A 56,141-nucleotide genomic window follows, 5' to 3' on the forward strand; every position below is an offset into this window, starting at 1 on the left:
GCCGGAGCGTTGTAGGGTTTAAGGGGGTGCGGCGGGTCGGGCGGCCCACAAGTTGGTTCAGCCCACCTCGCCAAATATACGCACGGCGGGCCCGCCCCGATTGTCGGCCCCCACACCCCGGGGTGTGCGGGCCGATGTACGCGGTGTTTCCGGCAGCGGGTGGCTGCGGGCGGCCGCCGGAGCGTGGGGGCACCGTCACCAGGTGACCGGCAGCGCCAGCGGATAGCGCCAGATGGACGTGGTGTTCCACGCCAGCTCGGCGGCCGGCTTCGCCAGCGCGATCCTGGGGAAGCGCTCCAGCAGGGTCCCGAGGGCGACTTCGAGTTCGGTGACGGCCAGCGGCGCGCCGAGGCAGTGGTGCGCGCCCCAGCCGAAGGTCATGTGGGAGGGGCTGGTCCGCTCCAGGTCCAGCTCGTCGGGCCGGTCGAACCTGCGGCCGTCCCGGTTGGCCGTCAGGTAGGAGACGTGCACGATGTCCCCCGCCGGGATCGTCACCCCGCTCAGCTCCACGTCCTCAAGGGCCACCCGGGGGATGCCGACGCCCTTGCGGAAGGGGATGAAGCGCAGCAGCTCCTGGAGCGTGCGGGAGAGCGTCTCGGGCCGCTCGCGCAGTGCGGCGAGCACGTCGGGCCGGCTGAGGATGGTGTACGAGAGGTTGCCGAGCTCGTAGGTCGTGGTGTCCTGGCCCGTGATCAGCAGGACCATGGCCATCACGGTGAGTTCCTGCTCGTCGAGGACCTCGTCGCCGTCGCGGGCTGTGGCCAGCACGCTGATCAGGTCGTCGCCGGGGTTCCTGCGCCGTTCGGCGGTCAGCTCGGCGAAGTACGCCCGCAGGTCGGCCTTGGCGCGTACCGCGTTCGGCTTGTTGGCCAGGCTCACGTCCATCATCGTCCGGGCGTTGGCGCGCAGCTGGGCGCTGTCGGCCTCGGGGATCTCCAGGACCTCGCAGATCGTGATCAGCGGGAGCGGGTGGGCCAGGTGCTCCATGAGGTCGGCCGGGGGGCCCTGGTCCCGCATGCGGTCCAGCAGCCCGTTCACCACGTGCTGGGTGCGCTCCCTCATCCGCTCGATGTGGTCGGGGGTGAAGCCCTTGGACACCAGGCTGCGCAGGCGGGCGCTGGCGGGAGGGTCCATGACGTTGATCGCCTCGGCCTGGACGATCGGCTCCGGGGTCATGCGCGGGAAGTCCCGGCCGACGATGGCGTGGCGGCTGAACCGCCGGTCGGTGGTGACCGTGCGCACGTCGTCGTAGCCCGTGACGAGCCAGGCCTCCCCCTCGCCGTAGGGCAGGCGGATGCGGCTGACCGGTGCGTCGTTCATGAGCTGCCGGAGCGTCGGGTCGAACTCTAGGGTCTCGGCGAAGTCGAACGGGCAGTTCCGTGCGCTGGAGTCGGTGGACATGCGGACCTCCAGGTCTGGGCCGCGCGGGCCGGATGGGGGAGGCGGACGAAATGCACCGGTACCCGATCGGTCGGCCGCACACACCGGTGGAGGGGCGAGAGCGCCGGTAATTCATCCGGTCTGATCAGCGGCTCGGATCCACCCGCGCCGGGGCCTGCCACGGGTCCACTGGTCCGTGGCAGGCCCCGGCCAGGGTGCCTCAGATCTCCCCGGTGGCCCGGTGCCCGTGCCGGAAGAGCGGGGCGCGGGTGTCGAAGGGCACGTCCTCGCGGCAGGCGGCGACGGCGGCGTCCGAGCGGGGCAGGTCGAACGGGAGCGTCGCGGTCATCGGGGCCCGGCCGAGCGCGGCGTCCAGCACGACCTCGTCCGCGGCGCCGAACTCGCCGATCAGCAGCGCCGCGTGCGGGGCGAGCGGGGTGAGCACGGCGGGCCGCTCCAGCTGGGCGGCGAACACCGTGGGCACGGCGGCGGCCAGTGCGGTGAGCCGGTCGACCTCGGCCGGCTCGAACTCCAGCGAGCCGCTGTGGAAGTGCTGCTCCAGCATCCCTTCGCGCCGCTCGTACGGGGTGGCGAGGCGGATCACGGCCAGCTCGGCCTGCTCCGGGTCCTCGACGAGGGTGCCGTACCCGGCGGCGACGGCGGGGTCGATGCCCTCGACGTACAGCCGGGTGGCGGTGCGCGGCTCGCCGGCCAGGTGGACCACCGAGCGGCGCTGGACCTCGCGGCCCAGCGCCCGGCCCTCGGGGGCGCCGACCAGGTCGGCGACGGCCTCCGGGTCGACGTACGGGTCGGCGAAGAGGCCGAGGCGGAACTTGTCGCGCAGGATGCGGCGGACCGACTCGTCGAGCCGGGCCTCGGTCACCGCGCCGGAGCGGACGGCGGCCAGGATCAGCTCCGGGTCCGTCTCGCCGCCGAGCTGGTCGGCGCCCGCGTCCAGGGTGAGCACGACCTGCTCGGCGACGGACAGCTCCTCGACGCCCCAGTGCCGCGGGGGCAGTGTGACCACTCCGGGGACGTCCATGCCGGTGATGGCGTTGAAGTCGGTGCAGACCACGCCGTCGAAGCCGTAGCGACCGCGCAGCAGGCCGGTGATGACGTCCCGGTTGAAGTTGGCGCCGACCTCGGCGAGGCCGCTGCCGGAGGGGATCGCGTAGGCGGGCATGATCTGCGCGGTGCCCGCGGCGAAGGCCGCCTCGAAGGGGCGCAGGTGGGTCTCGAACTCGCCGCCGGGGTAGACCAGTCGGCGCCCGGCGGCGAAGTGCGAGTCCTCGCCGCCGGCCTGCGGGCCGCCGCCGGGGAAGTGCTTGGTCATGCAGGCGACGCTGTCCGGGCCGATCGGCCCGCCCTGGAGGCCCTCGATGTAGGCGGTGATCATCCGCGAGGCGCGCTCCGGGTCCTCCCCGAAGGTGCCGCTGATCCGGGCCCAGCGGGGCTCGGTGGCGAGGTCTGCCATCGGGTGGATGGCGACCCGGATGCCGACGGCGCACAGCTCGCGGCGGATCAGGTCGGCGTAGCGGCGCACCAGGTCGGGGTCGTCGGTGGCGGCGAGGCCGATCGGCTCGGGGCCGGTGCTGAAGCCGCCGCCGGTGTGGGCGGTGGCCGGGTTGGCGGTGAAGCCGTGCCGGGGGTCGGAGGAGAGGGTGACGGGGATGCCCAGCCGGCCGGCCGCGGCGAGGTCCTGGACGTGGTTGTTCCACTCGGCCATCGCGCGCGGGTCGGGGACGGCCATCATGGCGAAGTGGGTGAGGCCGCGCTCGGTGATCAGGCGGGCGCCGGAGGGGAACGGGCCCTGGTCGCCGGGGAGCATCCGGCCGTGCAGCATCAGCGCGGCCTTCTCCTGCAAGGTCATCCGGGTGAGGAGGTCCTCGACCCGCTCCTCGACGGGCAGCTGCGGGTCCTCGTAGGGCTCCATGGTGCCGTTGTGGTTGAGGTCGCGGAAGGGCGTGCCGTCGGTGTGCCGCAGCAGGGTCAGCATGCCGTCACCTCGGCGGTGTTCGACGCGGCGGTACGGGCGGCGGTACCGGCCTCGGTACGGGCAGCGGTGCGGGCGGCGGCCTTGGCGCGGAAGGCGTCCAGGGTCTCGGCGGTGACCCCGCAGGCGGTCAGGAAGCCCTCGGCGCCGCCGTTCTTGGCGCGGACCAGGTCGAGGAAGGTGCTCATCGCCCCGGCGGGAGCCTCCAGCAGCGGGGCGGGGACGACCATCCGGCCGGCCTCGACCTCGTTGAGGGCGGCCCGGTTGCGGTCGGCGAGGCCGGCCCAGATCTGCTCGATCGCCTCGTTGGTCCGGGCGTAGTCGGCGACGATCTCCTCGGCGGGCACCCCGAGCAGCTCCAGCAGCAGCGCGGTGAGCAGCCCGGTGCGGTCCTTGCCGGCCGCGCAGTGCACCAGCACGCCGCCCGGGCGGACGGCGGCCTCGACGGCGGCGGCCAGCCCCTGCGGCGCGGACTCGGCCATCAGCAGGTAGAAGGCGCCGAGGTCCTCCGCGGTGGTCATGGCCCGCATGGCCTGCGCCAGCTCGTCGTTGGTCGGCTCGATCCGGGCGGGGACGACGGCGATGCCGGCGGCCTCGGCGGCGGCCCAGTCCTCGGGGCGGCTCTCGGACTCGCCCCGCAGGTCGACGACGGTGGTGATGCCGTGCTCGCGCAGCTGGGCGACGACGGCCTCGTCGGCGGCGGGGAAGGGCTGGGCGGAGCGGAACAGGGTGCCGGGGCGGATCCACCGGCTCGCGGGGTCGGCGAGCGCTGCGGGGTCGCGGAAGTTGACCAGGGACATGCGGGGGCCTTTCAGGAAGTGCGAAGCAGGTGGTGAAGGTACGCGGCGGGCCGCGCGAAGGGGGGGGAGGGGGGCGGAAAAGGGCGTGCGGTGCCGTCCGGACGGCCGGCGGCATCGCCCAGGGGTGTCGCGGTGACGGGGTGTAGAGGTGCGGGGCTGTCGGCTCGGGTCAGCCGGCGGTGTCGAGCACGTCCCGGTAGGCCTGGCGCCATTCGGCCACCGTGCCGGTCTCGGACGCGATCAGGACGTGGTGGCGCACCATGCCGCCGAACTGCGCGCCGAGCGCGGTCGGACGCAGGTCGGTGGCCGGGTCGACGCCGAGCCGCTCGGCCGCGATGGTGACGGTGCGTTCGGTGAAGCCGTCGATCACGACCACGGCGTAGTTGTGCACGGAACCCTGCACCTCGATCAGGCTCCGGCGCAGCCGGCGGCGGCGCTCGGTGTGCTCGACGGGCTCTTCGAGCCGGCCGCCGGTAGCGGTCAGCGCGTGGTCGAGCGCGGCCCAGAGCGGGAGTTCGGCGGGGGCGGCGGCGAATGCGTCGAGGATGGCCTGGCCGAAGTCCCAGCCGAACAGCAGCGCCTCCTTGGCCGGGTAGTAGCGGAAGAACGTGCGGTGGGCGATGTCGGCGCGGCGGCAGATCTGGTCCACGGTGGTGCGCTCGAAGCCCTGCTCCTCGAAGAGGTCGAGTGCCGCGGTGCGGATGCTGTCGCGGGTGCGCGCCTTCTTGCGGTCGCGCATGCCCTGCTCCGCCGCGGTGTCCGTCCCCTGCATGGTTCTTCCGTTTCCTCTCGGTGAGTTGAGTGTGGATGGGGCCGCCGAGGGGGCGGCTGTCAGTACCGAATCACGTCCGACCGTGCTCGCTCAAGGCGAGTGCCGACTCTTCCGGGTCTCGTCATCTGAAATTTGCACAACTGCCTTTTGGCAGTACTGCCACTTCCGGAATGGTGTGGGGCGTCGGCGGCCGCACTCCCCCAGGCCGCCCCCGCTCCCCTCCCCCCTCCCCCGAACCGAGGAACCATGAAGCGGCACACCCACCTCCTGGTAGCGGCGGCCTGCACGGCCGCGCTCACCCTCACCGCCTGCTCCGCCTCCGACGACGCGCTCTCCGGCGCCGGCGCCGGAAACACCGGCGCGGCGAACGACGGGCCGGCCGTGGACGGCGGCACGCTCAAGATCGGCCTGGACCGGCCGTTCGCCAAGCTCGACCCGGCCGACGGCACCCTGACCTCGATGCCGATGATGGTCCTCGCCAACGCCCTGTACGACCCGCTGATGGTCAACGGCGACAACGGCGCCGTCCAGCCCTACCTCGCCAAGTCCTTCACCCCCAACGCGGACGCCACGGTCTGGACCCTCGACCTGCACGAGGGCGTGAAGTTCAGCGACGGCAAGCCGCTGGACGCCCAGGCCGTCGCCGACCACGTCACCCGGCTCGCCAAGCCGGAGAGCAAATGCGCCTGCGCCATCGACGCAGCCACCATCGGCGCCACCACCGTCTCCGGCCCGACCACCCTCACCTTCACCCTCAAGGCGCCCGACGCCGCCTTCCCCAACCTGTTCACCCGCTCCCTCGGCTACGTCTCCGAGGCCCCGGCCGGCGACTCCCCCGCCGTCGGCTCCGGCCCGTACACCGTGGAGAGCGTGCAGCCCGGAGTTTCCGTCACCCTCACCCGCAACCCCGCGTACTGGGGCGCCAAGGGCCACGCCGACAAGCTCGTCTACCGGGTGCTCACCGACACCGACAGCCGCTACCAGTCGCTGCGCTCCGGCGACACCGACCTGATCTGGACCGAGACGCCCGGCCAGCTCAAGCAGGCCGCCGCCGACGGGCTGCGCAGCGCCACCGGGCCCGGCGGCACCACCACCATCGTCTTCAACACCACGTCGGCGCCCTTCGACGACGTGCGGGTCCGCCGGGCCGTGCAGTATGCGATCGACCGCGAGGCCCTGGAGAAGGTCGTCTCCCTCGACCAGGGCGCCGTCTCGGACGGCCCGATCGGCTCCCGCTCCCCGTACCGCACCGCCCCCGGGTACCCGGCCCACGACGCGGCCAAGGCCCGGGCGCTGCTCGCCGAGTCCGGCCACCCCGACCTCGCCTTCGACTACCTCGTCGACAGCCGCCCCGAGGGCCAGCAGCGCGCCACCGTGATCCAGCAGATGCTCGGCGAGGCCGGGATCAAGGTGACCATCAAGCCGCTCGACGCCACGGGCCTGGGCACCGCGATGCTCCAGCGCAAGTTCCAGGTGATCGACTTCCCCACCAGCATGTTCGGCGACACCGACACCGCGCTCACCAGCCTCTACCTGCCCAACTCGCCGTACAACTTCATGAGTTGGTCCGACCCGGAGACCTCGAAGACGATCGCCGAGGGCCGCGCCTCGACCGACACCGCCAAGCGTGCGGCCGCCTACCAGCAGGCCGCCCGGCGGGTCGTCAGCGAGGTGCCGATGGCCTTCCTCACCGAGAACACCGTCGGATTCCTCGGCTCCGCCAAGGTCGGCGGACTGCCCGACCTGTCCAAGCGCACCGTCCTCAACGTCTCCCCCGCCCCCCTGTGGGTGAAGCGATGACCCCCCGCACCCGCACCGCGCTGCGCCACGGCGGGCGACTCGGCCGCGCCGCGGCCGTGCTGCTGCTGGTCACCGTCGCCGCCCTGTACCTGCCCCACCTGATGCCGGGCTCCCCCGCCGTCGCCGCCCTCGGCCCCACCGCCACCCCCGAGCAGATCTCCGCCTACGAGGCCGGGCTCGGCCTGGACCGCAACCTGCTCGCCGCCACCTGGCAGTGGATCGCCGACGCCCTGCACGGCGACCTCGGCCACTCGCTGTCCACCGGAGCCGCCGTCACCACCGAACTCGCCGACCGCATCCCCGTCACCCTCGAACTCTTCCTCGCCGCCCAGCTGGTGGCACTCGCCCTGGCCGTGCCCGTCGCCCTGCTCTCCGCCTGGCGCCCCGGCGGCACCTTCGACCGGATCGCCACCGCCGGCACCTTCGGCTGGCTCGCCGTCCCCGGCTTCGCCCTCGGCCTGCTGCTCATCTGGATCGCCGCCGTCCAACTGCGCGTCCTGCCCGCCACCGGCTGGACCCCGTTCACCGAGGACCCGGCCGAGAACCTGCGCCACCTGGTGCTGCCCGCCCTCACCCTCGGCCTCACCGAGGCCGCCGTGTTCACCCGCACCCTGCGCGGACAACTGCTCGACACCCTCGACCAGCCGTACATCGCCGCCGCCCGCAGCCGCGGCATGGGCACCACCCGGCTGCTGCTGCGCCGCGCCCTGCGGCCCTCCAGCCTGCCGCTGGTCACCCTGGTCGGCATCGGCATCGGCACCTCGCTGGGCGGCTCGGTGCTGGTCGAGTCGCTGTTCGCGGTGCCCGGCGTCGGCAGCCTGGCCGCCGGGGCCATCTCCGGCCGGGACTTCCCCGTCGTCCAGGCCGTGGTGGTGGTCAGCGCCGTCGGCGTGGTCGCGGCCACCTTCGCGGTCGACCTGCTGTACCGCACAATCGACCCGAGGATCGCCCATGAGCACCGCTGAGACCACCGCCGTGACCGCCGTGACCGTCGAGACGGCCCCGGCGCGCACCACCCGCCGCCGGCCCCCCGCCGGCGTGCTCGCCGCCGGGGCCTGGCTGGCCGTGGTCGCCCTCGCCGCCCTGCTGCTGCCCCTGCTGCCCGGCTTCGACCCGCTGCACGGCGACTTCGCCCACCCCGCCGCCGCCCCCGGCCCCGGCCACTGGCTGGGCACCGACAGCGCCGGACGGGACGTCCTGCAGCGCACCGTCGCCGGCGCCCGCGCCTCCTTCACCGTCGCCGCCCTCACCATCCTGGTCGGCCTGCTCGGCGGCGGAACGCTCGGCCTCGCCGCCGGCTGGTTCCGCGGCACGCTCGACAAGGCGATCGGCTTCGCGACCGACCTGCTGATGTCCGTACCCAGCCTGATCCTGGTGATGATCGTGGTCTCGCTGCGCGGCCCCAGCCTCACCGTGATCGGCACGCTGATCGGGCTGTTCACCGTCCCGCACTTCACCCGGGTGGTGCGCGCCGTCGTGCTCTCGCTCAGCGAGCGCGGCTTCGTCCAGGCCGCCCGCATGCTCGGCACCGCCCCGCTGCGCATCCTGCGCCGCGACATCGTCCCGCACGTCGTGCCGGCCGCCCTCACCTTCGCCTTCACCGCCACCACCGTCGCCATCGTCGCCGAGGGCTCGCTCAGCTTCCTCGGCTTCGGACTGCGCCCGCCGGAGCCCTCCTGGGGCGGCATCATCGCCGAGGGGCGCACGGCCCTCGGCAGCGCGCCGTGGATCTCGCTGGCACCCGCGGCCGTGCTCTGCCTGACCGTCCTCGCCCTCAACTACCTCGGGGAGCACCTGCGTTCGGGTGGCCCCGCCGGCCCGAAGGGAGCGCGCGGATGACCTCCGCCCCCGACCTCGACTCCCCTGCCCTTGCCGTCCCGGCGCTCGACGAACCTGCCCTCGACGTCCCGGTGCTCGACGTCCGCTCGCTGGACACCGTCCTGCACACCCCCGACGGCCGCGCCCTACACGTCCTGCACGGCGTCAGCCTCACCATCGCGGCCGGCGAGTGCCTCGGCGTGGTCGGCGAGTCCGGCTCCGGCAAGTCCGTGCTCGCCCGCGCCGTCCTCGGCGTCGAGTCCCGCACCACCAGGGCCGTCGCCACCGGCGAGATCCGACTGAACGGCGAGGACCTGCTCGCCGCCTCCCGCACCCGCCGCGCCGAACTGCTCGGCACCGGCATCGCCATGGTCCACCAGGACCCGATGACCTCGCTCAACCCGGTGGTCCGGATCGCCGACCAGGTCACCGAGTCCCTCACCAACCGGCGCCGGCTCTCCCGGCGCGAACGGCTGCGCACCGCCACCGAGTTGCTCGCCGCCGTCGACGTCCCCGACCCCGCCCGGCGGGCCCGCGCCCACCCGCACGAGCTCTCCGGCGGCCTGCGCCAGCGCGTCGGCATCGCCGCCGCCCTGGCCGGCGAACCCGCCCTGCTGCTCGCCGACGAACCCACCACCGCCCTCGACGTCACCGTCCAGCGCACCGTCCTCGACCTGCTCGACCAGCACCGGCGCAGCCGCGGCCTCGCCACCCTGCTGATCACCCACGACATCGGCCTGCTGTACGGGCGGGCCCGCCGGATCGCCGTCATGTACGGCGGCCGGATCGTGGAGACCGGCCCCACCGAGGCCGTCACCCGCCACCCCCGCCACCCCTACACCGCGGCCCTGCTGCGCTCCGTACCGCGGGTCACCGGCCCGCTGCGCCGCACCCTGCCCGCGATCCCCGGCTCGCCGCCCGACCTCACCCGGCCCACCCCCGGCTGCCCCTTCGCCCCGCGCTGCGAACTGGCGACGGACCTCTGCACCACGACCGCGCCCCCCACCCACACCGCGGCGGACGGCCACACCGCCGCCTGCCACTTCCCGCTCACCGCGCCGTCTGACGCGCCTTCGTCCTCGCCTTCCCCCGATTCCTCGCCCGATTCCTCGCCCGACGAACTGGAGCCCGCGGCGTGACCACCGCCCCCGACGCCGCTGCCCCCGCAGCCGTCACCCCCGAAGCCACCGCCCCCGGAACGGCCGTCCTGGAGGCCACCGGCCTCAGCGTCGTCCACCGCACCCGCTCCGGCCCGCTGCACGCCGTCAGCGGCGTCGACCTGGCCCTCCACCCGCGCCGCACCCTCGCCCTGGTCGGCGAGTCCGGCTCCGGCAAGAGCAGCATCGCCAAGGCCCTGCTGCGGCTGCCCCCGCCCACCACCGGCACCGTCACCCTCGACGGCACCGACCTCGCCACCCTCTCCCCGCGCGCCCTGCGGGCCGTCCGGCCCCGCCTCCAGATGGTGTTCCAGGACCCGCTCTCCTCCCTCAACCCGCACCGCCGGGTCCGCGACCTGGTCGCCGAACCCCTCGACGCCCATCCCGACCCGGCCCGCGACCGCGAGCAGGTCGTCACCGAGCAGCTGTCGGCCGTCGGCCTGCCGCCCGCCCTGTTCGGCGACCGCCGCCCCCACCAGCTCTCCGGCGGGCAGGCCCAACGCGTCGCCATCGCCCGGGCCCTGGCCGCCGGACCGCGCGTCCTGATCGCCGACGAGGCGGTCTCCGCCCTCGACGTCTCGGCCCAGGCCACCGTGCTCAACCTGCTGCGCGGGCTCACCGAGGAACGCGGACTGGCCGGCCTCTTCATCTCCCACGACCTCGGCGTGGTCCGCGCGGTGAGCGACGAGGTGGCCGTGCTCCAACTCGGCCGCATCTGCGAACGCGGCCCCACCGAAGCCGTCCTCGCCGCCCCGGCCCACCCCTACACCGCCGCCCTGCTCGCCGCCGTCCCCGAACCCGGCCGCCCGCTGCGCGACACCGGCCTCCTCCCCACCGACCCGCCCTCCCCCCTCGCCCCGCCCAGCGGCTGCCGCTTCCGCACCCGCTGCCCCCTGGCCGACACCCGCTGCGCCACCGAGGAACCGCAGCTGCGGGAGGTGGCACCAGGCCGCACGGTGGCCTGCCACCGACCGCTGATCGACGCTGCCACAGCGTCCTGACCAGCCGGACGCACCACGGGCCCCCGGGTCGGGAACCCCACTCCCGCCCCGGGGGCCTTTCGTTCAGGCTGCGGGCCGACCGGGTGTTCGCAGACCGTGCCGCCGAGGCCGATCGGGGTGGCGGCCGTCAATACCCAGAAGTTGGGGTTGGTATGCGAATGTTCACTCGATCAGGTGTACGTGCACGCAGGGCGTCCCGGTGGGTGAACTTCCCGGTGAGTATGGGGCGGTAGCGAGCCGATCTTGCTCCTTCGCCACGCCGTCAGGCGGACGCGCTGCTCCCCCGGGGGAATCGACGGGCCCGGGTGCGTCGTCGTGCCCGGACGGGCCCTCGAACCGGAAGTGAGGAAACGTTGTCCCCCGACACGTCCCGTACCAAGGTCTACAGCGATCGCCGGTACCTGCACACCACGTTGGTGCGTCACGCGGGTACCACGGTGGCCCTGGCGCTGGCCGCCGACCGCCGCATCCACTACAGCGTGCTGGATCTGGACAGCGTGCCCGCCGGTACCGCGAAGGCGCTGAAGGACCCGCAGGCGGAGCCGAGCCAACTCGACGTGCTGCACTGGGCGGACGACCCGAGCGAGCTGCGCTTCCCCAGCGAGATCGCCAAGGTCGGCTTCGCCGTGCTGGGCGCCACCCGGCTGCCCGCCGTACGACGGGGCACCCGGACGGAGGCACCTGCGGACGAGCTGCTGAGCCCGGAGGAGACGGACGCCTTCCTCTCCAGCACCGCCCGCCTCACCGCCGAGGTGCCGTTCCAGGCGCTCTCGGACGGCAAGTACCTCTACGTCTTCCGCCAGTCGGTGGCGGTCGGCCACGAGGACGCGCTGCTGCGCACCGGTGAGGGGACGTACACCTCGGACCCGACCAGCGACCGGCTCCAGCTGGTGGACGGGCAGAAGGCCGGCCTGGCGGTCGACGCGCTGCTCTGCGACCGGTTCATCGTGGCGGGCGCGAAGCTGCTGCCGGTACCCGAGGTGCGCTACCGGCGCAGCCGCCACCGGACGATCCCGGACTCGGCCAAGGACAGCCTGGGCACCAGCGACATGGACGGGCGGGTCTTCCACGAGCCCACACTGGAGCTCGGGTTCCTGGGCAAGGTGACCGGCGGCCGCTTCGCGACGGTGCTGCTGCCGACCGAGGTCGGTGGCCTGCGCCGCTGGCAGTTCTTCGTCGACAAGCCCGAGGCCGGGCTGATCGACGCGGTCAACGTCGAGCAGGGCAAGGACGGGCTGTTCCACACCCAGGGCTCGCGGCTCTACACCAGCCCCGACGCCAGGTACCGCGACGCCGTGCTGGAGCGGAAGCCGGGCAGGTGCCCCTTCACGGGCAAGGACCTGGTGCCCGCCGAACGCCGGGAGGGCTTCGCCGAGACGGCGCTCTCCTTCGACGGCGTCGACGGCCTGCTCGCGGTGGACACCACGAAGCCGCTGCCGCTCGGCGCGGGCCCGTACACCGTGGAGCTGTGGCTCAGCCCGCAGGCCTGGGGCAGCACACTGCTGTCCGCCACCGGGACGGCTCCCGACGCCAAGGCCTCGACCACGCCCGAGCGCTGGCGGCTGGAGCTGCGGGACGACGGCAAGGTGGCCGTGCAGCACGACGCGGACGGCACGAAGACCGAGGTGGCCTCCGCGGTCGAGGTGCCGACGGGTGAAGGGGTCTACACCCACGTGGCCGTGGTGCACGACGGCACCAGCGCCACCCTGTACGTGAACGGGGTCGCGGGCACGGCGGGCGAGCTCCCGCCGGGCAAGGGCGAGCGGACGCGGCTGACGGTCGGCGCCCAGGAGGTCGGCGGTAAGGCCGGGGGCTGCTACCGCGGGGTGATCGACGAGATCCGGATCTGGGACCGCGCCCACAAGCCGGCCGAGCTGGCCGAGGGCCGCTCCTACCGGCTGGTCGGCGACGAACCGGGCCTGACGGGCTACTACCGCTTCGACGCCGGCTCGGGCACCCGGGTGCTCGACGCCACGCAGCGGTCGGCGCACGGCACGCTGACCGGCGGAGTGAGCTGGGTGACCTCCGAGGCGCCGATCGGCGACCACCCGGGGATGCGGCGGGAGAGCTTCGCGCTGTCCGGCCGCACCGTCTCCTCCGGGCTCTCCGCCCTGCTCTACCACCAGCAGGAGGACGCGCCCGCCGGGCACGCCCAGCAGCCCGCGCCGGCGAAGAAGCAGGCCCGCGTGCTGGTGGCCTGGTCGTCCGCCAAGGACGGCGAGCCGGCGCCCAAGGTCGCCACCCTGGACCTCGCCGTGGCCCGGGACGGCCGGCTCGCGCAGCTCCCCGACGCCCTGGACCTGGACGAAGTGGGCGCCACCGCCAAGCCGGTGGACGCCGCGCAGGTCAACACCCTGACGACCGAGGTCGCCGAGCTCAGGAAGGAGGAGGCACAGGCCAAGGCCGCGCTGGACCGGGCCAGGAAGGACCTGGCCCGCTGGAACCAGCTGGAGAGGGCGTCCCAGTCGGCAGAGCGGGCCTGGACCGATGCGAAGGCGAAGCGCAAGAAGGCGGAGAAGGCCGGCCTCGTCCTCGACAGCGGCACTGTCCTGATCCGCTTCTCCTCTGGCGGTGACGAGGACGGCGCCAAGCGGGGCAACCTGGTGGCCGCCGCGCCGACCACCTGGACCAGGAGGGTGCTGACCTTTGCCCCCGGGGTGACCGACGCGACGGCCCAGTGGCAGTTCGTGACGTCCGGCGTGACGATCCGCAAGGGCTGGACCATCGGGGCGCTGAGGCACGTGGGGAGCCAGCAGTGGCTCCTCGGCCATTGTGGGACTGAGGCGGAGGAGACGACCCCCCTGCGTCTGACACCGTCAAGGAGCGGTGCGAGCACCCTGCTCCTCAAGCGGGACGGGGACGGTTACGCCCTGACCACCCACAGTCCCACCAAGAACGTCGGTGCCGATCCGAAGGCGAAGGAGGGCAACCCGGCGCTCCTGTGCGGCCCCGACGGGTTGCTCACCGTCATGAAGGCCGTCCGCGTCGGCGACCCGGACGCGGCGGTGAACGAGGCCCACGGCGAGTACCTGGTCTTGCAGGAGCGCCTGCGGATCGCCCGGGACGTGGACGGCGAGGGCGGGCTCCAGGCGGCCTACGACGCCGCCAGGCGCAGGCTGGAGGACAAGGAGGCCGAACTCGGCCAGGCCACCGGCGGCACCTCCGGCCGCAGCACGCTCAGCCTCGCGATGCCGAGCCTGGGCCGTGACAGGTCCGGTCTGGGCCGGGCGGGCGCCCTGCTGAGCTTCGCCACCACCCGGGACACGCCGTACCTGCTCGACAGCGGCTCCGGCCAGCTGGGGCTCTACTTCCGGGACGGCGACGACAGGTTCACCGCCGCCTACTACGACACCTCGGTGGGCCGCTCGGTCAAGCAGCTGGCGGCGGGCGGCAGCGTGCAGCTGCTGCTCACGGCCGGTGACCCGAGCACCGACCTGGCCCGGGTGACGGCCACCGTCGAGGCCACCACCAGTCCGGACCGGTGCAAGCTCACCCTGACCGAGACCGCCGCCGACGGCAGCACCGTGACCGACCAGGAGGTCTGGGACCTGCTGCCCCGCGACGTGGGCCTGGCCGCCGACGCGCTCAACGGGGTACGCGAGACGCCGCAGGCCGTCGGCACGGTCAAGACGCTGGCGGGCGGCACGCTGACCCTGGAAGCCGGGACCGTCCGGGCACTGGCGGCGGGCACGCTGCTGCTGGTCGGCGAGCAGCCCTACCTGACGACCGCGGAGGCGGAGGCCGGGACGACCGAACTCACCGTCGGGTACGGCCCGAAGGACGTCCCGGAGGCGGCCGGGCGCGCCGTCACGACCGCCGAACACACGCCCAGGCTGGTGACGCTCAGCCGGGCGGGCGCGACCAAGGCCTTCGGCTCCCGGCTGGTGGAGGCCACGTACACCCACCGCACCGGCACCCTGGCGAACGGGACCGCGACCGACCTGGCGGGCATCAAGCCCAACCGCTGGTGGGGCGACACCCCGGGCCGGTCCTGGGAGTTCAAGGACGGGGCCGAACCGCTGGACTGCCCGGTCGCGGCGGTGCCGGGAGCCGCGGCGCCGGACGACCTGACCCTGGAGGCCTGGGTCAGGCCCGCCGCGAGCACCGAACTCGCCCGGATCGTCAACTTCAGCCACCCCGAACTCGGTTCGTACGCCCTGGCGCTCGGAACGGCGACCGTCGGCGGCCGCCCGGTCCTGGTCGGGGTCGGCGACCAGCAGGTGACCACCGAGGAGACGGTGCCGGACGGCGAGTGGACGCACCTCGCCGCCGGCTTCGAGCAGTCCTGGGCGCTGCGTTTCGCCGGACGCTCCTCGGCCGTGGCCGAGCACGGTGACGCGCTCGACCTCACGGGGGACTGCACCGTCGAGGTGCACGTCCGGGTCGACGGCTTCAAGGACGGCTACCAGGGCCTGATCTCCAAGGGCCGCCTACGGGGCGGCCGGGAGCACGGCGTGCCCTTCCAGCTCGGCGTGGACGAGACCGGTCACCTGGTGCACAGCGTCGAACTCGCCGACGGCACCGTGCGCACCCACGTCTCCGCCGGCACCCTCACCGCGGGTACCGCGCACCGGGTCGCGGTGGTCCGCAAGGCCGGGCGGCAGCTCGTGGAGACCAAGGGCAAGAAGACCATCTCGTACACCGAGGACGGCAAGCCGGTCAGCCGTGAGGTGGACGTGGTCGACTCGATGCTGCTGGACAAGTGGTACGACATCGCGTTCTACATCGACGGCGAGGCGGCAGGCGAGCTGCGCGACCACGACCTGGTTCCGGCCAGGTCCAGCGGCCCGCTGGAGCTCGGCTGCGGCTGGTCGGGCGCCGATCCGCGGCACCTGACCGGCACGGTGAGCGAGGTGCGGCTGTGGAACCTCGCCCGGGACAAGGCCCGGCTCGGCAGCGGCGCGCGGGGGGACGAGGGCCTGGTCGCGCACTGGCGCTTCGAGGAGAACGAGGGCAACACCGCGGCCGACGAGACCGGCTCACACCCCCTGCGCCTGCACGGCGCGACCTGGACCAAGAACCCAGACCCGCTCGGCTCGACCTTCCGGGTCTACCTGAACGGCCGCCCGGTGGTGGTGAAGCCGCGTACGGCGGACCAGGAGGGCTTCGCGGACTACGGCGGCGGCCGGCAGTTCAGCCTCGGCGGCCGGTACCCGTCGGTCGACGGCAAGCGGGGCGCCCCGCAGCAGTTGTACCGGGGCGAGTTGGAGGAGGTGCGGATCTGGCGCACCGTCCGGACGGAGGAGAACGTCCTCGACAACCTCTTCGGGCGCCTGCGGGGCGAGCGTGAGGACCTGATCGCCGCGTACTCCTTCGACGACGCCTCCACCGAGGCGGACTCCACGCTGGTCACCGACAGCGGCCCGCGCGGTCTGCACCTCACGCTGGCCGACGACGCCACCAAGCGCCCCACGCCCGTGCTCTCCACCGCACCGGTCTCCGGGGACGTGGCCGAGGTGCAACCCGTCTTCGTCAAGACGCCCAGCACCTACCTGGCCACCATTCAGAGCGCCCCCGCCGTGCAGGAGTACGCCGACCTCCAGCGGGACCACTACGGGCGCAGCAGCGGCGCGCTCAAGCGGGTGTACGCCTACGTGCGGGACGGCGCCTGGCACCTGGTCACCGGATACAAGGTCGGCGACCTGGTCTCGGAGTGGGTCGCCCAGGTGCAGTTCGACCCGCAGATCACCGGGTACATCGAGGGCGCCCCGCCGGTGCCCTCGGAGAACCTGATCGCCAGCAAGAGCCCCAAGCTGTTCAGCTACATCGACGCCACCAAGGTGGAGTTCGAGCGGGCCGACAGCGTGGTCAACACGCTCTCCTCCAGCCGCGAGCGCAGCATCACGGCCGCCATGGAGCTCGCGGTGAACAACGAGGCCTCGGCCGACTCACTGCTGATCAGCGCACCGCTCGGCTTCGGCATCGCCAAGCCCATCATCGAGGGCGGCTTCGACTGGGGCGTGCGGGCGAAGACGGAGTTCGCCAACGCCTGGGGCGACGAGACCGAGGTCTCCCAGGGCTGGCAAACCGGCCGGCTGACGGCCGTCGGCCTCTCCGGCGGCTGGGAGACGCCGGACACCACCAAACAGCTCAACAAGGACAACGGGCGCCGCTTCGTCCCCTCCAACACCGGCTACGCCCTGGTGCAGTCCGAGACGGCCGACGTCTTCGCGCTGCGGCTCGCCCACAACCGGGCGCTGGTCTGCTACCGGATGATGCCCAACCCCGACATCCCGCGCGACTGGAACCTCATCCCCTTCCCGATCAACCCCCGCTACACCAAGCAGGGCAGCCTCGACGGCTCGGTCGGCCAGGACGAGAACGGCAGCCAGGTGATGGAGGAGGAGTACCAGGACCTGCCCCCGGGCGGAGAGCTGAGCTACTTCAAGCCGCGCGAGGCCTATGCCCTCAAGCGGCGGATCATCGAGGACCAGCAGCGCCTCCAGACCTTCTACGACGCCGTCTCCACCGAGACCCACCACGCCGACCCCACGGCCGAGCGGGCCCGGCAGGTGCTCTCCGGCTTCGTCGGCCCGATCAAGGACCCGGCGCAGCGCGGCGGGAAGGCCAAGCCGACCGACGCGCACGCCAAGCGCAGCCTGGTCAACACCTACGTCTGGTCGGCCGACGGCGGCTTCTTCGCCGAGACCACCGAGACCATGGACTCCGTCACCGAGGTCACCTCCGGCAGCTACCAGCTCTCCGGCTCGCTGGGCGGCTCGGTGGGCGGCGGAGTGAAGGTCTTCGGCATCGGGGCCAACGTGCAGTTCGACGCCTCGGTCGGCGGCGGCATCGCCGTGACCCGCTCGCGCGGCAAGGAGTCGACCCGCTCGTTCAGCCTCAACATCACCTGCGACGTGCCGGGCGACCTGCAGAAGTACAACGCCACCGGGGACCCGGAGTACGACAAGGAGACGGGCGCGGCGATCGAGGTCCCGGGCCGGGTGGACGCCTACCGATTCATGACCTTCTACCTGGACACCGACACCCAGAACTTCGAGGACTTCTACGGCAAGGTGGTGGACCCGCTCTGGCTCGGCGGAGACAGCGCGCACGCCGCCGCGCTGCGCCAGGCCCAGCAGTCCGACAAGCGGCCGCCGTGCTGGCGGGTGCTGCACCGCGTCACCTACGTCAGCCGCAAGCTGGCCGCCGAACCCGGCGCGGGCGCGTCCGCCCTGGACAGGTCGATGGCCAAGGAGGACATCTCCAGCAACTACGAGCTGATCCGCCGGATCGACCCGTACGTCCGCGACCACACCACCGACCGGGTCGAGCTGGCCGCCGCCGTCCAGGAGGCGCTGACCACCCAACTGCCCGGCCTGCTGCCGTACACCGAGCAGGTGACGGAGTACTTCGCCCTCTACTACGGGCTGGACCAGTGACCGCCCCTGCACCGCGGTGCCGATGTTCAACCCCATAACGGGCTGAACGCCTGGACGACGACCTCCGCCCGCCGGCGCCCGCACCGGGCACCCGCGGGCGGCGGTCCGGCCCGGGATGCGACGGCGGTGCGGCGGCCGGGTCGGCGTCCAGACCAGGGGCCAAACCGCCTGTGTGATCACAGATCTGAATTCACATCAGACTTTGCCTCGGCAGTTCAGCCGGCGACGCCGTGGGCGCCACCTCGGACGATCTTCGATCGGGCGATGCGCGAGGCGGCCCCCACGGGCACGGTGGGATCGATGTTCACGCCCTTGACCTCAAGCCGGATGGCGTCGGCCGGCGCACCCGCGCCGAACCTGGCGCGGACCCGGACGTCGGTTCTGCCCACCGGGACGTACAGGACGAGCGACAAGAGGAAAGCACCGGTGCGGGCCAGACGGCCTTCACCGTGTAGGTCAGCTCATCACCGACGGCCACGCCGCGCTGGTCCTGTGCTCCCGCCACCGTCTTCGTGACGCTCACGACCGGTCCGGTGACGAACGACAGGGAGTCCACGAGGTTGCCCCGCCTCGGGTCGTTGCCGAACGTGGAGACCGACGCGGCCGCGAAGCGTGTCACCGTCTGCCCCTCGGGGACGGTGTAGAACCCCTCGTAATGCCCCCAGGCCGTCTTTCCGTCGGCGAGGTCCGGGCTCTTCGCCTTCTCCGGGACCTGGGCGACCAACTCACCGGTCGGGGCGCCGATCCTCACCCGCATCACGTCCACGCCCTGGCGTCCGCGGTGCGCGATCTTCCAGCGCATCACCGACCCGGGGATCGTACGCACGTCCTGGTAGAGGGACGAGGGCTCATTGGCGTTGAGCTCGGCGTACTGCTTTCCGCTGTCCGGCGGCACCTTGCCGTACCGGAGTTGCCCGTTCCGGATCTCGATGAGGTGGTCCGTGGCGGACGCGCGCCAGCCCGGCACCGCGCCCTCCGGGAAGTCCTGCCAGCCCTTGTCCGAACTCATGTACGGTTCCTCGAAGCTCCCGTTCGTCAGCAGGTCGGGCGGGCCGTCCGCCGCGAATGCGGACGGCCATACGAGGAGCGGGGTGACAATCCCGATCAGGCAGGCCGCCGCACACGCCGGGCGCCTCCACGAAGCGACGTCACCGGACTGGCTTTCAGATGCCATTGAATTCCGTCCCTCTACATTCTTTCGGTCAGCCCGGCACTCCTGGGCTGCACAGCCGTCGTGGAACGCGTCGAATCAGAAGCGATGCGCCGCCGAGTCGAAGAGCGTCCACCAGCGGGCCGAGATGCGTTCGCGCGGTCATCACTATCGCCGGATCCGCTATCCCTAATCCATTTGCGGCGGCCGCACTTATGGGCGCATCAGGAATTCGGATGGGCGGGCGCCACGGCGGCGGCAGGAAGGGTTCAACGCAATGCCCGACTCGGAGCACCCGCAGGTCATCGGCAACACGGAGGCCCAACGGGGCCGCGCCCCCGTCGGGCTCTCACCTGGCAGGGGCATCGTCTTCGCGCGCCGTTCGCACCCCTTCACGCCGGTGACGATTCGCGTACGCAACCTTACCGTTGGTTGCGATCACGGGTCGCACCTAGCGGCCCGGCGTACCGGAGGTCCCATCATGCGACGCCTCGTCACGACGATCGGTACCCTCATCGCCGCGGGGACGCTGGCCGTGGCCGTCCCCACGTCCGCCCAGGCCGCCACGGGCACCCTGACGTTCTACAACGTGATCTTCCCCGACGGATCGGGCAGCGGCCCGGGCGTGCCGTACCTCGACCCGGCCCCCGGCTGCTACGACGTCCCGAGGGAGGCGCACGGGCCCCTGTCAGGCGTGAACAACGCGACGGACAGCACGGTCCGCTTCTACTGGGGCGAGGACTGCACCGGCGGATCGCTGTTCAGCGTGTCGGCCGGCCGTTCGGTCAGGTTCAACTCGCACCCGCGCTCCTTCAGGGTCGAGAGCTGACCGCAGACCCGAACGCCCCCCCGCGACCGAAGCGCGGGCAACTCGGACACAGAAACGGCCAGTTGGACAGCGACGACGTCGCTGTCCACACCGCCCGATCTGCGGCGGCGAGAGCAAGCCGACCGAGCCGGGCGGCCCGGCTGGAGCCTCACCATGCAGTTGTCGGGCGTCTCGTCGTAGCACGTGGCCAGGCTCCGCCACGCTCGGATCCCGTGGGAGACCGGTTTCCCGCCCGCGCTGCCGCGCCTCTTTCGGTACGTCCCGGTCAGACAGCGGAGAGGTGCAGCTTGAACGGCGAACCGTTGGAGCTGGGCGTCCAGCCGTTCGACCGCCCGGCCCGAATACCTGCGGCGACTTCGCGCGGCAGGACGACCTCAGCCGGCAGCATGTTCGGTTCGAGCACGGCCGGCCGACCGGTCTCCACGACGAGCGTCGTTCCGGGACAGGCCGCGTCCTCCACCATGTAACCCAAGGTGATGCCGTCGTAGTCGCAGCACGGTTTCCTGCTCACTCGCCAGCGGTACTCGACGCCGTCGACGACAATGCGGCGGGACCCTTTCTTCGCCAGTGCCACTCTTTGCCCTTCGGCCTTCGACTGCTCGTATATGTGTATCGCCAGTCTCCCTGTACGGCACACGCGTGTCACCGGGTTCGGCGCCAGAGCTGATCACGCAAGGCCGAGGAGCGCGAGGGGGCGGCGTGCGTCGCGCGCGTTGCGGCGGAGGCCGGCCGCAATGTTCCTGACGCCGCTCAGCCGTAGGACTCCAATAGCGAGATTGCGCCAGGTCGCCATGGCGCGGGGGACGTTCCCGGTCCGCAGTTGGGAGGCGTCCTCGGCGAAGGTCGTGTCGCGGACGTGGTGCAGGGCCTCGATCTTCCAGTGGTTCCGGATCAGTTGCGCGAGCTGGGCGGGAGTGGCCTGTTCGGCGGTCAGGCTGGTGACCGCGCAGATGGTCGCGATGGTGGTCTTGCCGGTCTTGCGGTCGGTGCGGCGGCGCTTGACCTGGACCGCCTGGCAGGCGCCGGGGAAAAGCAGGTTGTTGACAGTGGCTACCTTGGTCCGGCGGATCTCGGAGCGGCCATGTCCCGTTCCCCGGGTACGTCCCTGGAGTGGAATGTCCTTCCGTCGAACAACCCGGCCAGCGGCTATTGGGGGGCCGGCCAAGGCGCCTGCGACACCCGCCCAGGGCAACATTCCGGTCTCGCTCGTCGTCGAGTAGTCGCGGGGATTTCTGAACGGCGGTCGACCGCAGGCCACTTCGGCCTGTCGGCCGCCCGTCGTCCGCGTTCGCGTTCGCGCCCACGGCGGCGCTACGGCAGCGATGGCGCTACGACAGCGGCAGCGCCCGTCTGAGCGGACCGAAGGCCGCGTCCAACAGGGCCCGATGGTCGGGGTCGACCGCCGCCGCGCTCTCCCCCGCCCCGGCGCAGGGGTCAGTTCTCGGGTGGTGGGGCGGCGGCGAGGAGTTCACGCTTCACGTACTCGTAGTCGGCCCGGGCCCGCGGGTCGCCGTGGCCGTAGTCGGCCCAGAAGCCGGGGCGCTGCCAACGGGCGTCCGCGAGGCGGGTACTGCCGCCGTCGATGACCAGGGTCCAGCCAGGTGGTATTCGGGTGTCCACTGTCTCGAAGTGGGCGGGGTCCCAGAGCAGTCCGGGATCGGGCACCTCGGGGCCGAGCACGCGAATCTGGCAATCGATGTCGCATGCGACCATCTCCGCAACCGGGTAGACACCGCCCACCCGGATCCCGTCGAACTCCGCGACCGGAACGTCGGCCGCGGGGTGGATGATCTGCAGGCATCTGACTCTCATGAGAGCAGTCTCGCCCCGGCCGGTCCCCGGCCGTTGTCCGGGGCGCCGCGACGGATCCAGCGAGGCGACCAGGCTCTGCCTCGGGAACAGGCGCGGCCGGCCCAGACCGGATCATCCGAGATGACGGACGAATCGGACCGGATCACCTGAGACAGGGACCGGATCGATGGACACGGGGCACTGGTCGAGCCCGGCAAGCGGTGGGATTCTCACCGAGCGCGGCAGCTTCGGCGCGCGAGTCAGCTCCAGTAGCTGCCGCTGATCGCTGCTGCCTCCCACGTCTGGAGCTTGAGTCGCTGCCTGCAGGAGGTGGTGGCTGCCGTCGCCCAGTCCCGGAAGGCTTCGGAGTCTCCTGCCAGTCCGTGGAGTTGCCGGGCGCAGTCCTGAGCTTGGACCGTCCAAGGCGCGAAGGCATCCTCGGCCAGGACCTGGTCGAGGCGATGCCGCGCGATGGAGGTATCACCAGATAGCCCGGCAACGATCCCGGCGTGGTAGTTGCCCCAGTAGCCGGCGTACGGGTCAATCTGCACAGTCGGGTACGCGCGAACGTGCACCGGTGCGGGTGGCTGTCCCTGGACGGAGGGCGCCGGGTAGGTTGATCGTTTGTCCCGTTCGGGCGGTTCAGCCCGCCACCACGGTTCGGAAGAACAGCCGACGGAATTGTTTCGTGCCGGATGTCGAGGACCTGTGCCCGGCTCCGACTGAGGGGTGCAAGCGCGCCGAGTGGGCGCGCGGGACACAAGGGGACACCTGATGAAGTACGTTGCGATGATCTACGGCAACCAGGCCAAGTGGGACTCCTTCCCGGCCGATGCCTGGCCCGAGGCGATCGCCAAGCAGGACGCGTTCAACAAGAAGTACCGCGACAGCGGTGAACTGCTGGGCGCCTACGGCCTGGCGGACGCGGCCAACGCGCAGCTGGTGCGCCGAAAGGACGGCGTCCCGGCGGTCACCGACGGGCCGTACCTGGAGACCAAGGAGTACATCGCCAGCTTCTACATGCTGGACTGCGAGTCCCTGGAGCGCGCGCAGGAGATCGCCGCCGACATGCCCTTCGCGGACATCGAGCCGGTCGAGCTGTGGCCGGTGCTGCACGACGCCGCGACGGACCTGTGACCGAGAGGCCCGGCGTCGAGGACCTGCTGCGCGAACTGGCGCCGCAGGTCCTCGGCGCGCTCATCCGCCGGTACGGCGTCTTCGACACATGCGAGGACGCCGTCCAGGAGGCGCTGCTGGCCGCCGCCCTCCAGTGGCCCGCCGAGGGAACGCCGGACAATCCCCGGGGATGGCTGGTCACCGTCGCTTCCCGCCGGCTGGTCGACCAGGTCCGCAGTGAGCAGGCGCGCCGGCGCCGCGAGGACCGGATCGCCCTGGCCACTCCGCAGGCCGAGCTGCTGAGCCGCGCCGCCGACGCCGAACCGGACACGGACCGGGACGACTCCCTGGCGCTACTGTTCCTGTGCTGCCACCCGGCACTGTCCGAACCCAGCCGGATCGCCCTGACACTGCGCGCGATCGGCGGCCTGACCACCGCCCAGATCGCCGCGGCCTTCCTCGTCCCCGAGGCGACCATGGCCCAGCGCATCAGCCGCGCCAAACAAACCGTCAAAACCTCCGCCACCCCGCTGTGCATGCCGAGGGCAGCCGACCGGGCCGAACGGCTGGAGGCGGTGCTCCACGTGCTGTACCTGATCTTCAACGAGGGCTACACCGCCACCGACGGCGCCGACCTGACCGCGCCGGCCCTGTCGGCCGAGGCGATCCGGCTCACCCACCTGCTGCACCGCCTTCTGCCCGACCACACCGAAACGGCCGGGCTGCTTGCCCTGATGCTGCTCACCGACGCGCGCCGCCCCGCCCGCACCGGACCCGACGGCGACCTGGTGCCGCTGGCCGAGCAGGACCGCGCCCGTTGGAACCGCCGACTTGTCGCGGAGGGCCTCGACCTGATCAGCCGCACCCTGCCCCGCGGACAGGTGGGCCCGTACCAACTGCAGGCGGCCATCGCCGCCGTCCACGACGAGGCCGAGCACGTCGACGCCACCGACTGGCCGCAGATCCTCACCCTCTACGACCTGCTGGAGCACCTCGCACCGAACCCGATGGTCACCCTCAACCGCGCGGTAGCCGTCGCCATGGTGCACGGACCCGCTGCCGGGCTCGACCTGCTGGCGGCACTGGAATCCGACAAACGGACGGCCCGCCACCACCGCCTGCTCGCCGCCCGCGCCCACTTCCTGGAACAGCTCGGCGACCTCGACGCAGCGGCCCACGCCTATCGCGAGGCAGCCCGACGCGCCACCAGCACACCGGAACGGCGCCACCTCACAACCCGCGCGGCACGCCTCGCCTCCGAGCAGAACTGACCGGCAAAGCCGAACCACCAACGGAACTCGGGCACCACCGCTGTGCACGTTCGGCTGTACTCGCCTGTGCACATTCAGGTGTACGCCGACGAGGCGTCCACGGTGAGGCGCCAGTGCGCGAACATGCAGGGATATCGCTGGGCGATCTCCCGCAGTTTCGCGATGGCCTTCCGCTTGGCCTTGAGCCGCTTGTACTTCTGGCGGATCCAGCGCACCAGGTAGGCGTTGATGCGCATCAAGAAGGGATGCAGCTCCCACGGCCGGAAGCGGCCGAAGTAGTTGATCCAGCCCGCCACCATGGGGTTGACCCATCGGGCGAGCTCATTGAAGGAAAGATCGGAGCGGGTGTGCAGCTGCCAGGAGCGCACCTCCCGGCCGATCCTCGCCAGAGCGTCCTGGCTGACCGCCGGCTCGAACGACAGGAAGAGCCTGCCGTGCCGAGCCCGGTTTCGCCTGGCGCGGAACGTGTACCCGAGGAACGTGAACGCCTCGTGCTCGTAGGAGCCTTGGCGGGATCCGTTCTTGCAGTACACGATCCGGGTCCTGTCCGGGTGCAGACGCAGCCCGACCTCGACCGTCCTGTCCGTGAGCGCGGCCAGCACCTCACGGGCCTGGCGCTCGGTGACGCAGTGCAGCACCGCGTCGTCCGCATAGCGTTCGAACCAGACGGCCTCCACCGTGCGACTTGGGAATGACCACCGCGCGCACCGGAGGCGGAAAGCAGGAGCCCGACGACGTCCGGTTCCAGACCTTGTACAGATTGTTCTGAAGGTCCTTCTCGAAGTCGGCGATGCTCTGCCCGTCCACCCCAGGAGCGCCCTTGTTCGCCCTGACTTCCTCCCACGCCCCCTTGACTTCCCACTTCGAAATATCAAACGGCTTGACCTGAGACTTCAACTGGCCCATCGAACTCCTCCCGGAGAACATCCGGTTGATGCGATCAACACAGTCACGAACGACCCGGCCCCTTCGCTCCACCCCCGTTACAGGGGCTTCACCGCTACTACGGGCCGGTCCGCCAGCAGGACCCGCGTCGGTACTCGACCCCTCGCAGTGTCCGCTGCTTGGGGCACTCCCTCTCGCCCACCGCTGTGCGGCGGGCAGTATCGGACCTGCCTTCTCCTGTTCCATGCGGAAGCCGCAGACCGGACTCACGTCGCCTACATACCGGACACCACCTGGCCAATAGGCGAACACCCGCCAGGCTCATCCCGGAGTTCGTCTCACACCCCGGTTCTGATGTCATCTGTCTGTCTTTCGACACGTCAGCAGCGATTCACTTGCGTTCGTCTTCCCGGTCCCCATCTGACGCCTCTTACGACACCTTTTCCTCATCGCTCACCACGACGGTCTTCAGCCAACGCAGCATGAGGTGGTTTGGAGCCTCCCCCCCGCAGGGCGACTCCGAAGGGCCAAAACCTTCATCATCCGCACAGCACCATTCCTGGAAGCTGTCCTACAACCAACTCCCTTTCATGTTCAGGACACAAGAGACGGGACAACCCTCGCTGCCACTGAAAAGGATCTTGGCCGTGTCGGTCAGTTCGGGATGGACGGCAGCACGGCGACAGCCGAGAGAGCGAACGGCAGGCCCTGGTTCTCGACGAAGACGGCGTCGCGGACAGCCTGCGCGATGACGGGGTGGGTGGGGGCGTCGAGGTAGCGGGCGGTGGAGTCGAGCGGGGCGATGCGGCGTTCGGCGATCAGGTTGCGCAGGGCGCCGGGGAGGTTGTCCAGGCTGTCGCGCACCTCCCTCAGGCCGAAGGTGTTGGCCAGCCCTACCGCCGCGGACCGGGCCTTGAGTAGGTTGGTCGGCAGGTTCTGGGCGGTGGCCTTGGCCAGGTAGTAGGTGACGGGCTGGATCGCCCAAGCCAGCGCCGTGTGCGGGTCGCCGTCGTCGGGGCCGGGCGGCCCGAAGGCGCCCGGGCCGAGGTTGAGGCCGTCGCCTCGATGTGGAAGGCGTCGGCGAGGCGCCACAGGATCGGCTCCACCGCGGTCCGGGCAGCCGACACGTCAGCCGGAGTGGCGACGACGGGGATCAGGTCGAGGTCTGAGGTGATGTGTCCGCTGTGTCCGGTGCGGTGGTCGCCGCGGGCGAACTCGCCTGCCGCGTAGAGGAGCGTGGCGCCCCAGGCGTTGAAGATCGGCTTGAAACGGGCCGGGTGGCCCGGGACGGTGAACTGGTAGCGGTGGCGGGTGAAGGCGGTCAGGGCGCGTTCGGCTGCCTCGTGCGGGGTGGGCGCGTAGAGGAACGCGGACAGGGTGCCGGCCCTGGCGCCGGGGCGGGAGCCGGTGACGGGACACTCCCAGGGGAGGCCGCCGAGGGTGGTGATGTCCCGGTGCCACTGCTCGGCCGCTCGGGGCTGAGGGTGGACAGTTCGATGCACGCCGGGTGGTGCTCGGTGATGGCGGCGGCGACGTGCTCGTGGGTCCAGAAGGTGCGGCTGCGGGCATCGCTCTCGAAGCAGCCGGCGATCAGGTCCGGGCGGTGCTCGGTGATCTCGGCCGGGGTGATGAGGGGGATTGCGGGGTGCGGGGCCTGGGCGAGGTGGCGGCTGTTGAGGGCCACGCGGGTGTCCGGCAGCGTGGCCAGGTGGGGCAGGATGCCCGAGGTCAGCGCCCCGTAGCCGGCGGCGACCATCGCGTGGCATCCACCGTCAAGAGCTGTCCGCACAGCCGACTCGAAGGAGTCGACGAGCAGCACGGTGCCGAAGTGGCGCAAGGCTTCGCAGTGGGCGTCGGTGCCCTCGGGTCCCAGGGTCGCCACGATCCGATGTGGACCCGCCAGGCCGGGTTCCGGGCCGGTCGGAGCCCGGAGCCCCGTGATCGGGCAGCGAGTGGCCGAGGAAGCGCCGGTGGCTGGCTGACGTCCCCGCCAACGCCCGAAGGGCGGCCCCGGCCGGGTGGCTGGGGCCGCCCTTCGGGCGTTGTGGGAGCTGGTGGTTCAGCAGCCGCACTCCTCGCCGCGCCATGCCTCGATGCCCTCGCGCACCGCGAGGCCGGCCACCAGGAGGCCGACGACGGGGTCGAGCCACCACAGGCCGAACAGTGTGTTGGCGAGCAGGCCGACCAGGACGGCGGCGGCCAGGTAGGCGCACAGCAGGTTCTGGGTGCCCTCGCCGGAGGTGGCGCCGGAGTCCAGGATCTTGCCCAGGCGGCGCTTGGCCCGGCCGAGCAGCGGCATGACGATCAGTGAGGACATCGACAGGGCGATGCCGAGCCAGCTTGTGGACGGCTTCTCGCCCGTGATCAGGGTGGAGATCGCGTCGTAGGCGATGTACGGGGCGAGCAGGAAGAAGGTGACCGCCACGGCCTTCTGGGCTTTGCCCTCGGCGTCCTCGGACAGGGTCCGGGAGCCGCTGAACCGCCACACGATGATCACCGAGGCCAGGCCCTCGATCACGGAGTCCAGGCCGAAGCCGAGCAGCGCGACCGAGGAGGCCAGCACCGCGGCGACGATGGCGACCGCGCCCTCGGCGGCCATGTAGCCCAGGGACAGCCAGGACAGCAGCTTGGCCTTGCGGGCGGCGGCGTGCCAGGCGTCGTCCCGCTCGATGGGCGGGCGGCAGCAGGCGTCGGTGCAGTTGGGCTCGCAGTGGCAGCCGCCGGGTTCCTCGGCAATGGTCAGCTCCTCGGCGCTGGTCTCGGGGGCGCTCATTCGCCTGCTCCGTCCGGGGTGCCGTAGGTGGGGCAGAGGGCGACCGCGTCGCCGGTCGCGGCCAGCACGGTTTCGGCCGCCGCGAGCAGGTCGACCAGGGACGGCTGGGTCAGTGTGAAGACCGAGGCCCGGCCGACCGGGCGGGAGTCGACGAGTCCGCACTCGCGCAGGCACGCCAGGTGCTTGGAGACCGTGGACTGGGCCAGGCCGAGCTGCTCGACCAGGTCGACCACGCGGGCCTCGCTCACCGCGAGGTGGCGCAAGATCGCCAGGCGGGCCGGATCGCCGAGCGAGCGGAACAGGTCCGCCGCCGGCGCGAGCTCCACCCGGTCGACAGTCGGAGAGGGAGTTGTCATCGTCACATGACGATGTTATCGGATGTCCTGCCTCAATTGATCTTTGTCGGTGGGATGGCGCCTGAACTGGGCTGATGCAACGGGATGTGAGAGCAGGCAAGCTGACTGGTCTCACATCCCGTTGTCGCTCAGGCGGGTTTGCCGCCGAGTTTCTCGGGTTCGGTTGCCGCTGGCCTGTGTCTGCGCACACGGTTGTTGGTCGTCGTGCCGGTCGGTCTGGTCCGCCGCAAGAGACTACTGTGGGGAAGGATTTGCACAATCTGACGGACCGCCAGAAGAGGCGGGGGCAAGCATGCGTTCCGCAGCTCCTGCGACCAGGTGCTGCCGCCCATTCCACCGGCAGTCCACACAGACCACCCACACGAGGAGAAGTCACCTATGTCAGAGGAGACAGCCGAGGCGGCAGCCGACGAGCCGTTCCTGATGTCCGTCGTGGACGTCGACTCTCCCTCGGGGGGCGGAAGCGTTGTACGGGGCCGCATCGAACTCGGCAGCGTCAAGGCGGGGGACGAAGTCGAGATCGTCGGCGGTGGCAAGTCCCTCGTGGCCAAATGTGCAGGGGTCGAGGTGGACCGTACGGCCAACGGAGAACAGGACGGGAAGGCCGTGGCCGTGCTGCTGCGTGACGTGGCCGCCAAGGACATCGAACCGGGCCAGGTCCTGGCCAAGCCGGGCAGCTTCACCGCACGCACCACCTTCAAGGCCAACGTCTACGTGCTGAGCGCGGACGAAGGCGGCCGCGACGTCTCCATCACCACGGGATATCGGCCCAAGTTCGTCATTCGCGAAGACATCATCGACGGATCCATCAAGCTGCCGGACGGGATTGACAGGGCAACGCCCGGCGAGAGCACCGACCTGACTGCCACTCTGGACCGCGGGATTGTCTTGGTGAAGGGCCTGCGCTTCTCGTTCCAGCACGGCCCAGGAATCGTGGCGAATGGAGCCGTTACCGAGGTCATCTCGTAGGTGCAGGGCCGCGTTCGTGCTCCGGTCGGCATCCGCCCCGAAAGGCCTTCACCGTCACGGCCTGGCGCTTGAAGTGAACGAAGCCACGTAGCAGACGGTGGCCAGGCTGTCTCAGGTTTCGTTGTCGGCCACCGGCGGATCCGGCAACGGAACCTGAGACAGCGACACCGAGAGGTGAGACGCGACCCCATGGGCTCACCTTGGCTGGACCCCTTCGGAGTCCACGACGAAGACGACCCGGAGCGCGAAGAACGCCTTCACCACCGTGGTGGTGAAGGCGTTGACGCAGGACCCACACCCACTACTCGTCGACGCGCGGCCCCCGCCCTTGAAGTATCGACCGGCGCGGCCGGTGGAGGTCAGTGGTCGCCGAAGAAGATCTCCCGGACCTCGCGCACCGCGTAGAAGGCGATCACGAACCCGCTGGCGGGGTCGGCCCACCACCAGCCGAGCGTGCTGTTGAGGACCAGGCCGACCGGCCGGGCACCGCCGGGATCGCGGCGGCGGTCTGATTCAGGAGGTCAGCGTCTTGCTCGCCAGCACCTTCCCCTGAGCGTCGTACGCGGCGAGCTTGACGCCTTCGAACGGGTATGCCGTCGAACCGTTGGGGGTCTTGCGGCCGGGCGGCCCCCAGACATAGCCGGTGGCGTAGCCCGGGTTGCCGGGAAGTGAGGCAACGGTGGACCAGGACACCTGGCCGTCTATCTCGATGGTCATCCGGGCCACCCGCCCGGGCCCGTGGTAGATGAGGTTGTACAGACCCTCCTGGTACTGCGGGGGGTTCCCGTAGTACTGCATGACGATCTCGGTCGCTCCGCCCGCCCAGGAGTGCCCGCCGCACCCCGGACCGCTGCGGTAGGCGGGGGCGTCGTGGATGCAGATCTCCTGGTCGTTCAGTTGCATCCACCAGTCCTGGCGGCCCAACGACAGCTGTTGGCCGGGCTCCACCACCACGGCCTCGGGAGCCGGCCCCTCCGGTACGGCCAGGGCCTGCGAGGCCGGCCCGACGGTCTGGACCGCGCGCTGCGCGGACAGTACCGCGCCCGTGCCGGCCACCACCGCGAGCGCGGCCACCACAGCCGACGCGCCCATCGCCACCCGGCGCCCCCGCTGCTGCCTGCGTACCTGGACCTGCACGGGTCCGGCAGACCAGTCCGCCACCGCGACCCGGGCCGCTTCATCTCGCAGAGCGCCGCGCATCATGTTCTCGGTGTCCATCACCTGTTGTCTCCGTTCGTGCCGTCGCTCGTTGAACCGGTGTCCGCCGCATACGGGGCCAACGCCGGGTGTCCGCGCAGTTTCGCCAGGCCTCGGCTGGCCTGGCTCTTGACATTGCCCAGCGAGCAGCCGAGCGCTTCGGCGACCTGGTACTCGCTCATGTCCTCCCAGTAGCGCAGGACGACCACGGCCCGCTGGCGCTGCGGCAGTTCCGCCAGCGCCTGGAGCAGCACCGAGCGTTCCTCGACGTCGTGGTGGCCACCGCCCGCGGTGTGCGCCCGATCGGGCAGGACGGGCACGAGCAGTTGCCTGACCCGGCGCCGCCGGTGACGGCTCAGGTTGTTGTTCACCAGGGCCCGGCGGATATAGGCGTCCGGCTCCTCCAGGCGGCTGATCCGGGACCAGTTCCTGAAGACCTTCGCGAAAGTCGCCTGCACCACGTCCTCGGCCTCGTGGTAGTCGCCGGTGAGCAGGTAGGCGGTGCGCACCAACTGCCGCCAGCGCGCGGCGGCGAACCCCTCGAAGTCAAGCTCCCGCAGGCCGGGGCCGCCCGCGGAAGCCGGTGCCGTGACGGACGGGGGCGGGTCCTCCACTGGGATGTGCAATACGCTCACGGTCATCCGATTCCTCTTCGCGTCCGCGCGACGACCCAACCGGGCCATCGCTCTGCCCTACTCACCGCCGCACCACCGAGAAGGTTGCACACGGGCGCCGACAGCTGGTGCACGGCGAGTCGGTGGTCTCGGCGCCGGGGCCGGGGGCCCTGGCGGCACGTATCAGGCGGTCGAGGTGATGGCTCGGGTGATAGCTCGGGTGACGGCCGTGATCGGCGGGGTCGGGCGGCCGGGGAGGCGCGCCACGAGGACCCGGCGGAGCTCGGGAGGTGCGCCTTCGACGTGCAACAGGCTCACCCCGGGCGGCAGCACCGGGGAGAGCCGGGAGGGCACCGTTGTCACCCCGAAGCCGCCGGCGACCAGTTGGAGCTTCGTCAGCCAGTCGCGCGCGCTGTGGACGATGTGCGGCCGTGCGGGCAGGCCGGGCCAGACGCCGAGCAGTGGCTCGGAGTTCGAGGCCGGGGCGGCGATCCACGGGGCGTCGGCCAGTTCGTCGACGTGCACCGCGGTGCGGCCGGCGAACGCTCCGGTCGAAGGCCCGCCACGACCAGCTCGGTGTCCGCGACGGTCTCGACGTGCAGACGCGGCGACTCGCCGTCCAAGGGCCGGTGGGGCGGGCGGGACGTCAGGACGGCGAGGTCGATCGAGCCCGCGCGCAGTGCCCGGACCAGGGTGGGGGTGGTGCCCTCGGTCGTCGTGACCGTGATCTGCGGGTCGGTTGCCGCGAGGCGGGCGAGTACGGGAGGCAGGATGGCCGCGCCCGCGCTCAGGAACAGTCCCAGCCGCACCAGTTCGCTCCGCGGGGCGGCGCCGGTGAGGTCGCGCTCGGCCGCCGTCAGGCAGTCCAGGATCGTGCGGGCGTGGCGTAGCAGGGTCAGGCCCGCTGGGGTGAGCCGCACCCCGTCGGGGCGGCGTTCGAACAGGGTGGCGCCCGCGCTTCGTTCGAGGGCGGCGGCCTGGCGTGAGACCGCCGACTGGGTGTAGCCGAGCCGGGCGGCTGCGGCGGTGAAGCTGCCGGACTCGGCGATCTGTTGCAGGACCCGCAGGCCCGTGCTGGAGATGTCCATGCGGCATACGCATACCACAGATGCCGGTTCGTCGCTTCCCGCATTCCCCCCGGGCTCCTACTGTCGAACACGACGAACACGATGAACACGGACGAACATGGAGGTCATCACGTGCGAGCAGCAGTCCTGACGCAGTTCGGCGCCCCGCTCACGGTGCGGGAGGTGCCCGACCCCGAGGCCGGCGGCGGCGAGGTGGTGGTCGAGGTACTCGCCACCTGCGTGGCCCCGTACGCGGCCGAGGTCTTCAGCGGCGAGCGGAACTACCCCCTGGTCCCTCCCGTCGTGCCCGGGATCGGCGGGGTGGGACGGGTCGTCCACGTGGGCCCGGACGCCACCCGGCTGCGCCCCGGCGACCTGGTGTGGTGCGACTGCACGGTGCGCTCGCGGGACGACGCCCTGACGCCCGACATCACGCTCCAGGGCTGGAGCTCCCGCGGCGAGGGCGGCGCGCGGCTCGCCCGGCACCTGCACGACGGGTCGTTCGCCGAACTCATGCGGGTCCCGACGGAGAACGTCTTCCTGCTGCCCACGGCGGCGGGGGACGACCCGGCGCGCTGGGCCGCGCTCGGCGTGCACGTCATCCCTTACGGCGGGCTGCTGGCCGGCGGGCTCGCAGCCGGTGAGACGCTGCTCGTCAGCGGGGCCACCGGCAACCTCGGCAGCAGTGCGGTCGCGGTCGCGCTCGCCATGGGGGCGGGCCGCGTGGTCGCCCCCGGCCGCAACCGGGCCGCGCTCGACCTCCTCGCCGACCGGTTCGGTCCGCGGGTGCGCCCGGTCCCGCTGAGCGGGGACGAGGCCGGCGATCGCGCGGCGATGTCCGCGGCGGGCGGCGGCCCGATCGACATGGTGATCGACCTGCTGCCGCCGAGCGCACCCAGCTCGGCGGCGCGCACGGCAGCCATGACCGTGCGCGAGTACGGCCGCGTCGTTCTCATGGGCGGCGTCGGCATGCTCGGCGGCGACGACCTCGCGCTCCCGTACCCGTGGATCATGCGCAACTCGGTCACCGTGCGCGGCCAGTGGATGTACCCGCGTACGGCGAACGTCGGCCTCATCCGGCTCCTCGCCTCGGGCACCCTGGACCTCGCCCCCGAACGGGTCCGGTCGTTCGGCCTCAGCGCCGTCAACGACGCCGTCACGTACGCCGCCTCACACGGCGGCCCGTTCGACCGCACCGCCCTCACCCCACCGGCTCGCTGACAGGACCGACCGATCTCCCCATGGCAGCGCCACGGCCCAACGCCCGTCAGGAGAACCGGGCCGACGCGTTCAGGTGGCTACTGGGCCAGCACCACGGTGAAGACGAAGAGGACGACGGCGAGGGCGATGGTGCACAGCACCGCGACCCTCACGGGCGTCAGCCGGTCCCGGAACCGCTTCTGCGGCAGGACGCGCTGGCTCGGACTGGTGTTGTGCTTCCACCAGTCGACGACCCGCCGGAAGTCGGCGTCGAAGTCCTCCGACGGGTGGAGGTCGCTGGCCATCACAGTGGACATCCAGTGGCGCCGGCCATCGGTGGTGTGGATCCGGGCCACACGTGTGGGCGCGCCGCGGCCTTGGAACTCCGACACGTCGATCCAGGAGATCTGTTGCCAGGAGTAGGTGCGGCCACGGCCGAACCCCCAGCAGATGGTGACTCCGTCGGTGCCGACCCTGCTCCAGTACCGCATGGAGATGAGGCGGCTCGCGGCGGCCAGTACCACGGTCCCGCCGACGAGTAGGAGCATGGGGCCGAGGCCGAGGTGGAACTTCAGGTGGCCGGCGACGAGTTCGACCGTGACGACGATGAGCACCGGCCCGAGATCGGACCAGTCTGGGCGGAATCTGTCTTTTCCCCGGAAGATCAGTTCTTTCACACTGCGCACACTACGCCGCCCTCAACCCGGCCTCGCAGGGGGATGGTTCGACGGCCGCGTAGCTCCCGTCAGGGCCGGTCGAATACCGACAAGTCGGCTGGTACCGCACCTGGTTGTGCCGGCTCGCGCTGAACGACGACGCTGCCCGGCTTCCCGGCTTCTCCGAGAATCCGCCCCAGGCCCGGTCAGCCGGCACCGGCGCATCGCCCTGATCCGCAAGGTCGTGATCAGCGACGAGCTCCCGCCCATGGAGGGGGTCGCCACCGCACTGATCCTGCTCTATGCCCAGCCCATCCGGCGGCTGGTCCGGCTCACCATCCGTGAGGTCCAGCACGAAGCCGATCAGGTCGCGCTCCGGCTCGGCGATCCACCCACCCCAGTCCCCGAGCCCTTCACCGGCATACTCCTCAACTACATCCACACCGCACGGCCGAACCGGCCGAACAGCACCGCTCCGGCCAGTGGCTGAAGGGGCCCGGGGTGGTGAAGGTGAGGGTGGCGAAGCGTTGGGCCATGTGCTGGTGGGTAACGGCGTCCGGGTGGAGTTGGTCGGGCAGCGGGAGGCCGCCGGCGTCGGCCGGTCCGTAGAGGTCGCGACCGTCGAGGTAGTGGAGGTTCGGGTCATCGGCGGCCCGCTGTTCGACGATGCGGGCCAGCTCGTCCCGGATGACGCCCAGCGTCAGCTTTCCGCTCGCGCGCTCCGCGGGGTCGCCCGTTGCCCGGAAGCGGAGTTGTCCGGTGCTGAGAGCGGTGAGGTCGATCGTGCTGGGGCCGGGTGTGTCCTCGACCATGGGGCACAGGATGGGCGAGACGACGAGCAGGGGCGTTCGGGGGTGGCCGTCGCGGATGGTGTCGAGGAAGCCGTGGACGGCGGGGGTGAAAGCACGCAGGCGCATCAGGTCGTGGTTGACCACGTTGATGCCGATCTTGACGCTGATCAGGTCGGCGGGGGTGTCCCGCATGGTGCGCGCGGTGAAGGGGTCGAGCAGGGCGCTGCCGCCCAGGCCCAGGTTGATCAGTTCCACGTCGCCGAGGGCAGCGGCCAGGGCGGGCCAGGTGCTGGTGGGGCCGGCGGCGTCGGAACCGTGGCTGATGGAACTTCCGTGGTGCAGCCACACCTTGCGGCCTCGGTCCGGCACGGGCTCGATGGGGGCGTCGGTCCGCAGTGCGACGAGTTCGGTGGTCTCGTTGTACGGCAGCCAGATCTCGACGTCCTTGGCCCGGTCGGGCAGGTCGCTGAAGCGGAGGGTGCCGGCGGTGCCTGGGCGGCGCTCGGCGGTCCTGGTGGTGATGTCGATGGTCAGCGTGTCGCCGCCGGTCACGACGGCCTGACCGGCCAGGCGGCCGTCGACGAGCAGGTCGTAGACGCCGTCCGGGCGCGCCGGGGCACCCACGTAGGCGGTCTTGGTGGGCAGGGTGTCCAGTTCGACGGCGGTGGCCCGGGTGCGGAAGGCCAGCCGTACACCGGAGGGCTGGGACTCTGCCCTGGCCAGCTGCGGGTCGGCGCACTGGGCGCGGGCCCAGGCGGGCAGTCGGTGCGGCAGCAGGCCGCGCTCGGTCTGCTCCAGGTCGAGGGCTCCGCGCAGGAGGTTCGCGGTGATGGGTGTGGTGATCCAGGCGTGCGGATCGTGCTGGTGGTGCATGGTGTCGGCCTGCCCGTCGGGGTTGTCGTGGTGTTGCGATTCATTCGATGGGGGTGCCGGGGGGCGGGGCTCTTCACCAGGCGGCTGTGCAGGGCCTGCTGGGGGCTCCGGCCAGGCATCTAGATGTCTAGCCGTCTAGATGCCGCAGATGCTATCCCTCGCCGAGCCGCACCCGGTTGAACAGCAGGAGAACTTCACGGATGCGAACCCGGACTGGACCCAGGGCGCCGGATCCGTAGGATTCGCCACGTGCCGACACCACGAAACAACGGTCCGTTGTACCTCCAGTTCGCCCGCGCCATCCAGGAGCGCATCGACACCGGCGAGTACCCCCCGGGCTCCCGACTGCCGAGCGAGCCGGAGCTGTGCGGGCAGTTCGGCGCCAACCGATTGACCGTTCGCCAGGCGATCGCCGAGCTCGACCGCGCGGGCGCGATCGAGATCCGGCGGGGAGTCGGCACCTTCGTGCGCCGGCCGGTCGTGCGGGCCACGATCGATGTCGACCCGAACAGCGCCCGCCTCGATGTCGGCAGCCAGAGCGTGCCCGTGCCCGTGCGCGACCTGAAGGGCACCGAGGAACGGGCCGTGGAGGTGTCGGTCGGCTCGGACACGGCGCCCGACCGGCAGGCGGCCGAGCACCTGCGGCTGCCCACGAGCGCACTGACCCGCATCGACACCGTGATCGTGATCTCCGCCCAGCCCTGGGCAGTGAACAGCTACTGGGTGGCCACACACCTGCTGCCCACAGGCTTCGCGGAGTCGACGGAGTCGCGGAACACCACGGTGGCGGTGGCCGAGGCGATCGGTATCGAACTTGAATACGACTGGCGCTCGTTCAGCGCGATCGCCGCCGACATCGCCGACGCGCAGCGACTCGACGTCGCGGCCGGCAGTCCGCTGCTCCTGCGCGAGGGGGTCAGCTGCGCACCGGACGGACGGCCGATCCTCTACGTACGCCGGCGGATCTACGGCGAGAACGCCAGCTTCGTGATGCGCTACCGCGAGTGGCGCCAGGCGGACCAGGACTCGGGCGGCGCGGATACCAGCGGCTGAGGCGCGCCTCGTTGCGCGGGGACTCTCACCTCCCTCCCGCCACCTCCCTCCCGTCGCAAGTGATCCGGGCCGCATTTGAGGCTGCGACCAGGTGTGACCAGGTGTGACCGGAACAACCGGGACGTCGGGGGGCGAGGGCCCGGTGGCCCGGCAGCCTCGGTGAGGCCGCCGGGCCATCGACCCGCTGCGGTCTGCGGCCTCGGGCCCTCAGCTGACGCCGGCGGCCCGCAGCGCGGCTTCGACGGCCGCAGCGGTGTGTTGCTGACCGACCGCGTTCGGGTGGAACGGCGCGTAGGCGCCGGCGGGGACGAGCGGCTCGATCCAGCGAGTGGACGCGCTCTGGCAGGCGTCATGCCCGACGCTCGGGGTGTAGGTGTCGACGTAGGTGGCGTCGTTGCCCTGGGCGGTGCGCCGCAGCATGGAGTTGAGGGCCAGTTCGATGCCGTCGAGGTAGGCGGTGTCCTTGGTGGTGAGGGTCAGTTGCGGCCGGCAGTTGCCGCTCTGCGGCAGGATGTCCGGGTAGCCGACGACGAAGACCTTGGCCTGCGGCGCGAGTCGATGGATCTGCTGGAGGGCCCCGGCGATGTTCGCCTCGTCCGAGGCGATGGCGTCGGCGAAGGTCGATTTGTAGAAGTCCGCGCACGGCGAACCGATGTCGAACACGCTGAGCGCGTCGATGACCTCGCAGCCGCGGACAGCGGTGCTGAAGGTGTTGTTGTCGTTGCCTCCTATGCCCAGGGTGACCACCGATGTGGACGGGGCCAACGCGTCGCCTGCTGCCGCGAGAAGGCCCGCAGCGGCCGCCGTGTCAGGGAGCGAGGTGGGGTGGGCATGGCTACTCGGCCTGCTCTGGCGGGTGGTGGAATTTCAGCCTCTTCCCGGGGAAGCGGTTTTGCGGACGAGGTGGGCGAAGCGTTCGCGGCTGTGGTCCTGGTGCCGTTCGGCCTGTTCGTCGTCCAGGTTCTCGTCGCCGTCGGCGCCGAGGTTGTCCGCGCCGTCGCGGTCGTCGTGCTCGTCGTGGAAGAGCCAACAGCCGTGGATGCCGAAGAGGAGGTCTTCGAGGAGGTCGCGGGCGGAGTGCCTGGGATCGAGGGGCGGCGCCGACAAAGGCCGGGCGGCAGTGGCGATGCCGCCCGGGGCGGACGTCCCCGACCCCAACCGGCTGGTCTTCTCCTGGGGCAAGGGCAAGGGCTGCCACATCCGGGCGCGCCGGCGGAGAGAGTGATCCCGTGGCTCGTCGCGCTGGTGGAAAAGCGAGAAGACGAGCCCGGGCTAGAGGAGGCCGGCATGGCGCATGACCGGATCGGACTGGCCGAGGTCCTGGCAGCGGCGGAGGCCGCCGCGCCAGTGGACTCCCTCGACATCCTCGAAGACCAACACGAAGAAGCCCTACGCATCAACGAACAGCTCCGCCGCGACGCCGGACAGCCACCATCGGCCGACATCGGTGTGGGTCTCGGTGCTGTCGTGACCGGATTTGGACGGTGGTCCACCCCGGACCCTTGCCTGACAGTGCGCGTTCGGTCACTGTCTGCGGATGGTCAACAGGTGTCGTGCCATGAAGAAGGACAGAACGCTCTGCAGGAACCGGGTGAAGCAGGCCGGTCTTCGCTGCCACCAACATCAAGGACTCCCAGGCGGACCCCGTCCCCTCGGACCGTCCCCCAGGGGGGCTCGCCGCTCCTCCCCGGCGCCGCCGACCGTGTCGCGGACCCGCCGCCCCAGCCCGTCCTCGAACCGCGCCACGCCGAGCGTCGGCCCCGCGCACACCTCCAGGGCACCGGTCATCCCGGCCCAACGCCGCAGGCCGCGCCCCGGCGCCAGGGTGCCGCGGATCGTGAGCCAGGCCGAGATGGACAACGCCGCACAGGCCTGCGCCGAGGTTGTGTCCAGGGGCGGAGACGACGCTATCGCCTCCCAGGCACTGCACTACGTGAGCGAGGCCACGTGGGAAGCCCTGGTCGAACGCCACCGCGGGAAGGGATGCGAGACCCTCGCGTCATTCGCCCGGGCACTCCTGGACGGCAAGAAGTCGCTCCACAGCCTGCTCGGCGACCTTGTCGGAAGGCTGTGGGCCGCACTGGGCCGGCCCCGGATCGAGCAGATCTTCGCACGGGAACTCGCCGCCCGGGTACCGCTGCCGTTCGGACACGAGGTGGCCGTTGCGGCACGCGGCCTTCAGGCGGCCGGCATCTTCATCTGCTTTACCAACGGCGGCATGATGCGAGAGTGCGCCTGCCTGCGCGACCTTCTGGTCAACGAAGGCAAGGCACAGTTCGACAACCTCCTCCAGGGCGCTCTGCACAACTGGAGCGAGCTGCCTTCCCGCATGCAGGACGTCGCCACTGCACCCGGCCTCTCGGGTGGCACGTCCGCGCACCGGGTCACCGGAGCGGGCTGAAACAGCCAGCTCCGCCTACGGAAAGTCTGCGTTTCAGGGTCCATCGGCCTGAACGCCTCACGCCTGTCGCCAGGCTCTGAAAAATGGACTCATAAATGATTTTCGCAGGCGTTGATCGGAATCACTGACGGTATGTGAATCGGGCAGCATGCGAGACCTACGCTGATTTGGTGTCCGTTCCACGCCCTGGCAGCAAAACCCGTTCAGACGCCATTCTGCTAGTTGGGCATGCTCGCGTAAATGCGCATTGCCGTTCGATCCCGGGGAAGGCCCCATGCTCGCAGGATCTCCAGGAAGTTGGCCCACCTCCATGTGTCTTGGTCAAGCGCGGCCAGGACACGGACCAGGCGCTGCTGTCGGCTCTCCAGGTCTGCGAACACAGGGAGACTGGTCTGGCACGGCGCTCGGAAGGCCAGGCGCAGGGCAGCCGCAGTGATCGCGAAGCTGGCCGGGCCAGAGGTGCCGGCCAGTCCCTCTGTCACAGCGTCCAGTGCCTCGACGGGGTAGCGATCACCCAGCAGGGTCAGGCTCGTTGCAGCGTAGCCGCGCAGATCTCCGTCGTAGAACGCAATGCCGAGTGGTCCGGCCTGTGGTGGTTCGGCTTCGGTAGCAGCCAGTTCAGAAAGAACCTGAGCGCCCAGGGCGGGTTCGGCCCCCGCGTACTCCACGCGCACGAGGGCGGTCGCCGCTGCCCATCGCACCAGTTGCTCCTCGGCGTCCAGGAATGGCTTCAGACGGTGGACGAGTTCCATGTCGCCAAGCAAGCCCACAGCGATGAGTGCCGTGGAGACGAGCTCCGGAATCGCTTCTCGATTGAGCAACCGCAGCAACTTCGGCAGCGTGTGCTTCGACTCTTCCGGAAACCAGGCCAGGAGGTAGATCGTTGCCGCACGCACAGCCGGATCGTCGTCGTCCAACAGCGTGTACAGGTCCGTTACTGACTTCGGCGCTTCGGGGTGATTGGCCTGTTTGTGTAGCTGACTGATGGTCATCTGCGCGCTATGTCGTAGGTATGCGATATGCGGATGGGGGCGGGCTGACGGCGAAAGGTCGTCAGCGCCGCGAGATGGTGCGGCTGGAGGCCGCCGGGTTGTTCACCGATGGGCTGGGGCCGCCGGAGGTCGCCCGCAGGCTGCGGGTGAGCTCGAAGTCGGCCTACCAGTGGCACCAGGACTGGATGGAGGGCGGGGTGGCGGCCCTGGCCTCACGAGGCGCGAGCGGCCGGCGGTGCAAGCTGTCCGCGCGCTGCCAGGAGAAGCTGGCCGCCTACCTGGAGCAGGGCCCGGCCGCTCACGGCTGGGACGAGGACCAGGTGTGGACCGGCGCGCGGGTGGCGACGCTGATCGGCCGGAAGTTCCATGTGTCCTACAGCGTCTCGGGTGCCACCCGCCTGATGCACCGGCTCGGCTTCAGCCCGCAGGTCCCCGCGCGGCGGGCCGCCGAACGCGACGAGCGGGCCGTGACCGCGTGGAGGGAGGCGACCTGGGCGGAGGTAAAAGCACCCGGGCGGCCTGTGACGGCTGGATCTGCTTCGAGGACGAAGCCGGGTTCACCCGCAGACCGCCCAAGGGCCTCACGTGGGGCCGGCGCGGCATCACCCCGGTCGTCAGAGTCTGTGGCCGCGGCTCCGGACGGGTTTCCGTCGCCGGCCTGATCGCCGTGCGCCCGGGCTCACGGACCCGCATGTGCCACCGGCTGCGGCACCACACGGGCCGCAAGGGCGAACGCCGCAGCCTGTCCGAGCGCGACTACATCGCTCTGATCGATGGAGTCCACCAGCTGGTCAGGGCGCCGATCGTGCTGGTCTGGGACCGGCTCAACACTCATGTCTCCCATGCCATGCGCGACTTGATCAGTACACGGGGCTGGCTGACGGTGTTCATCCTGCCCGCCTACGCACCCGAGCTGAACGCGGTCGAGTACCTGTGGGCTCACGTGAAGCACAGCCTCGCGAACCTCGCCAGCGTCGCCTTGGACCGACTCGCAACCCTCGTCCGCAATCGACTCAAACGACTCCAGTACCGCCCCGACGTCCTCGACGGCTTCCTCGCCGGAACCGGACTCTCCCTCGACCTACCACCGCCATCGCCTTGAACGCCGACGTCAGTATCCCTGGCATACCGAGGTGGCGGGCAGCCGCAGGCTCCGGCCACCCTCCCAGTACAGGTCACCGCGGGCGGGCGGCCGTGTATCTGACCAGCCCGGCCAGCGTGAGCACCCACGCGGCGAGGGCGACCCAGAGCAGCACCTGGCCCGGCGTCCGCAGCCAGCCCAGGGCTGCGGCGTCGGCGACGGACAAGGTCGCGACGGCCGTCATACCCATCGGGAAGACCGTCGCCCACCGCCTCATGTCGTAGCGTGGACGCGGCCAGCGCACCTCGGCGAAGACGAGGACGGCGTACCAGCCCGCCGACAACGCGAGCGCGACGAGCGTGAGCGGACGCAGCACGTCGTGCAGGGCGGTGCCGCGCCAGGCGGGCACGACCAGCAACTTCGCCCCGGCGAGCGCGCAGATCGCCAGCGTCCCGCCCGCCACCCACTGGTCGCCCGCGCCAGACCGAACCTGGCCGCGATCGAAGCGGACGAAGGCGACCGGGTAGAGCGCCAACCCGAGCCCGAAGCAGACCAACGCCGGCCAGGCGAGCCACCCGGACGGCAGCAAGATGGCCAGCGATCCGCCCAGCACTGCCAGGCCCTGTGTCGCGACACACACCAGGAACACCGTGCCCGGCAAGCGCCGCCGCCAGTGCTGCATCACCGCCGTCAGCAGCACCGGCCAGACCAGCACCGCCACGACCAGCGCCGCGACGGCGACACCCGTCCACCCCAGCAGTGCGAACCAGGTCCCGAGGATGGTCGTCGCGGCCACAGCGGTCAGCGCGGGCGGCGTGTCCGCCTGGGTCTCCCACCGGTTTCGGTCGCGCACCAGCCGCCGCGCGAAGTCGACAGCGAGCACGAGCCACGCAAGGGCGGCGAGGACGAGCAGAATCCGGGAGAGTACCTCCTGCCCGACCAAGTGCAGCCCGATGGAGACGATCCCGGTCGCCATCACCGCTGTTCCCGCCGCAGGGGGCAGCTCCACCCACCAGCCGGCCAGTCCACCCCGCGCACGATCACCCATCCCCTCACGTTGGGCGACGGTGGGGCGAGCCGCAACCGAGACACCCTGCCGGCCTACGTCAAGCACAGCCTCGCGAACCTCACCAGCATCGCCCCGGACCGACTAGTCACGCCCGTCCGCAACCGAGTCAAGTACCACCCCGACATCCTCGATGGCTTCCCCACCGGAGCCGGACTCTTCCTCGATCTCCCACCGCCACCTTGAAGCGCCGAAGTCAGTAGCTCCTGACGCACTGCGTCGTAGGTCGCTATCTCGGCGTCCGCTGCCTGGAGCTGTCCCTCGAAGTCGAACATCGCGCGCCCCATCTCGCGTACACGCCGCTCGACCTCATCCCGCGCCTGGGAGACCCACTCGTCGTACTCGACAGCTATCTGCGCCGGATCCTTCACTCTGAACTTTTCGACGTCCTCCCGCCAACCGATCACGTCGACTCCGCCCGGCAAGTGCGTTTCGTCATAGCCGATGGCCAGAGAGGCAAGCAACCCGAGGACCTCGACGCGGCCCGGCAGTGCCGCATTGGCTGCCAGTGCAGCCAGGAACGGAACGGCCACCGCCGATGCCTGGTAGCGGCTTCCCTGGTGAAAGATGTTGCCGTACAGATGGTGCAGGGCCTTCTTTCGCTCGCCTGCGTCCTCGGCGGTCAGGCCCCGCAACTGGCCCGGAACGTCACCTGCGGCGCCGTAGGCGTGATGCAACGCCGTCCAGTCGATCGCATCCAATCCAGCCAGAGCTTCGTTCATGTCAGTGGTCACGAACGGCAATGTCTCACACCGCTCCGACACTGGTGACTTGATCACACAATCATCGCGTAGCCGGGCCCGACCCACGTCCGAGGAGAGCACTGTGCCTGTCCTTTTCGAGTTCCGCACCGAAGCCTGCCCCGACAACGGCAAGATCGTGGTGCACGACTCGGACGCCACCGTCCCGAGCAACGAAGCCCTCGTCCAGAGCCGACGAAACGTGGTCGCCGGGACCGGTACGCAGATCTACGTCCACAGCCTCCAGGGAACCGCCCCCACCGAGATCGTCGTGCGTGTCTGGGACAGCCCGGCACCGGCTGACAGCAGTTGGGAGGCCGAGGACGCACGTGAGGTGTTGCTGGATACGCCGACAGGATGCGTGGTCATCCGCGCGTTCTCGCCCGAGCTCGCAGGCTGCTCCGACCTGCCGCGTCCCGGCCTGTACAGCGGCCGTGTCTCCTGGAAGGGACGCCAGACCGCCGAGGACCAGCAGAGCAGCCTTCACGCCCAACTCGCAACAGCGGAAGGCCAACTCAACTCGGAGGAAGTCTTCGCGACCCACCGACAGGTCCTGGAAACCTACCGAATCGACCTCTGGTGGACTGCCGAGTCCGAGGATGACGAGGACGAGGAGGACGAGCCGAACGGCCTCACTGGGCAGGGGCGCTGGGTGGTGAGGCGGTCATTCCGGCCAGATTCCGGAGGAACCGCGGCGGTGGGAGTCCAGCAGGTGGGTGTCGATGATGCCGATGGCTTCCATCAGGGCGTGCATGGTGATCGGGCCGACGAACGCGAACCCCTGCGCGCGCAGGGCCTTGGACAGGGCCTGCGATTCGGGGGAGGTGGTCGGGATCTCGGCGAACGTGCGCGGCCTGGGGGTGTCGAGTGGCTTGAACCCCCACACGAAGTCGGTCAGGCCGCCGTGTTCGCGCAGCCGGACGGTCGCCCGGGCGTTGGCCACGGCCGCGAGGATCTTCGCGCGGTTGCGGACGATCCCGGCGTCGGCCATGAGGCGTTCGACGTCGGTGTCGCCGTAGCCGGCGACCCGGTCGGGGTCGAAGTCGTCGAGCGCGGCGCGGAACGCCGGGCGCTTGCGCAGGATCGTCGCCCACGACAGCCCGGCCTGGAAGGCTTCCAGGCTGATGCGTTCGTACAGGCCGCGCTCGTCGCGCACGGGCATGCCCCACTCGGTGTCGTAGTACTGGCGGAGCAGCGGATCGGTGCCGGCCCACGCGGGGCGGGCGAGCCCGTCCTCGCCGATCACCACCCCGGGGTCGACGGGGTGTTCGGGGGCGAGGGCGGGGACGGTGTCGCTGGCCATCGGGGAAGGGTTCCTCGCTGTTCTTCAAAGGGGCAGGGGGTGCCGGGCGTTCGCGGTCGGGCCGCCCGGCCGGGGCGCGGCTAGAACAGTCGTCCGGCCCGGGTCTCGACCGGCTCCTCCAGGTCCAGCAGGAGCTGCTTGCGCTCCAGTCCGCCGCCGAATCCGGTGAGTTTGCCGCCCGCGCCCACCACTCGGTGGCAGGGGATGACGATGCTCACCGGGTTGCGCCCCACGGATTGGCCCACGGACTGCGCGAACCCCTTGCTGCCCAGCTCGACCGCGATGTCGCCGTAGGTGATCCGCGCGCCGTACGGGATCTGGCGCAGCTGCGCCCAGACCTGTTCCTGGAACTCGTCGCCGTTCGTCGCCGCCGCGACGTCGAACACCTGCCGCTTTCCGGCGAAGTACTCGTCGAGTTCGCTGCGGGCCTGGGCGAGCACCGGGTCGGCCGAGGTGTCGGCTCGCCGGCCCCACGCCGAGGGCCGGGGCGTGTACCGGTAGCCCGGGAAGTAGAGCCCGATCAGGGCGTTGTCGCCGGCGACGACCAGGAGCCGTCCCACCGGGCTGTCCACGTAGGCGTGCCGGACGTCCATGTCGATCTCCTCTCTGCGCCTGCTGTCTGTGGTGAAGACGCGCGGGCGCACCGAAACGTGAGACGCGTTCCGGCAGCAGTCGGCCGGGCAGGACGGCGGGGCGGCCGAAGGCTGGGCCGGGCAGGATTCCCGAAAGGCGCGTGGATACGCGGGATCACGAGGAGTGCGGGGGTCCTGGGGCAACAGGGGTGCCCCCGGGGGCGGGGCTGACCGCATCGCGCGGCACCTCCGGCAGGTCGGACAGCGCCGTCACCGTGATCTGCCGGGGCCGGGGCCGGTGACCGTGAGGCCGCCGCCGTCGGTGACGGTCCAGGTGGCGCCGTTCGCGTCGGCTCCGGTCAGGCCGCGCAGCTGCCGGGCACCGACCAGGGCCAGCGTGGCGGGGCGGCCGATGGCGGCGGTGGCCAGGGTGCGGTCGGGCCGCCAGGACGTGGACCACAGCAGCCGCCGGGCCACCTGGGCCCAGCCGACCTCCGGGCCGGTCATCACCCACACGTCGGCCGGCGCGTCGGCGAAGTGGCGGGCCTGGCACAGCCAGGAGGCTGCGGTCTCCGGCCAGGTGGTCGTGGTGGCCACGACGCCGCCGGCGGCCTGCCAGGCCCGGGTGATCGCGTCGGCGCCTGCCAGCGCGGCCGGGGTCCGGCCGGAGCCGACGGCGATGCTCCGGGCGCCGCGCGCCTGGGCCAGCGCGACCAGCACGGTGACTTCGGTGTCGGTGACTGCCAGGTCGGGGCCCGGCGGTGGGGGGTCGGTCAGCAGGGGGCTGGTCAGGGGATTCATGGGGTGCCTTCTTCGTCAGCGCTCTTCGATGACCGGCAGAGGTCCAGGTGGCGCACCGCGCCCGGCCGGCAGGAGCGGGCGGGCGGGCGGGCGCGGTGAATGCGGACAGACCGACGGCGGCCGCCGGGGATGCTAGGCGGCGTCGTGGAAGACCAGGGCCAGGGTGTGCCGGTGCCCGGAGCGGAGCGCCGAGACGCCGTGCCGGACCGGGGCGGCGGACCAGCCCCGCGCGGAGCGCACGGGCCGGTCGCGGGTGGTGAACACGTAGCCGTGGCCCTGCGGGAGCAGGGTGGCGGTACCGCGGGACTGGGCGCGGGGGCGCTGCTCGACCAGCAGGAACTCCCCACCGGTGTGGTCGGTGCCGGGCCGGTCCAGGTTGATCACGACCTGCAACGGGAACACCAGGTCGCCGTACAGGTCACGGTGCAGCGCGTTCCAGTCCCCGGCGCCGTAGCGCAGCAGGATCGCGGTGGACTTGGACTGCCCGGCCGCGTGGCACATCTGCAGCCACTCGTCCAGGGTGTCCGGCCACGGCGCGGTGCGGCCGAGCCGTTCCCACCAGGTGCGGGCGATGGGCAGCAGCCTCGGGTACAGGGCCTGCTTGAGCTGCTCGACCGGCTCGGGGTAGGGGACGTGGAAGTACTTGTACTCGCCGGCCCCGAACCGGTACCGGGCCATGTCGACGGTGGAACGGAACAGCTCGGGCCGCCCGTACAGGTCCCGGAGTCGGCCGGCCTCGTCCGGGGCGAGCAGTTGCGGCAGCAACGCGCCTCCGAACGCGTCGAGTTCGGCGGCCACCGCGTCCCAGTCGGCGCTCTCGGCCCGGCCGGCCCACGGCCCGGATCCGGTGGCGGCGTCCGCGCCGGGAGCCGTCGCCCTCGTGTTCGCCCTCGCAGCGGTGGCGGTCATGCCGCGGCCTCCAGTTCCAGTAGTGCGGTCTTGGCCTCCAGGCCGCCGATGTAGCCGCCGAGGGTGCCGTCGGTGCGCAGCACCCGGTGGCAGGGGACGACCACCGGCAGCGGGTTGGTCGCGCAGGCCGTGCCGACCGCCCGCACCGCCTTGGGGCTGCCGACCAGTTCGGCGACCTGGCGGTAGCTGCGGGTCTGGCCGTAGCCGATCTCCGGCAGGTGCTGCTGGACCAGTTGCCGGAAGCCCTTGGACAGGGACAGGTCCAGCGGCAGGTCGAACGCGCGACGGCGGTGGTCGAAGTACTCGTCGATCTCCCGGGCGGCGGTGTCCAGCCGGCCGGGGGCGCGCAGGATGCGCGGGCTGACCTTGTCGGCCAGGGCCTGAAGGACCTGGTCGTGGCCTTCGACCGCGAAGGCGACACGGACCAGGCCCCGGTCGGTGGCGGCCAGCAGCAGGGGGCCGACCGGGGAGTCGACGACGGTGTAGGCGATGTCGACCAGGGCGGCGGCTTGGGCCTCGGCCTCCAGCCGGCGGTGCAGCCGGGCCAGGGTCCCGGCGTCGACGGGAGCCGACAGCACGCTCAGGACGTCATCGTGGGATCGGGTGCCGCTCATGTAGATGCTCCTCTCGAGGTCGCGCCCGGATAGTGTTTTCGTAGGTTCTTCAGACCGTCCGCCGCCGCCCGGCGCGCCGCCGCGGTGTTCCCGCCCACCACCGCCGCGATCTCGTCGTACGACATCCCGGCCAGATAGCGGAACGTGACCGCCTGCCGCTGCTTGCCCGGAAGGCGCCCCACCATCTCCCACAGCTCCCCGTCGTCAGCGCCCGGAACGCCCAGCGAACTGGGCTCCTCCGGCAACTCCTCGGCCGGCAGCGGCCGGCGTCCGGCGGCGCGCAGCACGTCGATCGCCTTGCGCCGGGCGATCGTCACCAGCCACGCCTCCACGTTCGCCGTCTCCGGCAGCCCCGGCCAGGCCCGCATCGCCGCCAGGAACGTCTCCGACCAGGCGTCGTCTGCGTCGTGTGTCCCCAGCAGCGCCCGGCACACCCGCAGCACGGTCGCGCCGTGCTGCTCGACCGCCTTCTCGAACGGTTCCCTCATCCTCGCCCTGCCGTAGACCTTGAATCCGAACCGATGTGTTCGAGCTCCCGAAACAGCCGGCCGGTCGCGGCCGGCACTGCCCTCCTCCAAGTCCGGCGGCCTCCGCTCGGTTTCTTCGGGTCGTCGCCGTGCCCGGCCGCCTTCTGCACCTGCTGTCCCACCTGGAAGACGGTGCGGGTACCGAGAACGTGAGATCCGAATTTCACCCGGTGGGAACGTGCCCGGCGCGGGCCTCAGCCGCAGCCACTCCCGTTCATCCGGCGGACGGGTGCAGGACGGGCGCGTACCCGCCGACCAGCACCTGCACTGTCACCGCGGGGGTGAGCACCTCCACCCGAAGGTCCGGGGCGACCGCCCGCGCCGCGCCGTACCCGGCCATCGACCAGGGCCGCCAGCACCCCTGCCGCATCAGCCCGGCCTCACCGTCCAGGCGGACGAACGCGCCGTCCGGCAGGTCGCCGGCCGCCGCCCGGAAGGTGCGCTGGCGCCCGTCGGGCGTTCGCCGGTCCGCCTGCAGCCTGCTGTCCATCTCCGGCGCGCCGGGAAGGCCGCCTCCCAGGGTGTCGGCCCAACTGCGCTGGAACCGCCGGTAGTCCGGGACGCGGCACAGCCCGCACGGCCGGTGCCCGGCGGCAAGGGCCGTGGCCTCGTCGAGGAAGTACAGCTCCGTCAGCCGGCCCGGCTGCCACTGAACCCGCCACCAGTCCTTGAACTCCAGCACGCAGCAGACCCAGGCCCGCGTCGACGGCTTGCGCGTCGGCTGGCCGCCGGCGCCGAGCAGCGAGCCCCGGTTCCCCCAGAACAGCCCCCGCCCCGGGTCGGCCACGAGCTCGCCGTCCGGCCGCACCCGATTGCGTCGGCCCGTACGGACCCGTTCGCCCGCCCCCGGCTGGTTCTCCCGCCTGTTCTCCCGTCTGGTCAAGCCCTCGTCCACCGGCATGATGCGCTCCTCGCCCTGTCGGATGATCGGCAGGCGGGGTCGACCGCCGACATGGTGGAGACTCCGGCGGCAGGTCAGGCATGCGGCCGGAGTCCGGACGCCCATCGGATCACGATGCGCCCTGGATGTTCCCCGAGTTCCGAGGTGCGTTACCGCGGCAGCTTGGTGGTGCGCTCCAGGCGGACGGCAGGGGACGGACGGCAGGGGACGGACGAAGCACGACAGCACCCGCAGTGACGAGCGGGATCGGCACTCGCCGAGACGGCCTGGACGGCGGGCGGTCAGCGGTGGCCGACGATGACGGAGATGCCCCAGCCGATCGCCGCGAGCACCACCGCGAAGATCAGTCCCGCCAGGGTGGAGCCGACCGGCCCGGCGGCGGGCCGGACGGCGGCGGGCTCGCCGGCCGCGCCGGTCGGGTTGAGCAGGCGCAGGCCGAGGGCGAACAGCGCGGGCAGGCCGGCGCCGGTGAGCAGGCCCACCACGACGATCTTCCACACCGCGTCCAGGTTGATCCAGGAGTTCACGGGCTCACCTCGTCCTTGGCCTTGACCGGCTCCGGCGTCACCGAACCGGTCCACGCGGCGTTGACGTTCTCCGGCGTCACGGCCGGATGGCGGGAGGCGGCGAAGAAGGCGGCCGACGCCGGCACCAGCACGCCGACGATCACCACCACCACACCGGCCGTCCCGCCGATCCCGTTCGCGGCCCAGTAGGCCACCGCGCCGGCCAGCGCGGAAGCCGGCAGGGTGAGCAGCCAGGCCGTCACCATCCGGCGGGCGAGCTGCCAACGCACCACGGCGCCGCTCCTGCCGACCCCCGAGCCCAGGATCGACCCGGTGGCCACGTGCGTGGTGGAGAGCGAGTAGCCGAAGTCGGTGGAGCAGAGGATCACGGCGGCCGAGGCCGACTCGGCGGCCATCCCCTGCGGCGCTTCGATCTCCACCAGCCCCTTGCCCAGGGCCCGGATCACCCGCCAGCCGCCGATGTAGGTGCCCAGGGCGATCGCCAGCGCACAGGAGAGGATCACCCAGTCCGGCGCCTTCGCCCCGGCGGGCAGGGTGCCGTTGGCGATCAGGGCGAGGGTGATGGCGCCCATGGTCTTCTGCGCGTCGTTGGTGCCGTGGGCGAGCGAGACCATGGAGGCCGAGCCGATCTGGCCGAGCCGGAAGCCGCGCCCGCGGGGGCCTTCGGGCACGTCGCGGGTGAGGCGGTAGACCAGGAGGGTGCCGACCACGGCCACCCCACCGGCGATGAACGGCGACAGCGCCGCGGGCACGATCACCTTGGAGACCAGCCCCTGCCACTTGACGGCCGAGGCCCCGGCAGCCGCCACCGTCGCCCCGACCACCCCGCCGATCAGCGCGTGCGAGGAACTGGAGGGGATCCCGAGGTACCACGTGGCCAGGTTCCACAGGATGCTGCCGACCAGACCGGCGCACACCACCGTCAAGGTCACCTCCCCCGTGGCGACCAGGCCGTTGGCGATGGTCGCCGCCACGGCGGTCGACAGGAACGCGCCCACCAGGTTCAGCACCGCCGACACCGCGACCGCGACGCGCGGCGGCAGGGCGCCGGTGACGATCGAGGTCGCCATCGCGTTGCCGGTGTCGTGGAAGCCGTTGGTGAAGTCGAAGCCCAGCGCCGTGGCGACCATCAGCGCCAGGACCGCGTCGTTGCCGGTCACGGACCCGAACCTAGCCCGCGCACCGGCCGAGGCGGCGGCCGACCCGCCCTGCCCCAGGGCCCGGCATCCCGTTCGTCCGGTTGCGGGGCCCTCGGTGCCGATGCTCTCCTGCAAGAGCCAGTCGGCGTGACGATCGGAGCCGACGTGCCGCCCCCGTCGCCGTCCCGCCCCACGAGGCTGCCGGCCGGCTGGACCGAGACCCGTCCCTGCAAGCCCTGAGGCCCTGACGCCCCGGGTGAAAGCGTTGGCGCCCATGGCTGAGCACTCCACCGTCCGCACCGTGACGTACGACCTGCTGCGCACGCTCGGACTCACCACGGTCTTCGGGAATCCGGGCTCCACCGAGGAGCCGTTCCTCCAGGACTTCCCCGCGGACTTCGCCTACGTCCTCGCGCTCCAGGAGGCGTCCGCCCTCGCGATGGCCGACGCCTTCGCGCAGGTCACCGGCCGCCCCGCGCTGGTCAACCTGCACTCCTCGGCCGGCACCGGCAACGCGCTGGGCAACCTGGTGGCGGCCCACCACGGGAACACGCCCCTGATCGTCACCGCCGGCCAGCAGCACCGGGAGCTGGTGATCGGCGAGCCGTACCTCGGCAACCGCGAGGCCACCCAGCTGCCGAAGCCCTGGGTGAAGTGGTCCTACGAACCGGCCTGCGCCGAGGACGTCCCCGAGGCCTTCATGCGCGCCTACGCGCAGGCGCTCCAGCCGCCCGCCGGCCCGGTCTACCTGTCGATCCCGATGGACGACTGGAAGCGGCCGCTGTCCGGCTTCACCCGGGTGCGGACGGTGAGCGAGCGGGTGGCCCCCGACCCCGGGCGGCTGCGGGCCTTCGCCGAGCGCATCACCGCCAGCCGCCGACCCGCACTCGTCTTCGGGCCGGAGGTCGACCGCAGCGGCGGCTGGGACGCGGCCGTCGCCCTGGCGGAGAGACTGCGCGCCGCCGTCTACGGCGCCCCGCTGGGGGACCGCGTCTCCTTCCCCGAGGACCACCCGCTCTTCGCCGGCCCGCTGGGCATGTCGGTGAAGACCATCAGCGACCGGCTGGCCGGGCACGACCTGGTGGTGGTGATCGGCGCGGAGGTGTTCCGCTACTACCCTTACGTACCCGGCGACTACCTCCCCCCGGGCACCGGGCTGCTCCAGATCACCGGCGACCCGGAGGCGGCCGCGGCCGCGCGGGTCGGCGACAGCCTGCTCGGCGATCCCCGGCGGGCGATCGAGCTGCTCCTCGACCTGGTCGAGGAGGGTTCGGCGCGGACCGCTCCGGAACCGATGCCGCGGCCCCGCGTGCTGCCGTCCGCCCCGGGCCGGCCGCTCACCCCGCCGGAGGTCCACGCCGCCCTGAGCAGGGTCCGCCCGCCGGACGCCGTCATCGTCAACGAGTCGACGTCGACCATGGCGCAGCAGCTCGAATGGCTGCCCACCACCCGATCGGGCTCGTTCTTCGCCACGGCCAGCGGAGGCATCGGCTGGGCCGTCCCGGCCGCGGTCGGCGTCGCGCTGGCCGACCGGGACCGGGGGACGCGGCGCCCGGTGATCGGCCTGATCGGCGACGGCTCCTTCCAGTACTCCGTGCAGGCCCTCTACACGGCGGCCCGGCACCGCCTCCCGATCGTCTACGTGGTGATGCGCAACCACGAGTACTCGATCCTCAAGTCGTTCGCCCTGCTGGAGGACACCCCCGGGGTGCCCGGGCTCGACCTGCCCGGACTGGACGTCGCCTCGGTGGCCCGCGGCTTCGGGTGCCACGCCGTCGACGTGGAGACCACCGAGGACCTGGAGCGGGAGTTCACCGCCGCCCTGACCGCCGACACCCCCACCGTCATCGTCGTTCCCACCCGGCCCCAGCAGGCCGCGCTGTAGCCCGCGCGGCGGGGCCGGGCCGGGCGGCAGGAGCACCTCGGCGACCAGCAGGGGAAGGTGTCCGACAGCCGGGCACCTTCCCCTTTCGGCACCACGGACCCCTCCGTCTTCCGCCATCGACCGCCCGCGCACGATCGTCGCTGCGGGCGGCTGGTGCGCTCGCGGACCGGGGCCGGTGCGCTGTGGGCCAAGTCCGGCACCACCGCCGCGCCTAACGTCTCGTCAGGAGCCCGGACGGGGCGGGGCTTTGGCCCCGGCCCGCTCGGAAGCCTCCACCCGCCGTCCGCACCCGGGCGGCAGGTCGATCCCGTGACAGGAGGCCGTCGAGGTGCCTGCAATACCCGTCGGTGGGCTGGTCCCCCGGGCCGTCGAGGAAGCCGCCGAGAACGCCGCCGATGTCGTCGTCCGCAACGCGAAGATCCACACCGGCGACGCCCGCCGCCCCCAGGCCGGCGCCCTCGCCATCCGCGACGGCGTGATCACCGTCGTCGGGGACGACCCGGACGTCGCCCCGGCCATCGGCCCGTCCACCGTCGTGGTCGACGCGCTGGGCCGACGGGTGGTGCCCGGCCTCAACGACGCGCACCTGCACGTGATCCGGGGCGGCCTCAACTACGTCCTGGAGCTGCGCTGGGACGGCGTGCCATCGCTGCGCCGGGCGCTGGCGATGCTGCGGGAGCAGGCCGCCCGCACCCCCAGGGGCCAGTGGGTGCGGGTCGTCGGCGGCTGGTCGGCCGAGCAGTTCGCCGAGCGGCGGCTCCCGACGCCCGCCGAGCTGAACGAGGCGGCGCCGGACACCCCGGTGTTCGTCCTCCACCTCTACCAGTCGGCGATCCTCAACCGCGCCGCCCTGCGCGCCGTCGGCTACACCCGCGACACCCCGGACCCGAAGGGCGGCCAGATCGTCCGGGGCCGCGGCGGCGAGCCGAACGGCATGCTGTTGGCGGCGCCGAGCGCCCTGGTCCTCTATTCGACGCTGGCCAAGGCCCCGGTGCTGGAGGGCGAGGACCGTGCGACCTCCACCCGGCACTTCCTGCGCGAGCTGAACCGCTTCGGGCTGACCTCCGCGATCGACGCCGCCGGCGGCTTCCAGAGCTTCCCCGAGAACTACGCCACGGTGACCCGACTCGCCCGCGAGGGCCTGCTCACGCTCCGCATCGCCTACCACCTGTTCCCGCAGACCCCCGGCCAGGAGCTCGACGACCTCACCCGTTGGATCGAGACGGTCCGCCCCGGGGACGGCGACGCCTGGCTGCGGCTGAACGGCGCCGGCGAGAACCTCACCTGGGCCGCCGCCGACTTCGAGAACTTCGCCGAGCCACGCCCCGAACTCGGCCCCTACGAGGGCGAGTTCGAGAAGGCCGTCCGCCTGCTGACAGAGCACGGCTGGGGCTTTCGGCTGCACGCGACCTACGACGAGACGATCCGGCGCGACCTCGCGGTGTTCGAGAAGCTCGCCGCCGAGGGGCTCTTCCCGGCCGGGAACCGGTGGCTCTTCGACCACGCGGAGACCGTCTCCCGGGACAGCCTGGACCGGATCGCGGCCCTCGGCGGCTCGCTGTCGGTGCAGAACCGACTGTCCTTCCAGGGCGAGGTGTTCACCCGCCGCCACGGCGTCGGCGCCGCCGCCGAGGCTCCGCCGATCCGCGCGATGCTGGAGCGCGGCCTGACGGTGGCCGCCGGTACGGACGCCACCCGGGTGTCCTCGTACAACCCCTGGGTCGCCCTGCACTGGCTGGTCTCCGGGCGCACGGTCGGCGGGTCGGCGATCCGGCCGCCGCAGAACCGGGTGGACCGGGCGACCGCGCTCGCGATGTACACCACGGCCGGCGCCGCCCTCACCGGCGAGCAGGACGTCAAGGGCGTGCTGCGGACCGGCTGCTACGGCGACCTGGCCGTCCTGTCCGAGGACTACTTCACCGTGCCGGAGCCGGAGATCCCGTCCATCGAGTCCCTGCTGACGGTCGTCGGCGGCCGGATCGTCCACGCGGCGGCCGAGTACGAGGGCATGGACGAGGAGCTCCCGCCGGTCAGCCCCGGCTGGAGCCCGGTCGCCCACTTCGGCGGCTACCAGGCCTCCGGTCGCACCTCCGGCGCGGGCGCCCGCCAGGCGGAGCTGCTCGGCGAGGTCGTCGCCGAGTCGCAGCTGCACCACCGCTGGCGGGTCGCGCGCGGCCTGGCGGACGAGCACCACCAGCCGTTCGACCCCTGCTTCCTCCTCTGATCCACCTCCCCCGGCCCCTGATCCACCTCCCCCCGGGGGGGGGGCGGGGGGGGCCGGGGGGCGCGGCCGCGCGGCCCCCCCCCCGCCCCCCCCCCCCCCCCCCCCACCCCCCCCCCCCACACCCCCCCCCCCCCCCCCCCCCCCGCGCGCCCCCCCGGCGGGGGGCCCTGCCGAGACACACCGAAGGGAACCCCCTCATGGTCGACCTCACCCAGGTCAGCCCCACCCCGAGCCCCGACCTGCTGACCCCCGACAACGCCGTGGTGCTGTTCGTGGACCACCAGCCGCAGATGTTCTTCGGCACCGGCAGCGGCGACCGCACCGCGATCATCAACGCCACCGTCGGCCTCGCCAAGGCCGCCCGGGCCTTCGAGGTGCCGACCGTCCTGACCACCGTCGCCGCCGAGTCCTTCTCCGGCCCGCTGCTGCCGCCGCTGGCGGCGGTGTTCCCCAAGGCCGAGGTCCTCGACCGCACCTCGATGAACGCCTGGGAGGACGCGGCGGTCGTCGAGGCGGTCAAGGCCACCGGGCGCGGCAAGGTCGTCATCGCCGGCCTGTGGACCGAGGTCTGCCTGGTCCTGCCGGTGCTGTCCATGATCGACCAGGGCTACGAGGTCTACGTCGTCACCGACGCCTCCGGCGGCGTCTCCCCGCAGGCCCACGAGCACGCGATCCAGCGGATGACGCAGGCCGGCGCGGTGCCGGTCACCTGGGTCCAGGTGCTGCTGGAGCTCCAGCGCGACTGGGCCCGGACGGAGACGTACGGCGTGGTCACGGAGATCGTCAAGGAGCACGGCGGCGCGTACGGCCTCGGGATCGTCTACGCCCAGGCCGTCATCGGCGAGCACGCCGCCGGCTGACACCCACCACCGACGCTCCGTCAGAACAGGGACCAGGGACAGGACACGATGGATACCGGACTGCTGATCCTCCGCGTGGTGGTGGGCCTGCTCATCGCCGGACACGGGGTACAGAAGGTGAGCCACCGCCTCGGGGGCAACGGCCTCGCCGGCGGGACGGAGGAGTTCCGGCACGACGGCTTCCGCGGCGGGACGCTCACCGCGCTCGCCGCGGGCGCCGGGCAGGTCGGTTCGGGCCTGTTCCTGGCCCTGGGCGCGCTCACCCCGCCGGCGGCCATGGTCGCCATGGGGGTGATGACGGTGGCGATGACCGTCAAGCTGCCGCACGGGCTCTGGGTGCAGGACGACGGCTACGAGTACCCGCTGGTGCTGGTCGTCGTCGCGGGAGCGCTCGCCCTCACCGGCCCGGGCCGGTGGTCCGTGGACCACGCCGTCGGCCTGACCGCCTGGCCGCTCTGGCTGTCGGTCACGGCCGCCGTGCTCGGCCCGGCGAGCGGGCTGCTCACCCGGGTGGTCCTGCACCACCCGCCCGCACCCGAGGAGGCGGCCGCCGTTGCGCGCCCTGCTGACTGACGCCCTGCGCACCCTCGCCCCGCTGCGCACCGACCGGCACGGGCCCCTCCCCCCGCTGATGCTGCTGCTGACGGTGGCGACCGGGGTGGTCGACGCCGTGAGCTACCTCGGCCTCGGGCACGTCTTCGTCGCCAACATGACCGGCAACGTGGTCTTCCTCGGCTTCGCCCTGGCCGGTGCCCCGGGCCTGTCGGCCACCGCCTCACTCGTCTCGCTGGCCTCCTTCCTGGCCGGCGCACTCGTCGGCGGACGGCTCGGCAGCCGGTCGGCCGCCCACCGCGGACGCCTGCTGGCCCTGGCCGTCGGCGTCCAGACGGCCCTGACGGCCGCGG

51 protein-coding genes and 3 pseudogenes (1 of these 54 running past the window's edge) are annotated in these 56,141 nt (G+C 71.8%); 21 read left to right on the top strand and 33 right to left on the bottom strand.

Going from position 1 to position 56,141, the window contains the following annotated elements:
* Positions 1-195: 195 nt before the first annotated feature.
* The 4 genes from ACFV6D_RS21925 to ACFV6D_RS21940 form a co-directional block, all read right to left on the bottom strand.
* Positions 196-1,401, bottom strand: coding sequence for a cytochrome P450 (locus ACFV6D_RS21925; protein WP_380560846.1), 1,206 nt, complete (start codon positions 1,399-1,401; stop codon positions 196-198).
* A gap of 199 nt (positions 1,402-1,600) precedes the next feature.
* On the bottom strand, positions 1,601-3,376 hold the full coding sequence (locus ACFV6D_RS21930; RefSeq protein WP_380560847.1) for a glycoside hydrolase family 3 protein: 1,776 nt from the start codon (positions 3,374-3,376) through the stop codon (positions 1,601-1,603).
* Positions 3,370-4,173, bottom strand: coding sequence for a tyrosine-protein phosphatase (locus ACFV6D_RS21935; RefSeq protein ID WP_380560848.1), 804 nt, complete (start codon positions 4,171-4,173; stop codon positions 3,370-3,372). Before ACFV6D_RS21935 ends, ACFV6D_RS21930 begins: the two co-directional genes overlap by 7 nt.
* Before the next feature lie 169 nt (positions 4,174-4,342).
* A complete protein-coding gene (locus tag ACFV6D_RS21940; protein ID WP_063352100.1) occupies positions 4,343-4,945 on the bottom strand; it encodes a TetR family transcriptional regulator in 603 nt (200 codons plus the stop codon).
* 246 nt (positions 4,946-5,191) lie between these two features.
* Between ACFV6D_RS21940 and ACFV6D_RS21945 the strand changes: the two genes are divergently transcribed.
* From ACFV6D_RS21945 to ACFV6D_RS21970, 6 genes are all read left to right on the top strand, one after another.
* On the top strand, positions 5,192-6,745 hold the full coding sequence (locus ACFV6D_RS21945) for an ABC transporter substrate-binding protein (RefSeq protein ID WP_380423065.1): 1,554 nt from the start codon (positions 5,192-5,194) through the stop codon (positions 6,743-6,745).
* Complete coding sequence (locus tag ACFV6D_RS21950; protein ID WP_063352102.1) at positions 6,742-7,710, top strand: ABC transporter permease; 969 nt, start codon at positions 6,742-6,744, stop codon at positions 7,708-7,710. Before ACFV6D_RS21945 ends, ACFV6D_RS21950 begins: the two co-directional genes overlap by 4 nt.
* Entirely contained in the window at positions 7,697-8,584 is an 888-nt protein-coding gene (locus ACFV6D_RS21955; RefSeq protein ID WP_380560849.1) for an ABC transporter permease, read from the top strand. The genes ACFV6D_RS21950 and ACFV6D_RS21955 overlap by 14 nt, the downstream gene beginning before the upstream one ends.
* A complete protein-coding gene (locus tag ACFV6D_RS21960) occupies positions 8,581-9,702 on the top strand; it encodes an ABC transporter ATP-binding protein (RefSeq protein ID WP_380423062.1) in 1,122 nt (373 codons plus the stop codon). The genes ACFV6D_RS21955 and ACFV6D_RS21960 overlap by 4 nt, the downstream gene beginning before the upstream one ends.
* Entirely contained in the window at positions 9,699-10,721 is a 1,023-nt protein-coding gene (locus tag ACFV6D_RS21965; protein ID WP_380560850.1) for an ABC transporter ATP-binding protein, read from the top strand. Before ACFV6D_RS21960 ends, ACFV6D_RS21965 begins: the two co-directional genes overlap by 4 nt.
* A 353-nt stretch (positions 10,722-11,074) precedes the next feature.
* A complete protein-coding gene (locus ACFV6D_RS21970) occupies positions 11,075-18,103 on the top strand; it encodes a LamG-like jellyroll fold domain-containing protein (RefSeq protein ID WP_380560851.1) in 7,029 nt (2,342 codons plus the stop codon).
* A 304-nt stretch (positions 18,104-18,407) separates the two neighbouring features.
* On the opposite strand, the gene ACFV6D_RS21975 is transcribed toward ACFV6D_RS21970, so the two are convergent.
* Entirely contained in the window at positions 18,408-19,112 is a 705-nt protein-coding gene (locus ACFV6D_RS21975; protein WP_380560852.1) for a hypothetical protein, read from the bottom strand.
* Between the two features lie 622 nt (positions 19,113-19,734).
* On the opposite strand from ACFV6D_RS21975, the gene ACFV6D_RS21980 reads away from it, so the two are divergent.
* Entirely contained in the window at positions 19,735-20,082 is a 348-nt protein-coding gene (locus ACFV6D_RS21980) for a hypothetical protein (RefSeq protein WP_380560853.1), read from the top strand.
* Between the two features lie 265 nt (positions 20,083-20,347).
* Here the strand turns inward: ACFV6D_RS21980 and ACFV6D_RS21985 are convergent, their stop codons facing one another.
* The 4 genes from ACFV6D_RS21985 to ACFV6D_RS22000 all read right to left on the bottom strand — a co-directional run bounded on the left by ACFV6D_RS21985 (position 20,348) and on the right by ACFV6D_RS22000 (position 22,424).
* Positions 20,348-20,656, bottom strand: a complete 309-nt coding sequence (locus ACFV6D_RS21985; protein WP_063352105.1) for a hypothetical protein — start codon at positions 20,654-20,656, stop codon at positions 20,348-20,350.
* Between the two features lie 93 nt (positions 20,657-20,749).
* Positions 20,750-21,277, bottom strand: coding sequence for a transposase (locus ACFV6D_RS21990; RefSeq protein WP_380560854.1), 528 nt, complete (start codon positions 21,275-21,277; stop codon positions 20,750-20,752).
* Positions 21,278-21,516: 239 nt separating this feature from the next.
* Positions 21,517-21,894, bottom strand: coding sequence for a hypothetical protein (locus ACFV6D_RS21995; RefSeq protein ID WP_380560855.1), 378 nt, complete (start codon positions 21,892-21,894; stop codon positions 21,517-21,519).
* Between the two features lie 239 nt (positions 21,895-22,133).
* Entirely contained in the window at positions 22,134-22,424 is a 291-nt protein-coding gene (locus tag ACFV6D_RS22000) for a hypothetical protein (protein ID WP_380423057.1), read from the bottom strand.
* A gap of 223 nt (positions 22,425-22,647) precedes the next feature.
* Between ACFV6D_RS22000 and ACFV6D_RS22005 the strand changes: the two genes are divergently transcribed.
* Entirely contained in the window at positions 22,648-23,010 is a 363-nt protein-coding gene (locus ACFV6D_RS22005) for a YciI family protein (RefSeq protein ID WP_380423056.1), read from the top strand.
* Positions 23,007-24,260 carry an RNA polymerase sigma factor gene (locus tag ACFV6D_RS22010; RefSeq protein WP_380560856.1) on the top strand — a complete coding sequence of 418 codons (1,254 nt, stop codon included), beginning with the start codon at positions 23,007-23,009 and terminating at the stop codon, positions 24,258-24,260. Before ACFV6D_RS22005 ends, ACFV6D_RS22010 begins: the two co-directional genes overlap by 4 nt.
* Positions 24,261-24,334: 74 nt before the next feature.
* On the opposite strand, the gene ACFV6D_RS22015 is transcribed toward ACFV6D_RS22010, so the two are convergent.
* The 5 genes from ACFV6D_RS22015 to ACFV6D_RS22035 form a co-directional block, all read right to left on the bottom strand.
* A complete protein-coding gene (locus tag ACFV6D_RS22015; RefSeq protein WP_380560857.1) occupies positions 24,335-24,937 on the bottom strand; it encodes a group II intron maturase-specific domain-containing protein in 603 nt (200 codons plus the stop codon).
* A gap of 862 nt (positions 24,938-25,799) precedes the next feature.
* Positions 25,800-26,237, bottom strand: a complete 438-nt coding sequence (locus tag ACFV6D_RS22020; RefSeq protein ID WP_380560858.1) for a hypothetical protein — start codon at positions 26,235-26,237, stop codon at positions 25,800-25,802.
* Positions 26,238-26,466: 229 nt separating this feature from the next.
* Positions 26,467-27,027 carry a hypothetical protein gene (locus ACFV6D_RS22025; RefSeq protein WP_380560859.1) on the bottom strand — a complete coding sequence of 187 codons (561 nt, stop codon included), beginning with the start codon at positions 27,025-27,027 and terminating at the stop codon, positions 26,467-26,469.
* Between the two features lie 177 nt (positions 27,028-27,204).
* The gene (locus ACFV6D_RS22030; RefSeq protein ID WP_380560860.1) at positions 27,205-27,918 is read right to left on the bottom strand and encodes a cation diffusion facilitator family transporter; all 714 of its coding nucleotides are present in this window, start codon (positions 27,916-27,918) and stop codon (positions 27,205-27,207) included.
* The gene (locus ACFV6D_RS22035) at positions 27,915-28,274 is read right to left on the bottom strand and encodes an ArsR/SmtB family transcription factor (protein WP_380560897.1); all 360 of its coding nucleotides are present in this window, start codon (positions 28,272-28,274) and stop codon (positions 27,915-27,917) included. Before ACFV6D_RS22035 ends, ACFV6D_RS22030 begins: the two co-directional genes overlap by 4 nt.
* Positions 28,275-28,652: 378 nt before the next feature.
* Here ACFV6D_RS22035 and ACFV6D_RS22040 point away from each other — a divergent pair, with 378 nt between their 5' ends.
* Positions 28,653-29,243 (top strand): hypothetical protein, encoded by a 591-nt coding sequence (locus tag ACFV6D_RS22040; RefSeq protein WP_380560861.1) that lies wholly within the window; start codon positions 28,653-28,655, stop codon positions 29,241-29,243.
* Between the two features lie 513 nt (positions 29,244-29,756).
* On the opposite strand, the gene ACFV6D_RS22045 is transcribed toward ACFV6D_RS22040, so the two are convergent.
* From ACFV6D_RS22045 to ACFV6D_RS22055, 3 genes and pseudogenes are all read right to left on the bottom strand, one after another.
* Positions 29,757-30,461, bottom strand: coding sequence for a hypothetical protein (locus tag ACFV6D_RS22045; protein ID WP_380560862.1), 705 nt, complete (start codon positions 30,459-30,461; stop codon positions 29,757-29,759).
* Positions 30,461-31,081, bottom strand: coding sequence for a SigE family RNA polymerase sigma factor (locus ACFV6D_RS22050; RefSeq protein WP_380560863.1), 621 nt, complete (start codon positions 31,079-31,081; stop codon positions 30,461-30,463). Before ACFV6D_RS22050 ends, ACFV6D_RS22045 begins: the two co-directional genes overlap by 1 nt.
* A 156-nt stretch (positions 31,082-31,237) precedes the next feature.
* A pseudogene (locus ACFV6D_RS22055) lies at positions 31,238-32,142 on the bottom strand (LysR family transcriptional regulator).
* Between the two features lie 111 nt (positions 32,143-32,253).
* Here ACFV6D_RS22055 and ACFV6D_RS22060 point away from each other — a divergent pair.
* Positions 32,254-33,342 (top strand): alcohol dehydrogenase catalytic domain-containing protein, encoded by a 1,089-nt coding sequence (locus ACFV6D_RS22060; protein ID WP_380560864.1) that lies wholly within the window; start codon positions 32,254-32,256, stop codon positions 33,340-33,342.
* Positions 33,343-33,419: 77 nt separating this feature from the next.
* Here the strand turns inward: ACFV6D_RS22060 and ACFV6D_RS22065 are convergent, their stop codons facing one another.
* Complete coding sequence (locus ACFV6D_RS22065; RefSeq protein ID WP_380560865.1) at positions 33,420-33,935, bottom strand: hypothetical protein; 516 nt, start codon at positions 33,933-33,935, stop codon at positions 33,420-33,422.
* 286 nt (positions 33,936-34,221) lie between these two features.
* Between ACFV6D_RS22065 and ACFV6D_RS22070 the strand changes: the two genes are divergently transcribed.
* Positions 34,222-34,467: a hypothetical protein gene (locus tag ACFV6D_RS22070; RefSeq protein ID WP_380560866.1), complete on the top strand. Its 246-nt coding sequence runs from the start codon at positions 34,222-34,224 to the stop codon at positions 34,465-34,467.
* Here ACFV6D_RS22070 and ACFV6D_RS22075 read toward each other — a convergent pair.
* Positions 34,406-35,641 (bottom strand): GDSL-type esterase/lipase family protein, encoded by a 1,236-nt coding sequence (locus ACFV6D_RS22075; protein ID WP_380560867.1) that lies wholly within the window; start codon positions 35,639-35,641, stop codon positions 34,406-34,408. The two genes, ACFV6D_RS22070 and ACFV6D_RS22075, sit on opposite strands and share 62 nt — an antisense overlap.
* A 249-nt stretch (positions 35,642-35,890) precedes the next feature.
* Here ACFV6D_RS22075 and ACFV6D_RS22080 point away from each other — a divergent pair, with 249 nt between their 5' ends.
* Positions 35,891-36,694, top strand: a complete 804-nt coding sequence (locus ACFV6D_RS22080) for a GntR family transcriptional regulator (RefSeq protein WP_380560868.1) — start codon at positions 35,891-35,893, stop codon at positions 36,692-36,694.
* Positions 36,695-36,901: 207 nt separating this feature from the next.
* Here ACFV6D_RS22080 and ACFV6D_RS22085 read toward each other — a convergent pair.
* Positions 36,902-37,471: pseudogene (locus ACFV6D_RS22085) on the bottom strand (SGNH/GDSL hydrolase family protein); the annotation flags it as partial.
* Between the two features lie 90 nt (positions 37,472-37,561).
* A complete protein-coding gene (locus ACFV6D_RS22090; RefSeq protein WP_380560869.1) occupies positions 37,562-37,882 on the bottom strand; it encodes a hypothetical protein in 321 nt (106 codons plus the stop codon).
* A gap of 649 nt (positions 37,883-38,531) precedes the next feature.
* Here ACFV6D_RS22090 and ACFV6D_RS22095 point away from each other — a divergent pair.
* Positions 38,532-39,095 (top strand): hypothetical protein, encoded by a 564-nt coding sequence (locus ACFV6D_RS22095; protein WP_380560870.1) that lies wholly within the window; start codon positions 38,532-38,534, stop codon positions 39,093-39,095.
* Between the two features lie 218 nt (positions 39,096-39,313).
* Here ACFV6D_RS22095 and ACFV6D_RS22100 read toward each other — a convergent pair whose 3' ends face one another.
* The gene (locus ACFV6D_RS22100) at positions 39,314-40,087 is read right to left on the bottom strand and encodes a HEAT repeat domain-containing protein (RefSeq protein ID WP_380560871.1); all 774 of its coding nucleotides are present in this window, start codon (positions 40,085-40,087) and stop codon (positions 39,314-39,316) included.
* A gap of 74 nt (positions 40,088-40,161) precedes the next feature.
* Between ACFV6D_RS22100 and ACFV6D_RS22105 the strand changes: the two genes are divergently transcribed.
* Together ACFV6D_RS22105 and ACFV6D_RS22110 are read left to right on the top strand one after the other, a co-directional pair.
* Complete coding sequence (locus ACFV6D_RS22105) at positions 40,162-40,749, top strand: winged helix-turn-helix domain-containing protein (protein ID WP_380560872.1); 588 nt, start codon at positions 40,162-40,164, stop codon at positions 40,747-40,749.
* Positions 40,683-41,189, top strand: a pseudogene (locus ACFV6D_RS22110) (transposase); the annotation flags it as partial. The gene ACFV6D_RS22105 and the pseudogene ACFV6D_RS22110, both read left to right, overlap by 67 nt.
* Positions 41,190-41,262: 73 nt before the next feature.
* Here ACFV6D_RS22110 and ACFV6D_RS22115 read toward each other — a convergent pair.
* From ACFV6D_RS22115 to ACFV6D_RS22165, 11 genes are all read right to left on the bottom strand, one after another.
* On the bottom strand, positions 41,263-42,216 hold the full coding sequence (locus ACFV6D_RS22115; RefSeq protein ID WP_380560873.1) for a tellurite resistance/C4-dicarboxylate transporter family protein: 954 nt from the start codon (positions 42,214-42,216) through the stop codon (positions 41,263-41,265).
* A 53-nt stretch (positions 42,217-42,269) separates the two neighbouring features.
* Complete coding sequence (locus tag ACFV6D_RS22120) at positions 42,270-42,968, bottom strand: hypothetical protein (protein ID WP_380560874.1); 699 nt, start codon at positions 42,966-42,968, stop codon at positions 42,270-42,272.
* A gap of 670 nt (positions 42,969-43,638) precedes the next feature.
* Entirely contained in the window at positions 43,639-44,277 is a 639-nt protein-coding gene (locus tag ACFV6D_RS22125) for a DNA-3-methyladenine glycosylase I (protein WP_380560875.1), read from the bottom strand.
* Positions 44,278-44,357: 80 nt separating this feature from the next.
* Positions 44,358-44,870 (bottom strand): methylated-DNA--[protein]-cysteine S-methyltransferase, encoded by a 513-nt coding sequence (locus tag ACFV6D_RS22130; protein WP_063352124.1) that lies wholly within the window; start codon positions 44,868-44,870, stop codon positions 44,358-44,360.
* Positions 44,871-45,119: 249 nt separating this feature from the next.
* Positions 45,120-45,650, bottom strand: coding sequence for a hypothetical protein (locus tag ACFV6D_RS22135; RefSeq protein ID WP_380560876.1), 531 nt, complete (start codon positions 45,648-45,650; stop codon positions 45,120-45,122).
* A gap of 132 nt (positions 45,651-45,782) precedes the next feature.
* Positions 45,783-46,559, bottom strand: coding sequence for a 2OG-Fe(II) oxygenase (locus ACFV6D_RS22140; RefSeq protein ID WP_380560877.1), 777 nt, complete (start codon positions 46,557-46,559; stop codon positions 45,783-45,785).
* Positions 46,556-47,173: a methylated-DNA--[protein]-cysteine S-methyltransferase gene (locus ACFV6D_RS22145; RefSeq protein ID WP_380560878.1), complete on the bottom strand. Its 618-nt coding sequence runs from the start codon at positions 47,171-47,173 to the stop codon at positions 46,556-46,558. The genes ACFV6D_RS22140 and ACFV6D_RS22145 overlap by 4 nt, the downstream gene beginning before the upstream one ends.
* Complete coding sequence (locus ACFV6D_RS22150) at positions 47,170-47,661, bottom strand: RNA polymerase sigma factor (RefSeq protein ID WP_380560879.1); 492 nt, start codon at positions 47,659-47,661, stop codon at positions 47,170-47,172. Before ACFV6D_RS22150 ends, ACFV6D_RS22145 begins: the two co-directional genes overlap by 4 nt.
* Before the next feature lie 253 nt (positions 47,662-47,914).
* Positions 47,915-48,601, bottom strand: coding sequence for a hypothetical protein (locus tag ACFV6D_RS22155; RefSeq protein ID WP_380560880.1), 687 nt, complete (start codon positions 48,599-48,601; stop codon positions 47,915-47,917).
* Positions 48,602-48,882: 281 nt separating this feature from the next.
* The gene (locus ACFV6D_RS22160; RefSeq protein WP_380560881.1) at positions 48,883-49,128 is read right to left on the bottom strand and encodes a hypothetical protein; all 246 of its coding nucleotides are present in this window, start codon (positions 49,126-49,128) and stop codon (positions 48,883-48,885) included.
* Positions 49,125-50,288 (bottom strand): anion permease, encoded by a 1,164-nt coding sequence (locus ACFV6D_RS22165; protein WP_380560882.1) that lies wholly within the window; start codon positions 50,286-50,288, stop codon positions 49,125-49,127. The genes ACFV6D_RS22160 and ACFV6D_RS22165 overlap by 4 nt, the downstream gene beginning before the upstream one ends.
* 253 nt (positions 50,289-50,541) lie before the next feature.
* Here ACFV6D_RS22165 and mdlC point away from each other — a divergent pair, with 253 nt between their 5' ends.
* The 5 genes from mdlC to ACFV6D_RS22190 form a co-directional block, all read left to right on the top strand.
* Positions 50,542-52,152 carry a benzoylformate decarboxylase gene (mdlC, locus tag ACFV6D_RS22170; RefSeq protein WP_380560883.1) on the top strand — a complete coding sequence of 537 codons (1,611 nt, stop codon included), beginning with the start codon at positions 50,542-50,544 and terminating at the stop codon, positions 52,150-52,152.
* A 328-nt stretch (positions 52,153-52,480) separates the two neighbouring features.
* Positions 52,481-54,376 (top strand): amidohydrolase, encoded by a 1,896-nt coding sequence (locus tag ACFV6D_RS22175; protein WP_380560884.1) that lies wholly within the window; start codon positions 52,481-52,483, stop codon positions 54,374-54,376.
* Positions 54,377-54,573: 197 nt separating this feature from the next.
* On the top strand, positions 54,574-55,236 hold the full coding sequence (locus tag ACFV6D_RS22180; RefSeq protein WP_380560885.1) for a hydrolase: 663 nt from the start codon (positions 54,574-54,576) through the stop codon (positions 55,234-55,236).
* A 48-nt stretch (positions 55,237-55,284) separates the two neighbouring features.
* Complete coding sequence (locus tag ACFV6D_RS22185) at positions 55,285-55,809, top strand: DoxX family protein (RefSeq protein ID WP_380560886.1); 525 nt, start codon at positions 55,285-55,287, stop codon at positions 55,807-55,809.
* Positions 55,790-56,141, top strand: the 5' portion of a protein-coding gene (locus ACFV6D_RS22190) for a YoaK family protein (protein WP_380560887.1). The gene runs 377 nt beyond the window's last position; only the first 352 of its 729 coding nucleotides appear in the window; the start codon lies at positions 55,790-55,792; its stop codon lies off the right edge, out of view. Before ACFV6D_RS22185 ends, ACFV6D_RS22190 begins: the two co-directional genes overlap by 20 nt.

This window comes from Kitasatospora sp. NPDC059812 (assembly GCF_042732075.1).
In the GTDB taxonomy this organism is placed as follows: Bacteria; Actinomycetota; Actinomycetes; order Streptomycetales; family Streptomycetaceae; genus Kitasatospora.

Bases quoted from the DNA above. Each gene is read 5' to 3' on its own strand.
- ACFV6D_RS21995 (WP_380560855.1), bottom strand. From the start codon at position 21,894: ATGAGAGTCAGATGCCTGCAGATCATCCACCCCGCGGCCGACGTTCCG.
- ACFV6D_RS21955 (WP_380560849.1), top strand. From the start codon at position 7,697: ATGAGCACCGCTGAGACCACCGCCGTGACCGCCGTGACCGTCGAGACG.
- ACFV6D_RS21925 (WP_380560846.1), bottom strand. From the start codon at position 1,401: ATGTCCACCGACTCCAGCGCACGGAACTGCCCGTTCGACTTCGCCGAG.
- ACFV6D_RS22130 (WP_063352124.1), bottom strand. From the start codon at position 44,870: ATGGACGTCCGGCACGCCTACGTGGACAGCCCGGTGGGACGGCTCCTG.
- ACFV6D_RS22045 (WP_380560862.1), bottom strand. From the start codon at position 30,461: ATGGACACCGAGAACATGATGCGCGGCGCTCTGCGAGATGAAGCGGCC.
- ACFV6D_RS21930 (WP_380560847.1), bottom strand. From the start codon at position 3,376: ATGCTGACCCTGCTGCGGCACACCGACGGCACGCCCTTCCGCGACCTC.
- ACFV6D_RS22185 (WP_380560886.1), top strand. From the start codon at position 55,285: ATGGATACCGGACTGCTGATCCTCCGCGTGGTGGTGGGCCTGCTCATC.
- ACFV6D_RS21945 (WP_380423065.1), top strand. From the start codon at position 5,192: ATGAAGCGGCACACCCACCTCCTGGTAGCGGCGGCCTGCACGGCCGCG.
- ACFV6D_RS21980 (WP_380560853.1), top strand. From the start codon at position 19,735: ATGCGACGCCTCGTCACGACGATCGGTACCCTCATCGCCGCGGGGACG.
- ACFV6D_RS21940 (WP_063352100.1), bottom strand. From the start codon at position 4,945: ATGCAGGGGACGGACACCGCGGCGGAGCAGGGCATGCGCGACCGCAAG.
- ACFV6D_RS21990 (WP_380560854.1), bottom strand. From the start codon at position 21,277: ATGTTGCCCTGGGCGGGTGTCGCAGGCGCCTTGGCCGGCCCCCCAATA.
- ACFV6D_RS21975 (WP_380560852.1), bottom strand. From the start codon at position 19,112: ATGAGTTCGGACAAGGGCTGGCAGGACTTCCCGGAGGGCGCGGTGCCG.
- ACFV6D_RS22030 (WP_380560860.1), bottom strand. From the start codon at position 27,918: ATGAGCGCCCCCGAGACCAGCGCCGAGGAGCTGACCATTGCCGAGGAA.
- ACFV6D_RS22150 (WP_380560879.1), bottom strand. From the start codon at position 47,661: ATGAGGGAACCGTTCGAGAAGGCGGTCGAGCAGCACGGCGCGACCGTG.
- ACFV6D_RS22135 (WP_380560876.1), bottom strand. From the start codon at position 45,650: ATGAATCCCCTGACCAGCCCCCTGCTGACCGACCCCCCACCGCCGGGC.
- ACFV6D_RS22125 (WP_380560875.1), bottom strand. From the start codon at position 44,277: ATGGCCAGCGACACCGTCCCCGCCCTCGCCCCCGAACACCCCGTCGAC.
- ACFV6D_RS22145 (WP_380560878.1), bottom strand. From the start codon at position 47,173: ATGAGCGGCACCCGATCCCACGATGACGTCCTGAGCGTGCTGTCGGCT.
- ACFV6D_RS22035 (WP_380560897.1), bottom strand. From the start codon at position 28,274: ATGACAACTCCCTCTCCGACTGTCGACCGGGTGGAGCTCGCGCCGGCG.
- ACFV6D_RS22050 (WP_380560863.1), bottom strand. From the start codon at position 31,081: ATGACCGTGAGCGTATTGCACATCCCAGTGGAGGACCCGCCCCCGTCC.
- ACFV6D_RS22100 (WP_380560871.1), bottom strand. From the start codon at position 40,087: ATGACCATCAGTCAGCTACACAAACAGGCCAATCACCCCGAAGCGCCG.
- ACFV6D_RS22155 (WP_380560880.1), bottom strand. From the start codon at position 48,601: ATGCCGGTGGACGAGGGCTTGACCAGACGGGAGAACAGGCGGGAGAAC.
- ACFV6D_RS21935 (WP_380560848.1), bottom strand. From the start codon at position 4,173: ATGTCCCTGGTCAACTTCCGCGACCCCGCAGCGCTCGCCGACCCCGCG.
- ACFV6D_RS22040 (WP_380560861.1), top strand. From the start codon at position 28,653: ATGTCAGAGGAGACAGCCGAGGCGGCAGCCGACGAGCCGTTCCTGATG.
- ACFV6D_RS22140 (WP_380560877.1), bottom strand. From the start codon at position 46,559: ATGACCGCCACCGCTGCGAGGGCGAACACGAGGGCGACGGCTCCCGGC.
- ACFV6D_RS22115 (WP_380560873.1), bottom strand. From the start codon at position 42,216: ATGGGTGATCGTGCGCGGGGTGGACTGGCCGGCTGGTGGGTGGAGCTG.
- mdlC (WP_380560883.1), top strand. From the start codon at position 50,542: ATGGCTGAGCACTCCACCGTCCGCACCGTGACGTACGACCTGCTGCGC.
- ACFV6D_RS22105 (WP_380560872.1), top strand. From the start codon at position 40,162: ATGGTGCGGCTGGAGGCCGCCGGGTTGTTCACCGATGGGCTGGGGCCG.
- ACFV6D_RS21950 (WP_063352102.1), top strand. From the start codon at position 6,742: ATGACCCCCCGCACCCGCACCGCGCTGCGCCACGGCGGGCGACTCGGC.
- ACFV6D_RS21960 (WP_380423062.1), top strand. From the start codon at position 8,581: ATGACCTCCGCCCCCGACCTCGACTCCCCTGCCCTTGCCGTCCCGGCG.
- ACFV6D_RS22075 (WP_380560867.1), bottom strand. From the start codon at position 35,641: ATGCACCACCAGCACGATCCGCACGCCTGGATCACCACACCCATCACC.
- ACFV6D_RS22005 (WP_380423056.1), top strand. From the start codon at position 22,648: ATGAAGTACGTTGCGATGATCTACGGCAACCAGGCCAAGTGGGACTCC.
- ACFV6D_RS22180 (WP_380560885.1), top strand. From the start codon at position 54,574: ATGGTCGACCTCACCCAGGTCAGCCCCACCCCGAGCCCCGACCTGCTG.